The following is a 56,015-nucleotide window of genomic DNA, read 5'->3' as shown; positions in this document are numbered from 1 at the left end:
CGAATCGAGGGGCTTTCAACTGCTCAGACCTCCCTGCTGCATGGATACGGGGAGGTTTAATATTTTCTGGAAACGTTTAGCAAGGACACGACAAGCGCAATCAACGCAACCACGAACACACCAAACTGAATCATCAGATTGATTGCCTCATGCGCCAGCATCACCTTCCCACCTCCCTCCCTTCAAGGAATACCCTCAGGGCAGAGAAACGGCTGTACAGGAATAAGTATATCCAAAGCGGGATGAGAACATACGTTCCCACCAGCCATCATAACGTTTCCATCACGATCAATCAGCGATGAACGAATTGCGTACCCGTCCCCAAAACGGCAGCTTTTTGTACCGAGCAAACTTTACCTTGTTGCTGCCGACTCGGCAGGTAATCGCGCGAACCTGCTTCCACACCGCCTGTTCCCGATCAAGGCCGATCATGATTTCCGGATTCATCACGATAAACTCGATCTCATGGTGGCTCGGCAGGACAAGCGAACTGTTAATCGTCCGATAGGTTTGATTATTGATCGATGCGATCTCCGAGAGTTGGATCGCTTCGATGGATGGATGGACAATGGCTCCATTAACCGCTTTGTTGTAAGCCGTACTTCCGGAAGGGGAAGAGACGATCAGACCATCACCACGGAATGTCTCAAACTCATCTCCATTGATAAAGACGCAAACGACCAATGTGGACAGAGATGCGTTGCGTATCACCAATTCGTTAAGAGCCCATTTGCTGTGCATGCTCCCATCACTCATGTGAATGTCACATTGAACCGTCGGGTACTCCACGATCTGCGGGTTTCCCTCATCCAATGCCTGTACAAAGTCGTTCAATTCCTCAGGCCGCCAGTCTGCGTAGAAACCGAGGTGGCCCGTATGGATACCGACGTAGGTGGCGTCCAGTCCATACTGATGCACCGCTTCCAAAAGGGTGCCGTCACCACCGATCGAGAGAACCAGATCTGGCTGCTCCCCCGGATGATCAATGATCTGATACGTATGCCTGCTGGCCCGCAGTTTTTCTTTGATTTGCTGTTCCACCTCTCGGGTGAAGTCATCGTTGCGCAGAACCATTGCGATCTTCATCAAAACCGTTCCTCTCTGCCTTCCTCTATCGCCCGCCCTGACTAGGGCTTAGGGCTACCCCTACTATAGCACACCACAGTACTCACCGCGATTGCTGGGGCTTGTCCACCACAGTGACGAAAAAAAAGGACGCTGCAACGGCGCCCTGTGTCACGTGTCCTGGATCACGTCTGCTCCAGTTTTTGCTCAATCCGGTGCAGTACCATCTCAGCCTTTTGCACCCATTCTTCATCGAGTGGAGCATCCTTTTCGATCGGTTCCTGAAACTGGTTCATCAATGGCGCAGCTACTTTGCTCGACTGATAACCGACGTTTTCCTCCACCCCTGTCTGGTAGACATGTTTTAGCACAAACGGTGTTCCGAACTCGATCTGTGCGTCTCCTTCATCCAAATGGCCGTGTCGCACTTCAATCGGCAGCCGGAGGAAAACCATCGCCCGATCGTCCAATTGACGATCAAAGAATCCACGATCATAGTCCCAATTGGCCAAAGTAAAGCCCTCCGGCTCCAGGTTGTCGCGGATCTGTCCGAATGAACCCTGTTTCCCGGTTATCGTACTGTTCAGCTGTTCCATCTGCATCCCGCCTTTTTACATGGTCATCGTTAGTTTGCGTCAAGGGGAATGCTTATAATTCTTGTGAGAAAGATCGGACTTTTTCCCCAGTTTGGAACGGGCCCCTAAGCGGGAATGGAACCAATGCAACCTGCCGACAAGGAGAGTCCGCCATGCCTTCTATCTTGGGATTGTTATCCTCCCTGCTTTTATTGCAAACCCAGCTTGTGACACCACCTGTCTCTGTTACTCAGCAAGAGGTGCCCGTCAACCAGACACAGGTTTTGCCGCAGGCGACCCATGCCAGCCAAACCGCCACTGCTGCCTCTGCCTCTGCTGATGAAGCAGTCAGCATAGCGGAGGAGTCATACGTCCCCAAGGTGCTCGCCTACTATGTAGAGTATTCGGAAAACGATCAACGATCGTACTCGTCCCTCTCTTCGTATTCTTCCTACATCAGCGATATCTCGGTTGCCATGTTTAACGCGACAGCCGAAGGAAGTCTGAACGGCCGGGTCCCTGCGGCCGCCCTGGAGTTGGCTCACAGCCATCAGATCAACGCCTATCTCTGTCTGACCAACCACGGTGAAAAGCTGTTTGACAAAAGAATCGCGCACGCCATCCTGACCAATCCGGAGGCACAATCCCGATTGATCGGAGCGCTGCTTGAGACAGTCAAAAAACACCGGTTTGCAGGGGTAAACCTCGATTTCGAAAACGTGCCCGCAAGCGATCGTGACGCCTATACGCAATTTGTGAAACAGCTGGCCGAGCGCCTTCACCAGCAGAAAAAGCAGTTGATCGTCTCCGTGCCCGCAAAAACAGCCGATCTGCCCAGCCACTCCTGGACGTACGGCTTTGACTATGCCGGTATTGGCCGGTACAGCGACTACGTCCAGGTGATGACCTACGACCAACACGGACCGTGGAGCGAAGCGGGACCAGTGGCCGCCTATCCATGGGTAGACCAGGTGGTTGGCTATACCGCCAGTCAGATCCCCGCTGAAAAAATCCTGCTCGGAATCCCCAGCTACGGCTATGAGTGGAGCCCCACCAGGGACCGAGCGGTTACATACACGGCGCTGCCAGACCTGATTAAGCGGACTGGGGCACAGTCAAACTGGGATGAAGGCTCGCAGTCCCCTTATCTAACCTATACAACAGGCGACGGCAGCCACATCGTATGGTATGAAGACGAACGGAGCATCGACGCCAAGCAGCAGCTTGCCAAGTCGAGTCAGTTGGCAGGTTACGGCGTATGGCGATTAGGTTTTGAGGACGCCTCGTTCTGGAATGCACTTCTGGAATAAACCTGCTCTCACTTTGGATGGGTAAAACTTCCTGTAGACCAGGACGTAAACCAACCCTTTGATCGGTTGTTTATGCGGAAAAACGCTCCGGCAGAAACGGACGAAGCGGATGCCGTTCCCCTCCGGTCACGTAATCGGCCATCCATTTCGCGGTTACCGGTGACAGCAGAATACCATTGCGGAAATGGCCGCTTGCCACTGCGATCCCCTCCCATCCGGGAAGCGGCCCTAACAAGGGAAGTCCGTCCGCGGTAGCGGGACGAAGCCCCGACCAGGCAGTCAGAAAGTCCGCCTGCTGCAGGTTTGGTACATACGGTAGCACCCCATTGAGCACTTTGGCCAGTCCCGCCAGTGTAACTCCTCGCCGGAAACCCGCTTCATCTTCCGTCGCACCGATGATGATCCTGCCGTCTTTTTTGGGAACAAGATATCCGCTGGCGCCAAAGATGACTCTCCGCAGTTGAACACTCTCGGATGAGACGGCAGCCACCTGGCCGCGCACCGGACGAATCGGCAGTTGCAATCCCAACCACTGGCCAATCACACTGGCCCAGGCGCCAGCGGCGATGATCGTCTCGGCAGCGTGACAAACTCCGGTCGTTGTCTCCATACCCAGCACACGCCCGCCACTGATCACCGGGGCTATCGCCACCGTCCCTGCCAGCATCCGCACGCCGCGCTTCCGACAGGCCGCCGCCAGCGCCTGCAGCAGCAGTTGGTTGCTTACATGACCTTCGTCCGGGGAAAAGATCGCCCCCCGCGCGTCTGAAGCAATCATTGGCTCCCATTGCCGCAGTTGCTGCTGATCCAGCCACTCTACACGACATCCCTCCGCTTTCTGCCAGTTATACCTCTCTCGAAACTGGTCCAGCTCTTGCTCATTCATCGCCACTCGCATAATCCCTTCCAATCCCAGCTGGGCATCGATACCAGTCAGCTCCCGCAGTTGATCCACCCATTGCGGATAGAGCGCCAATGAAGCAAGTCCCAGCTCCAGCAGCGGCCCCGGCTGATCAAATTCCTGCAGCGGCCCGAGAATACCTGCTGCCGCTGCGGATGCCTGGCCTCCCCAATCACCCTGTTCCACGATGGTCACAGTAAGCCCGCGACCTGCCAACTCGTACGCCAAACTTAATCCAATGATGCCGCCTCCGACTACCAGGCAATCGCTCGTCATCGCACTCCCCATGCTTCTTCTCCCCTGTCATTTCTCTTGATTTCCCCTTTTGACCTATCCGTCGATGCTTTCGATCCACTCGATCCACTCGCTCTCATCCCATCGCACGCAAAAAGCCCGCCTCTCCTGGAAAGGAAAGACGGGCCCGTTCATCGAATAAGCACGATGAAAACCACAAGGTCCAACGTCGCTTCCCTTCGCCAGTATGATCTGGATCAGGTCCAAAGGGTCGACAGATACACGCTGTCCTCTCAGCCCGCTTCACGGACTCCCCTAGTCGTTGTGCCGTTATTTGTTTTCATTCTGTTTCATGTATCAGTATAGCCCCCCGAGCAGGGAGGCGGCAAGTGAAGAATCATCAAGCTAATCTTCGTCCTTGACATCGTCACTCTCCGGAATCGGCTCAAACGCTTCTACCTGCTCAAACTCCCGCAGTTTGTCCAACTGCTCCAAGTGGTGCCGGAACTGTTCCGTATTAATCAAGTACTCCTCACCATTGTGGACCGCGCGGATGCGCCCCTCGATGATTTTCTCCAGAATGAACGATTCGGGCAGATCGAGATAAGCTGCAGTCTCCTTCACCGTCAGATACATACGCTTACTTCCCTCCATACAACCTGGCTTCCAGTACGCCCCGCTGTTGTTCAAACCCAGGTTTGCCAAGCAGTGCGAACATGTTTTGCTTGTACGCCTCCACTCCAGGCTGATCAAATGGATTAACCCCCAGCAGATAGCCGCTAATGCCGCAGGCCTTCTCGAAGAAATAAATAAGGCTGCCGACCGAGTACGCGGATATCTCCGGAATCTCGATCAACAGATTGGGCACTCCGCCATCAGTGTGAGCGAGCAGCGTCCCCTCCAAAGCCTTTTTGTTGACGAAGTCCATTCCTTTTCCAGCGAGGAAATTTAATCCGTCCAGATCGGCCTCCTCGTTGTTGATGATGATCTCCCTCGTCGGTTTAAGGACGTTAATCACCGTCTCAAACAAGTCTCGCCGGCCATCCTGAATATACTGTCCCAGTGAGTGCAGATCGGCCGAAAACTCGGCAGAAGCAGGAAAAATCCCTTTGCCGTCTTTTCCTTCCGACTCTCCAAACAACTGCTTCCACCACTCCGCGAAAAAGCGGAACTGTGGTTCGTAACTAACCAGCAGCTCGATCGTTTTTCCCTTCCGGTAGAGCGCATTGCGGATGGCGGCGTACCGATAGCAGGGATTGGCCGCCAAGTCGGGAGTGAGGTACTCCTCGTAAGCCGCCTGTGCCCCCTGCATCAAGCTGTCGATGTCGGCGCCACTCACCGCAATCGGCAAAAGGCCGACCGCCGTCAGCACCGAGTACCGTCCCCCCACATCGTCCGGTATCACAAAGGAAGTGTAGCCCTCCTCGTCAGCCAGCCTTTTCAGTGCGCCACGCGACTGGTCAGTCGTCGCATAGATCCGCTTCCGCGCCCCTTCACGACCGTACTTCTGCTCCATTACCTGGCGGATCAGACGGAAAGCCAATGCCGGTTCTGTCGTTGTGCCTGACTTGGAGATCACATTGACTGACAGATCCTTACTATCCAACAGCTCCATCAGATGAGATACGTAGGTAGGACTGATCGTATTGCCCAGAAAATAGATCTCCGGCGTAGAACGCTTTTCCTTGGGCAGAAGATTGTAAAAGGAATGACCGAGGAGATCGATCACTGCTTTTGCCCCTAAGTAGGAACCGCCAATCCCAATCACCAGCAGCACATCGGAATCAGTTTGAATCGTGGACGCAGCCTGTTTGATTCGGTCAAACTCGTCACGGTCGTAACGGGACGGCAGATCAACCCATCCCACATAGTCACCACCAGGGCCTGTCCGATCATGCAGCATCCGGTGAGCCTGTGCTACAGTCGGAGCGAGATACTCCCATTCATGCGGTTGAACGGCTGAGCGTGCATAGGAATCAGCAAAACGGATTGCGTGCTTCATAGTTCCCCTCCCTGAATCGTAACGCTTTTCCCCATCTTACCACGAACTGGTACGAGACGCGCGGGACGAATCTCGTCCAATCGCTCAGGCAGCAGAACCGATAATCTTCAGTAGGAAAAAGAGCACAATTCCGATCAGCGTCATTCCTCCCCACAGGTATTTGCGCCATGCCGTATGCGGTTGTTTTTGCTTTGCCAAACCGACCCACTTCCACGTACCGACCGCCACCAAAACGACACTTACCAGCAGGATGACTGCGCCCATCGTTTTCCCTCCTCCCTTCCTACTAGCTATATGGGAAAAAGGTGCCAAACATTCCCTGACATTTGGGGAGAAGATCTAGCTGTACTTGGAAATGCCTTTCTTTTCGTATTCATCCAGCAGTTCGCCAAAGCTTTTGTTGCGTTCCCGTTCTTCCTGCTCCTGACGCTTCCGCTCCTGCTCCCGTTCGGCTTCACGCTGACGTTCTGCCTTTATTTGCCGCTCAACTTCCTTTAGTTTTGTCAGCAGATCTCCTCCCAGCCTCTCTTTCACCTGGTATCCGGACAGCTGTTCCTGTGATTGTTTCTCCTCCGCCGCCTTGTTGTGACTGCGCTGTTTTTGTCGTTTTGCCACACGGTTTCCCCCTTTATTCTGACTGATCATTCACCTGCTCGTTTTCGGTCATACTAACGTAATCCACGAGAAGGAGGGATTGCAAAATGGTTCGCAACAAAGAGAAAGACTTTCCGAAAACAGCCGACATCCGCGGCCCTAAAGCGCGGTCTGAAGCCTTGCGACCAAACGGCTCCATCAATAGTGAACCACAAGAACGGCTAAAAGAAAACCGATGAGACGGTCCGGTTCCATGATCTGTGCCATGGCTGTGGCATGGTCAGCGCCATCGGCTGCATCATGGACTGCCCTGTCGATCAGCCATAACCCGAAAAAATCCGAAGGAGTGATTCTTTTGAATCGGCAAGAGCCTTGGCGTGATGTGCACGAAAAGAACACGCTCCCAGACAAGGAGGTTGCGATTGACGAGACTTTGCCCCACCAAATCAGTTCACCTGATTTTAAACAGGCCAACCGGCCGATGGAAGAACCGTTTGTCAATGAATTCGGGGTTGTGATTGGGGACAGTTTCTACGACTCGCCAGAATCGCCGCTCAACCAATGGAGCACAGAGACAGACCCCGCTGTCATGGCTGGCGATCGCTGGGTACATCCGACCAACGACATCGGCTGGAACAAACCGGAGAATCGCGAGCTGCTGGAGGATCAGCCGCCCAAAGGCGTTCCCTTTATGCACCCTACAAAAGATGTGAGTTACCGGAAGGATTAGCCGGTAACCAAGTTTCATCTGCGGACGTCCTGTATGAGAGGGCGTCCGCTTGTTTTGCGTCTATGATACAATAGATAGGGCACTCTATAGGGAAGGGAGTTTGCGGACATGACCCTCCAACTGATGATCGAACCTGCCTTTTCATTAGCCTATCAGCGGTACGCCGGATACCGTCCGGGAGAGACCTTGCGCCTCTACGTACGCACGGGAGGCCCAGGGACGGGCGGTCTGTTTTATGCGATTGAAAAAGACCAGCAACTGCCGGGCGACGCGCTGTTTGAAGTGGAAGGCTTGCGTTTTGTGATACGTCCCGCCGACTTTTGGTACTTCAACGGGGGGACACTCCGTTACGACCAGCGGTACGGCGATTTCGGATTCCAATTCTCCAACCCTGGTCTGGACGCTTAGAGGAGACGTGGAAACTTATCGCAAACTGATTCGTACATATACGAGGTACGCGTTTGTTTTTTCCAATCCATTGCTCCGGGGGGCGAGACCCATATGAAGCAGTCTACGCGAAACCGATCGGTCCTTCTTGCGGTTGGAGCGTTTCTGCTCTCCAACTTGAAGTGGTTGTGGAGTTTGCTTAAATTTTCAAAATTTGGCGGTACCCTGATTTCGATGGCGGTCAGCCTCAGCTTTTATGCGGCCATCTACGGCTGGAAGTTCGCTGCCGCACTGATCTACCTCATCTTCATTCATGAGATGGGGCATCTCGTCGCGGCCAAAATGAAGGGCATTCGCACCTCACCGGCGATCTTTATCCCGTTTGTCGGGGCTGTTATCTCGATGAAAGAACAACCACGCGACGCCCGGACAGAAGCTTTTCTGGCCTATGGGGGACCGTTTGCCGGACTGATTTCGTTTTTGCCGGCGGTCCCGCTGTACTTGTGGACGAATGAACCATTCTGGGGTTTGGTCATCTTTCTTGGGGCGATGATCAATCTGTTCAACTTGCTGCCTGTCTCCCCGCTGGACGGGGGGAGGATCGTTTCCGTCCTGTCGTCCAAGGTATGGCTGATTGGTCTGATTCTGATGGGTGGTTTCCTTTACTTTTCACCGTCTCCGCTATTGTTTCTCATCTTCCTGCTGGGACTGTTCACCTGGTGGTCGCGTGTGCGGGAGGGATACCAGCAGCGGGTATTATCCTATGAGAAAGAAAAGCTGCTCGACCTGATCGAAGAACTGCGGCTGTGGCCCAACTACTGGTCTATGTCGGAACGGCGCTCCCAACTGTACGCAGAAGTGCTGCGCATGGAGCAACCTCCCAAACAGCAGCGTTTTTATCTGCCTTTCCTGCAGGATGAAAAGCGATTTGCACGAGACCGAGAACAGTTGGACCGCGAGTTCGCACAGAAGAAGTGGGATCTCCTGCAGCGGTGGGAACGCTCTCCTACGCAATATGAGGATGGTGACCCCAATCGGCCACTCCCGTCTCCCCTGCTGAGCAAAGAGATTGAAAAAGCGGCGGAACGGATGCAGCACGTAGAGGAACGGCTGCATCGGCTCAGCACCTACTATGAATCAGCCACTGCGACCAAGTGGAAAGTGTTGGCCGCCTATCTCGGGCTGGCGCTTGTTCTCTCCCTCTTTCTGCTGTATGGCAACGGGATCATGGAGCAGCATCAGGAATTGCTGATGAACAGGTAGTGAGCCTCCGAGATGAGAAGGACCGTCAGGGAAAATCCTGACGGTTCTTTGCCTTGCGTTGGACGAACAGCCCAAGTCATGCCTTTGTCAAATCAACTTGTTCAAAGTGCTCCACAGTTGGAAACGGATCGTAAAAGTGATGGAGCATCTTCTTCCATTCCTGGTATTCAGGGGAGCCGCGAAAGCCCAATGTATGATCCTCCAGCGTCTCCCATCGGACCAACAGCAGGTATTTTCCTTTTTCCTCCAAACAGCGCTGCAGTTCATGCGAGCGATACCCCCGCATGCTGGAAATGATCCTGGACGCCTCGCGAAATGCTTTTTCAAAGTCTTGATCCTGCCCTGCCCTCACCTGCAGCATGGCCGCCTCGAGAATCATCGGGATCACCTCGGCTTCTTTTTCTTTCCTCTGGATGATGCGCATCATGAGCAGCATAAATCCTTTGAGGACTGTTTGTTAGCATACCACAGCACGAGGCAGATTGGCAGGCTCGCCGACAGATCTTGTGGGCAGCAGGCAGAAAGACACTGAAAAAGATACGCTCCTGACGTACAAACCGTCCCCCGCCTGGTGGGATTTGGTCTACATTCAGGAGCGTATGCCAAACTTGTTGAAAGATTTACTCTACACGTTACGATGTATAAGCGACTGCTTTTTGTTTATTGTCCAACCCCAACGTACTGTGCAGCAATTGCATCGCCTCACGGGTGTATGAAGCAGGAATGGCATAAGAGATTCTCCTGTCATCCACATACAGCCAGTCGATCGGGATTTTTTTTGCTGCCAAGATCCCAGCCATCTCCCTTGACCGCTCAGATGCGTCCTCTAGGTTGTGGCCTATCATGGACACCTTGGTCAGCCCTTGCCGATATTTCCAAAAGCCGGCTGTCTGCAGCTGTTCGTCTGCTTCCAGTGCGGCTTTTACCTTCTTGAGTTGGGCCGCTGGGACGGTGAAGGAAAGCGTAGAAGACTTCCGCAAAAAGGGATCGGTCTCAATCTGGGCTGCAGCCAGGATACGAGCGATGGCAGGGGCTTTCTCTTCCACCCGGTCACTTTTCAGAGAGACAACAGCAACGTCCTCACGGTGAGCAATTCCGCGGATAGCAGATAGGGATGCGGGCATCTTCGCTCCGATATGCGTGCCCTCTTCCTCGGTAAAGCTGGAGCGAACCTCGAGCGGTACCTGGTGGTTCCGCGCTGTCTCCACTGCACGGGGATGCAGCACAGCTGCTCCCGAACGGGAGAGCTCCAGCATCTCCTGATACGTGATCTCCGGTATCTTCCGGGCGAGCGGGACGACTCGCGGATCGGCGGTATACACCCCTTCTACGTCGGTGAAGATTTGGCACTTTTCTGCCCGCAGACTGGCTGCCAAGGCGACAGCGCTGGTATCGGAACCCCCTCGTCCCAGTGTTGTAATCTCCTGATCTTCCGTGAGACCCTGATAACCGGCTACAATGACAACCTGCCCTCTCTGCAGATGAGTCTGTATCCGCGTGTCGTCGATCGATAGGATACGAGCATTGCTATGGCGAGAGTCAGTTGTGATCCCTGCCTGCCAGCCAGTTAGAGAGACGGCGTCACATCCTCTCTGCTGAAGTGCCAGGGCAAGCAGGGCAACGGAGACCTGTTCTCCGGTACTCAACAGCATGTCGATTTCACGTTCACTGGGATCGCCGGTGATCTCGCCCGCCATCTCAGTCAGTGTATCTGTCGTCTTCCCCATTGCAGACAGGACGACCACGAGCTGCTGCCCCGCCTGTTTCGATCGCATCACACGATCGGCCACTTTCTCAATCCGTTCAACAGAACCTACCGAAGTACCACCGTACTTCTGAACAAGTAAAGCCAATGTTCTTTTTCCTCCCCATACACCAATTTTGGGCAAGTGGGCGAGAATGCGAGCCGCCTGCCCGGCCAGATGCGTAGCAGGCGGCCTTTCTTCAATCACGGGTTGCGATATAGTCTGGTCTCGGCATTTGCCCTGAAAACGGAGCGACCAGCTTGTTTTCCACGCTGTTGTATACGTAAAAAACGTTGCTGCGCGGCATCGGCGTGATATTGCCGTTGGAACCGTGCATGATATTGCAGTCGAACAACACAACCGTGCCCGCAGGTCCGAGGGCAGCGTCGATTCCGTTGCGTTTTGCCAGTCGGCTCAGATTATCATCGTCCGGAACCCCGTATTCCTGTTTGCGGAGCGACTGTTCAAAATGGTTTTCTGGTGTTTCTCCCACGCAGGCAATAAATTCCTTGTGAGAACCGGGGATCAGCAGCAGCGGACCATTGTAGTGATAATTATCCTCCAGCGTGATCGAGCAGCTCAGCGCTCGCATCCGCGGCATGCCATCTTCCACATGCCAAGTCTCAAAATCGGAGTGCCAGTAGAACTCTTTTCCGGTAAATCCTTTTTTGTAGTTGATCCGGGACTGATGGATGTATACCTCACTGCCCAGGATCTGCTGTACGATCTGGACCAGCCGAGGATGCTGCGAGAGCCGTTGGAATACTTCATTATCCCGGTGGACGGCGAAGATGGAGCGAACTTCACGACTTTCCGGCTCCAGAATCACTTCTTTTCGATCGGAGTTCTGGTTGGCGTTCCAGAGTCGATTCAGCTCATCGCGAAACTGTTGTACCTCCTCCGGTGAGAAGAAGCTTTTCAGGCACAAGTAGCCGTTTTTTTCGTAAGAGGCTAACGTTTCCTGATCGAGCGGCCCTTCCCTTCCGTCTAGATTGGTGTAGACGACAGGATCTTTTCTTTCGATAACAGTAGGCTTGGCACTTACCCGGGATGGGTAGAGATCTTCAACAGCCGTATTGGTTTGCGTCATGTTTACAGCTCCTCTCTCTCGTTTTGGATCAGTCTCTACTCTTGCAGCAGGGGGTACACCCCTTCTTCATCATGAACCTCACGTCCCGTGAGCGGGGGGTTGAATACGCAGACCATGCGCATATCGGATTTGGCGCGGAGATAGTGCTTTTCGTGTCCATCCAGCGCGTACATCATGCCCGGCTTGATGCGATAGGTTTCACCACCGATGACCTCGATCTCTCCTTCGCCTTCGATGCAGTAGACCGCTTCGACGTGGTTTTTGTACCAGATGAAGGTTTCCGTACCCGCCTTGATCACCGTATCGTGCAGGGAGAAGCCCATGTTTTCCTTTTTCAAAAGCAGCCGCCGGCTGTTCCACGTAGGGGTATCAATATCGTCGTTTGCACCAATGATCTCTTCCAGATGCTTAACAATCATGAATTCGCTCTCCTTTCACTGACAAGCCTTGATACTCTCTTCCAGAATGGATAATCCTTTTTGCAAACCTTCCGCATCAATCGTTAACGGCGGCATTACTTTCATCACTTCACTTTTCGCGCCGGAGGTCTCCATGATTAACCCCCGTTTAAATGCCTCAGAGCAAATCTTGTCTGCCAGTCCGTCCACACCTACGCTGATTCCCTGCATCAGTCCTCTGCCTCGCGCCTCTCCTTTGAGATAGGGGTATGATGAGACAAGCTGCTGCAAGAAAGCATGCACCACTTCACCTTTGGCCTTCACGTCTTTTGCCAATTGGTCGTCCTTCCAGTAGCTGAACGCTTCTGACGCTGCTACAAACCCCAAGTTGTTTCCACGGAAGGTTCCATTGTGTTCGCCCGGTCCCCAGATATCCAGCTCCGGTTTGAACAGCGTGAGTGCCAGTGGCAGCCCGTATCCGCCGATCGACTTGGACAAGCAGACGATATCCGGTTGGATGCCGGCCGGTTCAAAACTGAAGAATGGACCGGTACGTCCGCAGCCGACCTGGATGTCGTCTACGATCAGCAAGATATCGTGCTTGCGACAAAGGGCTTCGATTTTTTTCAGCCAGGGGAAACCGGCTACGTTGATACCGCCTTCCCCTTGTACGGTTTCCAGGATCATCGCTGCCGGAAGAGAGACACCGCTGCCGTCGTCTTCCAAGAGGCGATCAATATACTCCGTCGTATCCACGCCATCGCCCATGTAATTGTCAAACGGCATGGCGATCGCATTGGTCAGCGGTAATCCGGCGCCATTCCGCTTCATCCGGTTGCCGGTGATCGCAAGCGAGCCGATCGTCATCCCGTGAAACCCATTGGTAAAGCTGACAATCGTCTCTCTCCCCGTGACCTTGCGGGCTAGCTTCAAGGCGCTTTCTACCGCGTTGGTACCGGTGGGACCGGGAAACATCACCTTGTAGTTCAGCCCGCGCGGTTTGAGGATCACATCGTGCAACGTCTGCAACAAGTTTTCTTTTGCCTCAGTCGCCATATCCAGACTATGGGCAATGCCGTCATTTTGCAGATACTCCAGCAGTTTTTTCTTGATGCGAGGATTGTTGTGTCCGTAATTAAGTGCTCCTGCTCCGGCGAAAAAGTCAATGTATTCATTTCCGGCCCGATCCCACAGTCTGTAACCGCTCGCCTTGGTAAATACAGCGGGGAAACTGCGGCAGTAACTCCTTACTTCCGATTCCAACTGCTCAAACACATGTAACGGTTTTTGCACTTCGGCAATTGCTTTCATCTATTGAACCTCCTATTGTTTTCCCTTAAAGGGACCAATTCGGAATGTCAGCTCAGTCTCATGGGTTTCTCCTGGAAACAGGTCTGCAGGGAAACACTCGGTCACTTCACAGGGTGCTCCCAACTCTCTGGCAGCTTTGCGAAACAGGGATGCGGACGGGAGATTGGACGGGGACACTGTCGCCTCCAGATAACGCACTTGTTTGCAGGACTCCCTCTGCAGCAATTCTCGGAGCATCTTGCTTCCTACTCCCATTCCTCGCTGCTGCTTGTTAACTCCGATTTGCCAGACGAATACCGTGTCAGGTGCAGTTGGTGGACAAAAAGCGGTGACAAACCCTACCACCTCATCCTCCCATTCCGCGATGACGCATGTATCCGCAAAAAATTTGCAGTACATCAGATAGGCGTAGGCCGAATTTTGGTCCAGCACACCCGAGTCACGCACCAGTTTCCACATCGCTGCTCCGTCCTCTTCAGACGGTTTTCGCATCGTCAGCCGTTTGGCTGCTTCCGTCTTCACGTTGATCACCTCCTTATACAGCTTTTTTGACAGAAACCACTTATTATATGCTGAATATTAGGAATATTCTGTATAATTTTAACCTGCGAGTCCTGTCATAACACTTGTCCGTTTCTTCCCATCGTGCTTTCTTCCATTTTTGTTCGCTCTCTCCCTTCCCTCCTCTCTTTGCAGGCAAGCTTAATAGAGAAAGCCGACGCACACTGCTCTCCTTGCCTCATCAATGGGCCATTCCCTACGGAAAGCAGATACGTCGGCTCTATTCATTCCAATAGACATACCAAAGAAGCCTTCTGTGCACGAATGATGAACCAAGAGAAAGAAATCGATGGTTCTTCGCACACAACAAGTCATGTATGTAAAATCGTCCATTTCTGCTTTAGCCGACGAGGTTAGCTGACGGGTAGGATGGCAGATTCGCATCCCTTCTGCTACGGACAGAATTAACCCCGGGTAATGGTTCCCCCGCTTCCGCTTGCACGGAACTAGGCCCGCTATGATTTTGGTCTTTTCCTTCCACCCTTTCGAACTTGACAGTGATTCAGTTCTTGATCTCTTGAGTACGGTTATAATGTTACCATAACCCTTCCAGAGGCTCACCCTCTGTATCCTTTGATATTTGCCCTTCAGACACCGTCAGTTGGGATTAAGCGCGATTACCAGTCCTATCCAAAAGATACTCCCCTATCCTCCCCAAGTACTCCCTGATCCGTCGTTTTGGTCATCAGCATCTCCCCACGAACCCGAGAACCCGAAAACGAAAACGGCAGCAAGAATAAAAACATGGGGTTTTCCTCAAACTACAGCTAGCAAACCCAGGTAAAAAGGGGGACCCGCGCGATGAATTACGAATACATCCTCTACGGCATCTTCACCCTCATATTAGTCGGCAGCTTTATTTATACTTTTATGATCGGGAAAAGAAAACAGCGAAAAGAGTTGGATAACGATACGGCAGAAGTAACCGTAAAACACAAGGTGATGGGCAATCCTGTGGTCATCGCCTACATGATTGGTTTCGCCATCCTTTTGGGATTTTGGCTCTATTCGTTATTGTATTGATACGAAGACTGGGATGGAGGGAGGTATCTATCTTATGGAAAAAAAACGATACTATGTTTCGGTCCAGGCTGGAACCGTCCTTGAAAACAAGGGGGATGCTGCCTATGAATACGAGATTGAGGCTACCCCGGAAGAGGTACAGGCTCTGATGATCTTGCTTGAAGAAAAGTACGATGATGATTGGCTAACCTTTTTCCGCGCCCACATCTCAGGCGTCCCCTATCATTACGACCGGGAGAACGACCTGTACGACAACGATTTGCGCGAAATCTACTCGCTGATCCATCGTCTGGGAACAGAAGAAACAAAGCGACAGATCGAATCGGCGGGATTGGTCACTTCCTCTTTGAATGATCCCGGAATTTGACAAATCCCGGATTGGTTATAAGACAGGAAACCCTCTTCGTTATAACGAAAAAACCGGTTCCGCTTCATCGTGAAGCAGACCGGTTTTTGGTGTTTGATCCGTTGCATTAGAAAATCAAGAATCCAAGGCTCAGGATCGCTCCTGTCACCAACAGCATCATCAGGCAGTAGCCCATGATATCGCGTGCGCCCAATCCAGCGATAGCCAGTGCAGGCAGCGCCCAGAAAGGTTGGATCAGGTTGGTCCAGGCATCACCCCACGCGATCGCCATCGCTACTTCCGAATACGGAACACCCAACTCCGCTGCAGCCGGCATCATGATCGGCGCCTGTACCGCCCATTGCCCACCGCCTGACGGCACGAACACGTTGACCAGACCGGCGCTCAAGAAAGCGAACAGCGGCAGAGTGGCAGCGTTGGACACATCGATAAACCAGCCGGATACAGTGGCAGCCAGCCCAGAAGCCGTCATCATGCCGATGATACCGGCATAGAAAGGAAACTGAACGACAATGCCGCTAGCCCCCTTGATTGCTTCTCCCATCGCATCAAGAAAACGACGCGGGGTACCGTGCAGCAAGATCCCCAGGAACAGGAAGATCAGATTGACGATATCAAGGTTTAGTTTAAAGCCATTCTCCCAGAAGTACCAGACGATAAAAGCGAGACCAAGCAAAAACACGAGAAATGAGATAAGGAAGCTGTTCTCTAAACGATCAGCAGGGGTATCAACAGCCACAGTAGCGGCCTGCTCCTCCTCTGCCAAGGCCGCTCCTCGAAACACGATCGTGTCTTTTTCAGACGGCATCATCAGTCGATTCATGAGTGGAATCGCAATCAACATGGCGACGATCAGCGTGATGTTAAGCGGCGAGAACAGCGTCTCCGTAGTCGGGATGATCCCGATCACATCCTGCAAGGAGTGGTTCTCTGTCGCAATCGTCAGCGGTACGGAGCCAGAGAGACCGCCATGCCAGACGATAAAACCACTGTAAGCACTGGCAATCAGCAAGCGATAGTCTACCTTGTCTACCTGGCGGGCCACTTCCTTAGCCAGCAAGGCACCGATAACCAGCCCGAATCCCCAGTTGATCATGGCAGCCAAACAGGAGACAAACGCGGTCAGCATGATCGCCTGGCCAGGTGAATGGGCCAATCCGGCAATAAAGCGCATGCCCCTTTTGAAAAAACGGGTGCTGGCCAATGTATGACCCGTCACCAGGATCAGGACCATCTGCATCGCAAACGTGAGCAGGCTCCAAAATCCGTCACCCCAGAATGTCACCATCTCGAGCGCACTTTTTCCGTTTACCAGCATGCCGGCCACAAAAACGACAAAAGTCAGAATAACAGCAAATAAGAACGGATCCGGCAGGTAGCGCTGCACCATGCGCACAGAAGCGTTGGTCAAAGCTCGAAACACGGAACAACTCTCCTTTCTAAAAGTTGTTATATTTGCAAAGTTAAGTGTATCAGCAGATGCAAACGCTTTCAACTAGTAAAAAAGAAACAGACCGTCTCCGGCCTGTTGTCTTTCCATGTATTCCACTATTTTGGAAAATTACGCAGAATGGATACTTCCACCCGTCTGTTCTGAGCCCGCCCCTCTGCGGTATCATTGGATGCAATCGGACGGTATTCACCGTAACCGGTGGCACTGAACTTTCGTGGGTCCAGCTTTTCATTTTCCAGCAGGATTTTCATGAAGTTGAGAGCCCGCTTGGAACTGAGTTCCCAGTTGGAGGGAAACTCGCGGGTGTTGATCGGCACATTGTCCGTGTGCCCGGCAACGGTCACTTCACGCGGCTGCGGCTCCAACAGCTTGGAGATCTCCGCCGCCAGATGGCGCGCTTCCGGACGGACCACCGCACTTCCGGAATCAAACAGGGCATTGTCGAGAATCGTGATCAGCAATCCTAGATCCGTGATTTTGGTTTCCAGCTTGTCCTTCAGCCCGTTCTGCTCAATGTAGTTGTCCAGTTGTTCTTTCAATTTCTGCAATTCACGCGTTTCCTGCTGGAACTTCCGCTCCTGCTCCTGTTCCTCTTTGGTCTGCACATGCTTCATCTCAACCGTAGGCACTGGTGCGTTGGGCGGCGCTGGCATTGGATTGGGACTTTGGAAGAATCCCGTCCCTCCATTGAAAGCCACTTTGAGTGACTGAACCAACTGATCGAACTTCTGCGCATCCAGTTTGCTGGAGGCGAACAGCACAATAAACAAAGCGAGCAAGAGGGTGAGCAAATCGGCGTAGGGGATCAACCAGGTTTCGTCAATGTGCTCCTCGTGCTGGTGCTTCTTTTTTCTCCTAGCCATCGACACCAACACCTTCTTCTCGATTCACCTCATTTTTCGCGGTACGTTCGCTGGACGGGATATACACCAGCAATTTTTGCTCAATAGCCGCCGGAGAGACACCCGCTTGTATGGACAGCAGTCCCTCCACCATGATTTTCTTGATCTCAATCTCCTGCTTCGATTTGCGCTTCAACTTGTTGGCCATCGGGTGCCACAAGACGTAACCGGAAAAGATCCCGAACATCGTCGCCATAAATGCCGCTGCAATCGAGTGACCCAGCTTGTCAATGTCAGACAGGTTGCCGAGTGCGGCGATCAACCCGATAACCGCCCCGAGAACCCCCAGTGTAGGAGCATATGTACCCGCCTGCGTAAAAATCGAGGCACCGGCGGCGTGCCGCTCTTCAATCGCCGAGATCTCCTCATTCAACACGTCGCGAACGAATTCCGGTTCGCCTCCGTCGATGATCATCTTCATCCCGTTGCGCAGGAACGGATCTTCGATCTCTTCCGATGTATTTTCCAAGGCCAGCAAGCCCTCGCGACGGGCAACGGCGGCCCAGTTCATGAACTCGTCAATCAGTTTTCGTTTGGCGATCAGTTTCTGTTCCGTAAAGACAATCTTTAACAAGGTGGGGAACCTTTTCAGCTCAGAGGTAGGAAAGCCGATAAATAGAGAGGCCGCGGTCCCGACAAAGATGATCATAAAAGCCGCGCCGTTAAATATGTTGAGCAGGCTGGCCCCTTTCAACACCATTCCGACCCCGACTGCCAACAGTCCTAACACTATACCTATGTATGTTGATTTCTCCATCTTGACACTCCCTACTGCGTGATGATCAATGCGACGAATCCTCTATTAATGGTTTCGGTAAAGAGAGCGGAAAACATAAGTACATTTTGTCCGATATCACGCCGGGATCGGCTTGGTTCTTCAACCAAACCATTGGATCAGTCCAACCATCACCAACAGACCGATGATAAAGGAAAAGGTGGCGGCTCGTTCATGACCGTCGCCGTGACTTTCCGGAATCAACTCCTTGTAGACGATGAACAGCATCGCACCTGCGGCAAAAGAGAGTCCATAAGGAACCAGTCCTTCGACCAGACTGGTTAATGAGTACCCGATCAGTGCAGCGACGATCTCTACCGATCCGGTCAGCGTGGCGAGCAGAAATGCCTTCCATCTGCTTACCTGCTGGTTGATCAAAAATAACGCCACCAGGAAACCTTCCGGAGCGTTTTGCAGGCCGATAGCAAAGGCAATCAGTCCGCCTAGTTGCTGATCCTGGCTGGAGTAGCTTACTCCGACCGAAAGTCCCTCCGGCAGGTTGTGAAGCGTGATCGCAGCCAGGATTAGCAGAGATTTCTCATCCACCCTGATGTTCATCCGCGAATGTTCCAGATCGATATGCGGTACGATCAACTCCAGCACGGTCAGCACCAGTGTCCCCGTCACAACACCCAGACAGAGGACCATCATATCGGCGCCCGCCAGCGCCTGCGGCATCAAACTAAAGGTGGCAGCCGCCATCATGATGCCAGCCGTAAACGCGAGCAGGATATCACGCCAGCGATGCGTCACCTGCCTGAAAAAGAGGATGGGCAACGCCCCCACCCCTGTTGACAAAGCGGACAAAACACTTCCCCATAACAAAGATTGCATTCTAACATCCTCCAGGTTTTGTCACAAAATCGATTCGTCCCCGCTATTGTTTGGAAACGCTGGCGGCAGAGCGCATCACAGCTTTTCGTTTCTTCCACTATTGTACCCGGTTGGTCCCAGGGGTATGGTGCCGCCCTTCATGCCGACGCATCACCTGACTGCAGGCAAACGTGAGCAGGAGCACCAGCAGGCTCACACAGACCACACCATTCCACTGCCAGATGAAATAAACCAGACCAAGCAGCGTACTGCCGAGACTTCCCCCTAGATAATACGCGACCAGGTAGATGGAAGAGGCACCGGCCTTGGCAAATGGAGCCTGTTTGCTTACATAGGAACTGGTGAGCGAATGAGCAAAGAAAAAACCGAAACTAACGGCCAACAAGCCACAGACAATAGCCCCAATCGAACGCTCCAAGGTGATGATTAGTCCTACGGCTATGAAGGCAATCCCCATCGAAACACCAGTCGATAATCTCCACCACCGCTGGGTCCAGCCGGCAATCGTCGAACTGACTGTCCCGGCAAGATAGGTGAGAAACAAGAAACCAAGCCAGGTCGGTGTTAGGTAATACGGCGGCGAGCTAAGTAAAAATGTTACATCATTATATAAGCCTACAAATAGAAAAAAATGCAACCCTCCCGCAAAAAAAGCCGGAAGCAAAGTGGGATTGACAAGATGTCGCTGCATCTCCTTCAACGATTTCCGCCAGTGAAACGGACGCCGCTGAAAACGTTTAGGCTCCGGTAGAAGAACCAGAAATAGCACCAGACAGAGCAGACTGGTGCACCCCATCACAGCGAAAGACGTCTTGTAACCGCCCCAGTCTGCGGCGAAGCCGGAGACAGCCCGGCCAACCATACCGCCAACCGTATTCCCACTGATGTAGATGCCAACTGCGGATGACAGCACCGACGGATCGAACTCATCGGCAATATAGGCAATCGCCACTGCCGGCAGCCCAGCCAAAAAAATCCCTTGCAGCGCCCGAACAACCAGCAGCAAGGGAAAGGAAGGGACCCATATCAGCAGCCAGGTGGCAAGCGTCACGCCAACCATCGAACATACCATAACCGGTTTCCTGCCGTAAGCATCGGACAAGGCGGCAAAGATGAGCAGAGACAGACTTAACGTCAGGATAACCAGTGAGATCGATAGACTGGAAACGGTTTCAGATACCCCATAAATCGCGACAAATACAGGAAGCAACGGCTGCGTCATGTAAAGATTGGCAAAAACCAAAAAAGAACCGATGGCAAGGGCCAAAGAGGCCCGCCAGAACTGGGAAGTTCCCGACTGGATCAAAGCAAACACCTCTCTGCGTGCATCTCATCGCCGTTAATGGCGCTTTCAGTGTACCACGCAGATAAGCTATAATTAAAATGAATTAAGTTTATGAAGTGAATTCATAAAAGGAATGATACTCTGTGGAGATCCGCCAACTGCTCTATTTTTTGGAAGTAGCCAAAGAGCGCAGCTTCACAAAAGCCGCGACCAGGCTCCACCTCACACAGCCTACGCTGAGCAAATCAATTGCCCGACTAGAAGAAGAACTGGGCCTTCCGCTCCTGCAACGGAAAGAACATAAGGTATCTCTGACGGCAGAAGGAGAGGTGCTCCTGCGGCATGCGGAACGAATCGTCGGCTGCGTGGAGGATGCGCTGCGGGAAATCGCCGAGCTGAAAGGCCTGACCAGAGGGGAAATCCGCATCGGTCTGCCGCCTATGGTCGGCACCTCCCTGTTTCCCGATCTGCTGGCCGGTTTCCTCTCACGTTATCCTGGGATCCGTTTCTCCGCCTTTGAGGAAGGGGCGCTCTCGGTAGAGCAGAAATTGATCCAGCAGGAGATTGATTTGGGGATTGTGATCCCTGATGCACTGCAAGAACCGGAAAAAATGGAACTAATACCGCTGACGAGGGCCGATTTTGCCGTCTGTCTGTCTAACGAACACCCTCTTGCTCGGCAATCGAACCTGACTGTCCCCGACCTTCGCGAAGAATCGTTTATCCTGTTGAAGGAGGGATTCTTTCAACGCCGATACATTTTAGAGGAGTGCCGCAAAGCCAACTTTCAGCCAAACGTGATTTATACCTCTAACCAGTTGGAGATCGTGAAACAACTAATCACGCGCAACCTGGGCATCAGTCTGCTGCTGCGGATGGCGGTAGAGAGGGAACCGCTCATCCGCTGCGTTCCGCTCAAACCGGCGCTAACGATCGAACTGGCCGTCGCTTACCGCAAAGGATCGTATCTGTCCAAGGCCAGCCAAGCGCTGGTTCAACATCTAAAACAGACCTTGCCCTAACAGAGGAGAAAGGAGATAACATGAACTGGTTTTATCTAACGCTGTCCATTCTCACCTTTATCGCTGCCTTTTACCTGTTATTCAAAGGATCAGCCGGTTTCCAGACAAAGAGAAGAAAGGAAGACGAAGACCATTTCCTATAGGCGGCACTTCCATGATCAGGTTTGCTTTTCCGCATCGAGCAGAGCGTCCAGATGCTTCTGACGCTCTCGCTCCCTTCTCTGCTTTTGCTTCACCTCCGCCTCCAGGGCCTTCAGTATCGAGACGCACATCAGCAGCATAATCACCGCAAAAGGCAGTGCTGCGACAATCGACGCCGTCTGCAGCCCCTTCAATCCCCCGCTGACCAGCAGGACGGCGGCAATCGAGGATTGCAGAAAACCCCAGGTGATTTTGATTTTGTTGCTCGGGTCCAACCTTCCTTTTGATGAAAGCATCCCCAGTACAAACGTAGCGGAGTCCGCCGAGGTGATAAAAAACGTGATAATCAACAGCGTGGCCAGTACGGAGAGGATTGTCCCCAACGGCAGCTGTTCCAAGGTGACAAATAACGCCGTCGTCACATCCTCTTGCACTACAGCACCAATTCCCGCCTGATCGATAAACTCGAACTTCAGCGCGGTGCCGCCAAAGACGGAGAACCAGAAAAAGCTGAACAAGGTCGGCACGATCAATACGCCAAGAACAAACTCACGGATCGTCCGCCCCTTCGATACGCGGGCGATAAACATACCGACAAACGGCGCCCAGGCAATCCACCAGGCCCAGTAAAACAACGTCCAGGAACTCATCCATTGGCTGTCGACAAACGGTGTCATTCGCAAGCTCATCTGAACCAGGTTTTGCATATACCCGCCCAACGTGGCGGTAAAGGTATCAAAAATAAAGGAGGTGGGGCCGACGAACAAGACAAACACCATCAGCAGCAGGGCAACGATCAGATTGGTGTTGCTCAACATCTTGATCCCCCTGTCCAATCCTGTTGTTGCCGAGATCATGTAGAGGATCGTCAGCACCAGGATAATCATCAGTTGGACAAAGGTTGTGTTGGGGATGCCCAGGATGTGCGAAAGACCTCCGTTCACTTGCAAGGTGCCTAGTCCAAGCGAAGTGGCAACCCCAAACGCTGTAGCGAACGTCGCCAGTATGTCGATTGTTTTTCCCAATGGACCATGTACCCGCTCACCCAATAAGGGAAAAAAGGTATGACTGATCAAACCTTTATACCCTTTGCGAAACTGAAAATAAGCCAATGCCAGCGCGATCACAGTGTAGATTCCCCACGGGTGAAGTCCCCAGTGAAAAAACGAATAGCGCATCGCCAGGCGGGCGGACTCAGCGGTCTCTCCCTCCACTCCCACAGGCGGTGGACTCAAATAGTGATACAATGGTTCGGCTACGCCCCAAAAGACAAGACCAATCCCCATCCCGGCGCTGAACAGCATAGCAAACCAGGTAATGTTGGTGTACTCCGGTTCCTCGTCGTCGGGGCCCAATCGAATTTTTGCGTACTTCCCGAACGCCAAAAAGAGCGAGAAGAGCAAAAAAGAAAAGGCGGCCAGCAGATAAAACCAGCCAAACTTCTGAATCATAATCTGCAGCAGATTGTTGGCCGATTCCGTCAGGCCGGTCGGGTCTATCACTCCCCAGACAACCAAAACCAAAACGATTGCAATTGAGATGGCAAAGACCATGATGTCCTCCTTGACCACTTTTTCCTTAGTGTGGCAAGTATCCGTCCCTTGATGCATCAACCATATCGATGAGACATGCTGCCCTTGTTTCCCTCTTCTTTCATCTTGGTTTACATACCTGTATCCGTCATAGGCATACTAATGTCGATTCCTGTACTTGGGGGTGTGAATAATGCCGTTACTTCGAGTAGTTGCTTCCCTTTTGCTGGTGAACATGTTTGTCGTCACTCTTCCTGCCGCCGCGCGAGTCGACATTGCCAAACTGCAGATCGACCAGACACTGACGCGAAGTGTGCAAGAGTTGGTCAATCGGTCCAGTCTGATCGTCGTCGGCTGGCCGGATGTGGCTCACGACACCTATCCCACAGAACGGCGGATCGGTGATTTCAGGTTGGTCAACTATGTTCAGAGAATCCAGGTGAAGCGGGTGCTGAAAGGAACCTCTCCACAGATCCTCCAACTGCTGACCACAGGAGTGGAGCCGCTCCCCGATCCAACCAATCCACTCAATACGAAGTACTCCGGTCCCTTGGCTGAGGGAGATTATATCTGTTTCCTGCAGCAGGTGCGGGGAACGGAGTACTATTCACTAGTAGGGATTTGGCAGGGCCTCTATCCCATCATTGACGGCCGCACTGTCGCCCTTGAGGGTTCTGGTTACCCTTCCTTAAACAAGTTGACCGTCGAACAATTTGCGCAGAAAATCAACACCTTGATGGGCAGTCGCTCGTCAGCCGTGCCACCCGGAACATAACCAGCAAACCAGCAAAAGGAAAAGGCGTTTGAAAACCTGCACGGGCAGGTCCTCAAACGCCTTTTACCTTTTTGCTGCAATGCATTAATCTTCAGACACACCCACGATTACCAGGAGGATAAACAGAACCAACGCCAACACAAAATCGTCGAAATCGCCGTTAAAGAGACCCACTGCAGAACCTCCTTCAAAAGGATTTGAGTTACAACACCATGTTATTAATGCAGGGGGTGCTTTGTACTATGGCATCCGCCTTTTTGTAGTTTAATGGGCAATTTTTGAGTATTTGTGCTGGCTTATACCGCAGAAACAACCTCCCGCAGTTGGGTTGCCACTCAGGAAATAAACACCTATTTCTTGCTCCCTTCATACCGTAAATCTGGGCTTCTAAAATCAGTGCCTACGGAAAACATATCGTCAATCAAGGAGGAACACACGCATGGAAAACAACCCTCGCAAAAATGCCGCCGGCTATATACCGCAGCCAATTAGGAGAGATGGTGCCGGCTTTGTGGATCTTGGCCCTCGGGATGTGATGAGAGACCTTGAGAACCCTGACATGCTGGTTCCACCTCCCACGGATGCCGGAACAATTCCCCACCTAAAGTTTTCTTTCTCGGATACCTACATGACGTTAAATCACGGCGGATGGTCTCGGCAAGTGACGGTGAGGGAACTGCCGATCGCAACCTCGCTTGCGGGAGTTAACATGGCTCTGACGCCAGGCGGTGTGCGTGAACTGCATTGGCATAAGCAATCAGAATGGGCTTACATGATTTGGGGACGAGCGCGAGTCACTGCAGTTGATCAAAATGGACGAAACTTTATCGCCGATGTCGGCAAGGGGGATTTGTGGTTCTTTCCGGCAGGAATCCCGCACTCCATTCAAGGACTTGAGGGAGGTTCGCAGCCAATGGCCAGGCAAGAACCTTCGATTTGCGAGCCGGTGATGTCGGTTATGTGCCGAGCGTCTACGGACACTATATTCAGAACACCGACGATCAATCGCTCTGGTTTTTTGAAATCTTCAGAACGGACCGCTATGCAGACATATCGCTGAATCAGTGGATGGCGCTGACACCTCATGAGCTGGTACAGGAGAACCTGCGGGTAGGTCCGGAACTGATCAACGCTCTCCGGAAGGAAGAGTGGCCTGTGGTAAAATACCCGGGTTTCTCCTACTACCCCCCCCCCGTCGAACAAAGAAGAATGTCCCTGAGGTAATCAGATGAAACACGCAACTCTTTTTTAGGAAAGCGTAAACCGGCGGGTATTGCTATAATGAGTGAGAGCAATCAACGGGGACAAAACAGATGGGGGTGACGCGGAGATGGCCTTCGGAATCACAAGAGAGGAACTGCAAGAGTGGAAAGAAGCAGTCAGCAGAGGGGAGATTGCCTTTTTGACCCACTATTGGCTAGATCCTCGTTTTCCCCAGATCAAAACAGTCACCAAAGTGGGATGCAGCAACCTCCAGCTCTTGTCTGAATGGTGTGTCGCCAACGGTCTCGATCCCGACCACATTCACCATCGCCCGCCATTTCCCCACTTTGACCTGATCGGTCCGAAGCAGAAGGAGATCCTGCAGAAGGAACGCTTGTGGGATCAGTTGAAACGGTTTGGACTGCTTTCCTGAGGTCCTCTTGCTTACGGAAGCAGCGACATGATCGAAAAAAAGTGAGCAGTGGAACCACCCAAAACCAATACATGCCAGATCGCGTGATGGTATGTGAAGCCTCGCCAAACATAGAACACTGTCCCCACGGTATAGAGCAGACCGCCTGTCACCAGCAGCACTAGGCTGGTCGAATCGATGCTTGCAACCAACTGATTCCAGGCAAAGACGATCAGCCATCCCATCACCAGATACAGGAAGGTTGATAGGAACAGAAACCTTTTCACAAAGAAGCACTTAAAAACGGTCCCAACAACGGCAATCCCCCAAACGATCCCAAACAGCGTCCAGCCCAACCAACCTTTTACTGCGAGAAACAAGAACGGTGTATAGGTACCGGAGATGAAAAAGTAGATGGAGGAATGGTCCAATATCTCAAAGAGATCTTTCGCTTTTCCTTGGGGAAGGGCGTGAACGAAGGTGGAGGAAAAATAGAGCAGCAGCATCGTCACGCCGAACAACGTGAAGCTCACAACATGCCAGGCGCTGCCGAAGCGGACAGAAAAGACAATGAGAAGGATCAAGGCAGGGATGCTGAGCAGGGCCCCGATCCCATGTGTGATCGAATTGGCAATCTCTTCTCGTTTGGAGAAGACATGTGTGCTCGCCATGATAACTCACTTCCTTTGAGGATGGCATGAACGGCCAAGAATACTAAAGCCGTATGGCAGCCTATTTGCCTTACCCCCATCTTACCACGTATTCTTAAAATTACCGATGATTTTATGCGCCGGCATCGCAGAAATAAATGCATGCGGGTCTATGTTTTGAACCGTCTGGCACAGTTCCGACCATTGTATGTTTACAATAATGCACAAGATCACCTGTTTCTCTGTGTGTGAGTAAGCTCCCAAGGCATCCCAAGAGGTAACTCCGCGATGAAAGGCTTGATTAAGCGCTGCGGATACCTCTGTTCCTTTATCCGTAATGATGATCACTGAGCTTCTTTCCGCGATATTGAGCAGCGCTTCGTAGGTTTTCGAGCCTACATACAACGCAATGATCGTAAACATGGCCGCCTGAATGTCAAAAATGACAGCGGAAATCGTGACAATCACCAGGTTAATCATCAGACCAAACTTGGCAATGGAGATATTTTTATGTTTGGCAATCACCCGTGCCAAAATATCCAATCCGCCATTTGATCCCCCTGCGCGAAGCATGATCGCTCCACCGGCAAAGGAAATCGCACCGCCAAAAATCGAGTTTAAGATAATATTGTCCGTCCACATCAGACGAATCGGGATCAACTGCAGGAACAAGGCATCGAACACGACAGCCAGGACGGAATAGATGACAAACTTTCTGCCCAAGTGGATGTAGCCCAAGATCAGCAGGGGGATATTGTAGATGAAATACTGTACTCCCACTGACCAGTCGAAAAAATGGAACAAAATCATGCAGATCCCGATGACTCCGCCAGAGAGCAAGTCGGCCGGTATCAGCAAGGTATTGGCCCCAACGGCAATTAATAAACTGCCAAATAGAATAGCCACTACTTCGATGATGATGCGGTAGTACCTTCTGTTCTTCACATTGTGTCACGCCTCTTTACTATCTTTTTGCATGACTGATACTATTCGATACGGGATTCTGATTCCCTCTCTTTAAAATAATGAGAGGCGCACAGCTTCTGTGCGCCTCGTCCACTTACTCCGTTGTCGCCTTCTCCGGATTCTGGATGGTGATTCTCCCCTCCAACTCCGGTGCGATCAGTTGATGCTTCTGCAAATACTCCACAAAAGCATCGCGCAAATAATGCTTGGTCTTTACCAGCAGTTTGGTCTCATCCTTGAGCATGGTAAACTTGTCGCCGCCACCGGTGAGAAAATCGTTGGCCACTACTTTGTACAACTTCTGCTTGTCGATCGGACTTCCGTCCACCAGCACCTCGACCAGACGCTGACCTGGCTCTTTGGAAGCATCAAACGTGTAGCTGAGACCGGATACTTGCAGGAAGCCGCCTGCAGCTGCCGGATAGCTGGCCACACTGTGTTCCAGGGCATCCCAGACGGTCTGGCCGCTCGCTTCCACCATCACGACAGTATTGTCAAAGGGAAGAGTTGCATAGATCTCCTCCATCGTGATCTCCCCTTGGTTGATGCTGGCCCTGATTCCACCGCCATTTTGCAGCGCAATATCGGCACCCGTCAATTCCCGCAGACTATCGGCGATTGCATTGCCCAGGTTGGACTCTTTCAAACGTACCGTTTGCCTCTCTCCATCCAGGACGACGTTGGTCTCACCGACTACCTGTTTCATCTTTTCGCCCATTTTCGATTCATACTCAGCCACGATCTGGGCGACCTGCGGATCTTCCGGCAAATTGTCGGTCATAAAAATATGGGCGAAGTTCATGCCGATCCTATCACCCTGGTACAGTTGGATGTTGATCTGATTTAACACCTCTGCATGCTTGCCGGGGGAGATCAACCACGCCCCATTGATCATCTGCGGGTACTCCACTACATCCTGCCCGCCTCCGATGACGATGTCGAAGCCGTCTACTCTTTCCGGCAGGACCGGGTTATCCCCATGCAGATGAGCAAGCGCCAGGACAATATCCACCTCATCTTTCCGTTTCTCTACCTCTGCCTGCGCCGCCTGGAAGTGGTCGTTGAAGCTGATTCCCGCCACGTTTTTCGGATGCGTATAGTAGATGCTCTGGTCATCCGTCACGCCAATCACGCCTACCTTTACTCCGCCCACCTCGCGCACAATCGAAGAGTGGAGGAATTCGGGACGCTCCCCCTGATACAAGGTATTGGCCGAGAGAAAGGGGAAGGCTGCGTTCTCCGCATTGCGCTGGAGCACCTGGAAGGGGAAATCAAAATCGTGATTGCCCAAGACCATCGCATCGTATCCCATCTGATTCATCACATCAATCGTGGAGGCTCCTTCAAACAGGTTGCCGATATTGGTGTTGTAAGGAGCGTCTCCAGCGTCTACCAGCAGCAGATTGGGTTGGCTCCTGCGTGTCTCCTTGATGATCTGGCTCATTTTGGCCAGGCCGCCGATCTCCCGTTCCATCCCGCTCGGTTTATACGGTTGCAGGTGGGAGTGGATGTCTGCCGTGGCAAAGATCGTCACGATCTGAAAGTCAGGATCACGGAGAATACGGTGAAGGATACCCGCAGCTTCCGCTCTGGAGATCGGCTCCTGCGAAACAGCCGCTTCTTCGGACACAAGTCCCATCTCCACCAGCTTTGCAGCATGATCCATCGGTTGATCGACACCGAAAATGACTTTGCCGATCATCTCCACCCACTTTGCCTTGGTGACCGGACGATTCGGCCCATATGTATCTCCTTCTACCTGATCGGCCCGGACTTTAATCAAGCCCTCCATGTACGAAACACCCCAGTGATTGGCGATATCTTTTGCCGACGGAATCGAAAAAGACTCGTCGATCACCCCGAGCGGGTCGGTGTAGCGATACGACTTTTGCAGGTTGGGATCTGTCGCCTCAATCGGCGTAATCCGCGGCAGATGGAAGCCCTTTACCAGCAGCACGGCCGCTTCCGCCCTGCTCAACTGACGGTCTGGATAAAACCTTCCGTCCGCTGATGGCTGGATGATCTCTCGTTGGTATAAATCGATAATGGCCTGTCTGTATGGGGAAGCCGCGATATCCGTAAAGATATCCTGCTCCTGTGCCATGACCGGCAGACAGAAACTTGCCACAAGCAAAAAACAAAGGGCAGACAGTACAGAGGTTTTTGGCATATCTGCGTATTCACTCTCCTCATCATAGGTGTACGTTTCATTATCTGATACCCATGTTAAGCAGCGATCAACCTGCAGTAAATATCTGATGAAGACGAGCGAAGGAAATGACAAGGGACAGCAGACGCTACTGCTGTCCCTTGCATCTCCTAATCATCATGGGTTTTCGGCTGATTCATCATATTTTTTACGCCTTGGATCGTTTCCACCAGTTCCGATACTTTGCGGGCATGACTGGCGATTTGATCCAGGTCCAACGCCGGCAGTTTGAACAAGGAACGCTTTTTCGGTTTCCGTGCGTGCATCTTGGCCCATTCCTGATAATAACGCTGGAGAGCCTCCGGATTTCTCCGCTCTTTTTTCTTTACATTTTGCGCTTTCAGCCAGCTGTCGAACTCGCTTGGGTAGGAAACTGGGCGGACGTTATTTTTTTTCGCCATATGATCGCTCCCTTTGGTGTATTTGTCTGTATACCTTATGTCGAAGCGGTCAAAGTGAAACGGTATTAACCTACTTGCAGCCAAGGAATTCCTCAGATTTTCCACCATCATCGAGTGGAGGGATTTTCCCGCAGCATAACCGTTCTTTGCTGCCGGATTCTCGTAACAAATATCATCACTAACCGTTTGGCTCTATGATCCGCTATGATAGAAGTAGATAAGAGAACGCGGTACGAGAATGTCCCGAAAACAGGGGGAAGAGATGAGGACACTGATTGTAGCAGAAAAACCATCGGCGGCAAAAGACATCGCCCAAGCTCTTCTTGGCAAAACCACTTTAAAAGACGGTTACATCGATGGCGGCCAGATCCTTGTCACTTGGGCGATCGGCCATCTGGTCCAACTAGCTGCCCCGGAGATGTACGATGAAAAGTATAAAAAGTGGAAAATGGAGCACCTGCCGATCATTCCACGGACGTTCCGCCTGGTTGCCTACCCGAAAACGAAGAAACAGCTGCGGATAATTGGGGATTTGGCCAAAAAGTGCGACCTGATCGTCAATGCAGCGGATGCCGGACGTGAGGGAGAATTAATCTTCGGCTACATTTGCCAGCTATTGAAGATAGATAAACCGGTAAAACGGCTGTGGACCTCCTCTCTCACCCCGACCGCGATCCGGGAGGCTTTTCAGAATGCAAAAGATGGGGCCGCCTACCATAACTTGTTGGCGGCAGCAAAAGCACGCAGTGAGGCCGACTGGCTGATCGGGATGAACGGGTCACGCGCATTTACGATCAAACACGGAGAATTGTTTTCTGTCGGACGTGTGCAGACCCCGGTGCTGGCCATGCTCAAAAAACGACAGGAGATCATCGAGCAATTCACCCCGGAACCATACTATTTGGTGGAAGCGTGGTTCCGTCAAGGTGATCAGTCGTATCGCGGCGTGTGGCAGGGAGAGCGCATCACAAGTAAAGAGAAAGCCGCAGCGATTGCCGACAGAGTGCAGGGAAAACCGGCTGCGATTGTTTCCTACGATGAAAAAACAGCGCGCGAACTGCCGCCTAAGTTATACGATTTGACCACGCTGCAGCGGGAAGCAAACAGGCGCTATGGGTTTTCAGCCCAAAAAACACTCGATCTGGCACAGAAGCTGTACGAGCGGTATAAAGCGATTACCTATCCCCGTACCTCCTCTGCTTATGTGGAAGAGACAAACATTCCCTTTATGCACAACGTATGCGATCAGCTTGGTAGCAGTCGATACGGCGAATTGGCCAGGGGGGCGGACAAGTCGCTCGTTCACAGCAAGAACCGGAATGTTTGCAGGCCGGAGAAGGTTGGCGACCATCACGCGATCATGCCTACCGAACAGATTCCGCAAAGTCTGACAGGAGACATCGAAAAAATATACAGCATGATCGTCAAGCGTTTTCTCGCCCATTTTTACCCACCAGCCCACTATCGGCACCACACCCTGCTGACAGAAGTAGAGCAGGAGACGTTTAAAACCCATGTGAAAGTAGCGCTTCAGCTTGGCTGGAAAACGATCTACGGGGAAGAGAAACAGGGCAAGGGCAAACAGAACGACAGCGAGGAGGATGCACCGCAGCTTGCCCCCTCATTTGCGATCGATCCTAACGGTGCGGTCCGATGTGAGCAGGCGCAGGTGAAAGACAAGATGACGACACCGCCGAAATGGTACGACGAGGATACGCTGCTCAAAGATATGGAAACAGCAGGCAAGTTCGTCGAAGATGAAGAGATGCGGGAAGCGATGAAAGACTGCGGGATCGGCACTCCGGCGACACGCTCTGCGATCATCGAACGGCTGCGGGAAGTGGGCTATATTGAGCGAAAAGGGAAGAAACTGGTTGTTACCACCAAGGGAAGATCGCTGATCGACATGGTGGAAGACGCCGGGATCGGCGTGCTCAGTTCACCGGAGCTAACCGGTCAGTGGGAGCAGCGGCTGCATCAGATCTCGATCGGCAGTGCCTCTGCCGAACCGTTTATGGGGCAGGTCAAAACGTTTGCCTCGGTGCTGGTGCAAAAAGTACAAGCCCAGCAAGCTGCCCCCAGCCAAACGTCTCAAAGCGATCTGGACTGCCCCACCCGCTGCGGCGGCAAGATCGTCAAAAGCGGCAAAGGGTATCACTGTACTAACCGAGACTGTGCGTTCCTGCTAAAAACATTTGCCTTTGGCCGCCCCCTGTCGGAAAAAGAGATACGCGACCTTTTGGAAAAGGGACGGACCGGTCTGCTCCGCTTCAAGAGCCGCCAAGGGAAATCCTACAAGGCCAAACTGGAGCTGAACAGGGATACAGGTGAGCTGTCCCTAACCTTTCCCGGAGAAAGGCGGTCTGGCCCACCGACAGACCGCAAACCGCGCTCAACAGCGGCAGACGGCATGAGGAAAGCTGCAAAAACGAAAGCATCTGTCGAGCGGAAAGCGAACCCCCAGGCTGAATCGGACCGCACCCAGCGGGAGGTGTCGGCCACCGCAGACAAAACCAAAAGGAACGGCATCGGTATCTGTCCACGATGCCGCAGGGGAGAAATGGTTGAGGGACAAACGATGATCAGCTGCACCGGCTATCCGAAATGTCGGTTCTACATCCCAAAACAAATCCGGGAAAAAGATCTATCGATGGAGCAGTTGAGACAATTGCTGAGAGAAGGAAAGACGGGATGGATCGACGGGTTTGTCGATAAAGATGGAACCTCCTTTTCGGCCACACTGATCCTCGCTGATGGATTGGTTCGCTGGGGGGAGCGGAGGACATAACTCTCGCAGATCAAAACAGAGGCTGCCTCTATCGATCGTGATCGATGAGAAGCAGCCTCCTCGTTTATGCTGCCTGATCTACATCATCATCCAGCGAGATGGATTGGGAAGCAGCCAGGCGCTTGCGGGCAGCCAGGAAGAACGCGACAGCAATCACGATTGTTCCAACTGCACCAATCGCGTAAGAGACACCCATGGAGAGACCAAAACCGATCTGGGCGTTCGCGATATAGGTAAGGCAGACTACTGTCATGAACAGCGCCGGTACCAGCGCAATCCAGTAATTCTTTTTGGCCAGGATCAGATACATCGCTCCCACCCAGAGCGCGATCACGGCCGTCGACTGGTTGGCCCAGGAAAAGTAGCGCCACAAGAGATTAAAGTCGATCTGCGTCAGCGCCACCGAGATGGCGAACAGCGGTAGTGCGATCCAGAGGCGATTGCTGATTTTCTTCTGAGCGACACGAATGTAGTCGGCAATAATCATCCGGGCACTGCGGAAAGCGGTATCCCCAGACGTGATCGGCAGTACGATCACACCCAGTACGGCCAGTGTACCGCCAATCGCGCCCAGCATGGTCATGGAGACTTCACTTACCACAGCAGCAGGACCGCCATTTTTAATCAATTCGTTCAGCGTCATGCCGTCGAACATGCTCATCGCAGCGGCAGCCCAGATCATCGCAATGATCCCTTCGGCGATCATCATCCCGTAAAAGATCTTGCGCCCTTGTCCTTCATTTTGCGTCGTCCGCGAAATGATCGGAGACTGCGTGGCATGGAAGCCAGAGAGCGCTCCGCAGGAGATCGTCAAAAACAACAGCGGAAAGATGGGCAAATTGTCAGGGTGCATGTTTTGCAAGCTTATTTCAGGGATTGGCGCTCCGGTGACCACCAACCCGGCGCCGATGCCGACCGCACTGATCAGCAGGAGTGCGCCAAAGAACGGGTAGATGCGTCCAATCACTTTATCCACTGGCAGCAAGGTAGCGATAATGTAATAGGCAAATATCGCCGCAATAATCACAGGCAGTGTCAGCCAGCTGGAAGTCATGTTGTGGATCAGCGCCGCCGGGGCGGTTACGAAAACGGTTCCAACCAGCACCAGCAAGAGAATGGCAAAGGCATTCACCACGTGTTTCAAGCCTTTGCCCAGGAACTTGCCGGCCAATTCCGGCAAATGGGCGCCGCGATTGCGGATGGAGATCATACCAGTCAAATAATCGTGGACAGCGCCGGCAAAAATACAGCCGAGCACGATCCACAAAAAAGCGACCGGTCCGTAAAGAGCTCCCATAATCGGGCCGAAAATCGGACCGACACCGGCAATGTTCAGCAGTTGGATCATCGAGTTGCGACCGGTCCCCATCGGTACGTAGTCCACTCCATCCTGGTAGCGGTACGCCGGGGTAGGCCGTGCCTCTTTTACACCGAACACCTTTTCAACGAACTTTCCGTAGGTAAAATATCCGAGAATCAGCAGAATGATAGAGACGATAAAGGTAATCATGCCTACTGCTCCTTTCTGTTTGGATGCGCTTACATACTAACAAGAAAAGGCGCATATTTGGGACAAATCCCGACAACATGTACAAATCGCTCTCTATCCTGTCGATTGCAGACGACGACATGCGTTACAGTTCAAGACGCTCGCGCAGTGTTTTCACATAGTTGCGACTGACCGGTATTTTTTCTCTGCAGCCGACCAGCTTGATCGTATAAGCCCCATGAAACCAGGGAATCAGTTGTTCCACCGCGTCCAGATTGACGAGGTAGCTTTTGTGGGTTCGGCAAAAGGGATAGCCGCTCAGCTTTTGCTCTGTCTCTTTCAGCGTACCTCGATAGGTGTACTGCCGGTCCTTGGTATAGATATAGGTGGTTTTGTTTTCGCATCCGACAAACAGGATCTCCTGTGGAGCCAGGTAGACAATCCCGTCACCATCTTCTACCGCCAGCTTCCCGACGGAAGGTTCTTGCTTCCGCTCCCCGTGCGTCGCAGTAGGACGGGCAGCAGCGAGAGCGCTGCGGATCCGATCCACCGTATCAGCGACCTGTTCCTCGTCAAACGGCTTCAAGAGATAGTCGAGCGCCTGCAGGCGAAACGCCTTGACCGCGTAATCGGGGTAAGCGGTGGCAAAGACGATCACCGGTACCTTTTTAAGCTTTTGGATCGCCTCTACCATACTCACCCCGGTCATCTCCGGCATCTCGATATCGACGAATATCACATCCGGCTCCTCTGTCATCACAATCTCCAGACCACGCACCCCTGTATCGGCTTCTCCCACCACTTGGATATCGCGGTATTCCTGCAGCAGATGCTTCAACTCGTCACGGCTGTACAATTCATCATCGATGATGACAACCCGAATCACGGGACCATCACCTCCTTCTCGCTAGTCTGAAACGGGACCGTGAACGAGACGGTCGTTCCACATCCCGCCTCGCTCTGAAAGGCGAGTCCTGCCTGTTCGCCGAATGCCATGATCAAGCGGCGGTGCACGTTGTAGATGCCGATGCCCGTCCCTTCCGCAGACGAAAGCTGCTGACGAGTCAGCTGTTGCTGCGTCTGTTCATCCATCCCTGAACCATTGTCCCGGATCGCAACCTGTACCCCTGACGCCACCCGCTTGATCGAGATCGTCAGCCGGCTGCCCCTAGGCAGATGCCGCAATCCGTGCTTTACCGCATTTTCCACGATCGGCTGCATGGACATCGGGGGGACTTGAGCGGCAAGCGCCTCTTCCGCTACCTCGTACACCACCTGCAGCTTATCGGCAAAACGAGCTTCTTCGATCGCCAGATATGCTTTTACATGCTTTAATTCTTCCTCCAGTGTGGTTACGGTTGCTGTCGTGCCGGCCAAGTTTTGACGGAAGAAGTGGGACAGGGAGACAAGCAACTTTCTCGCCTTCATCGGATCGCTGCGAATCATTGAAATAATCGTATTGAGGGCATTAAACAAAAAGTGCGGGCTGACCTGGGCCTGCAGTGCTTTTATCTCCGCCTGCTTCAACAATTGTTCCTTTTGATCCATCTCAGCCATCTCCAGCTGCTGACTGAGCAAACCGGACAATCCTCTGGCCATCTCCACCACCATCGGGGAGATCTCTTTGGGGGAACGGAAGAAAAACTGAACCGTCCCGATCGTTTGCTGATTTTGTTTTAGCGGCGCAATAATCGCTGCCTGTAGCGGACACCATCGCTCACCGCAGGTGACATCCGCTTCATCCGTAACGAGAAGCTCACCGGTGGAGAGAACTCGATGGACGGCCTCCGCCTTAATGGCCTGACCGGTACGGTGATGGGAGGAAGCCAAGCCAGCATGTGCCAAAACGTGTTCCTTGTCAGTGATCGCAACTGCTGATGCCACAACCTCTTTCAACAAAACCTCACAGGTTACACGCGCTGAGCTGACACTCAGCCCCTTGCGCAAATGACTCAGGGTAAACGTAGCCAATCGCAGAGCCTTGTGCGCCTGCATCGCTCCCATCTTCTCCTCTTCGCTAACCACATTGCGGATGATCAGGATAAACAAGGCTGTCCCGATGCCATTGGCCAGCATCATCGGAATCCCGATATTTTGCACAAGAATCCAGGCTTCCTCAAACGGGCGAGCAATCAGCAGAATAATCCCCATCTGGATCGCTTCCGCGAGAAAACCGACAACAAAGGCAACCAGAAACGAACGGGACGAGGTCACATGATACCGCCTGTGAATCAACCCAGCCAGCACACCGGCGACAACCGTGGCCGAACCGCAGGCCAGGGCCGTATATCCTCCCATCAGATAACGATGCACACCGGCGATCAGACCTGCTCCCAGACCTAGTTTCCAGCCGCCAAGCAATCCGGCGATCACCACCCCGATGGCGCGCGAGTTGGCGATCGCCTCTTGTTGGTCAAGGGTGAGCGCCCAGCGGGAGAAGCTGGTTGAATCGGTATGAAAGATTAATCCTGTGTACGTACCGATGATGCCAAAGAAGCCAAACACAAGCACAAAACCCAGCCGCTGCGAAGCGGTAACCTTTGCCTTGTTCATGATTCGCCGAAAAAAGTGAAACCGCGTCACAACGAACGCCACGGTTACGATGATGCAAAGCCGTTCAAACATCGAGAGAAGCAAATCCCACACAGTGCGCCCTCCTTTCACTGGTCTGTTCTTGATTCTGATTCTGTACAGATGGTCCAATCCCAATCCGTGTGCCGCCATCCTGACCGCATAAACGTGTTGTTCCCCGTGCAAGCTATCATGGAACTGTTCTGTTTGCAGAGGAAACAGATCAAACCCAGGGCATCAGCTACCACCGCAGGGTGCATGAATATGGTTCGCAAGGGAGGTGATCCGCATATGTCCAAGTCAGACTACTCATCCGACATCGCCAAAGAGGAACTGGAAAAGCTGGGCACGCACGCTACTGGTTCACCCGAACAATTGAAGACCCGGACCACCTCTGAGACGAGAACGATCCAGCCGCCCGAACAGCCAGGCGGGATAGCCACCGGAAAAGCGGACTAAACCACAGCTATCCTCCGCCTGCTCCCCTCTCTCACGCTGTACTTTGACGGAGCAGGATGGTTTGATTGAATCACTGCTCCCCTTCCAGCCTGATCCCAAACACGTCTTGCAACCCTCTGCTGCCATCAGCCGTGATCTCAATCGCCCGACTTGACGGGCGTTTTTTGATCCAGCCAAGTTGGAGCAGTCTGGAGGCCACAGCAGATCCCAACGCACCCGCCAGATGATGCTGACGCTCACTCCAGTCGAGGCATTTGCGGGAGAAGGCGCGCCGCCGATTTCCTAGCTCCTTGAGATCGAGGCCAAACTCAGCGAAAAACGTCTCTCCTCTGGCTGTTACCTGGAAGTTCTGTTCATCATCCAACGTCTCCAGCCACCCCTGTCGCACCAGCGACCCCGTCAACTGTACACCTAGCAGCCCCGCCAGGTGATCGTAGCACATTCGCGCCTGTTTCAACTCCCTCATCTGAATCGACTGTTTGAGCGATCTCACCTCAGGAGGTCGGGAGAGAGAAAGCAGCGATTCCAGCAGATAAGCCACCTCTTCATCTGCGAGCTGAAAATAGCGGTGGCGGCCATGCTTTTCCACTTTCACCATTCCCCCCTCAACCAGTTTGGCCAAATGAAAACTGGCCGTCTGGGGCGTGACACCTGCCGCATAGGCTAACTCGCTCGCCGTGTAAAACCGTTTGTCCAGTAAACAGGTCAACATGGCTGCCCGTGAAGCATCTGCCATCAGAGAAACTACTTCTGCCAGGTTTGGATTGGCATTCAATTCATACTCCCCCTTCCTGCATCTATATTTCGATAATACTTGAAATGTAGTTGTCTTACAATCTCTTCTTTACGCTCACTGTACCTGCCAGACCACTGTGATGTGACCGTTCTCCGATTTGTTGCCGACTATCGTGAGCGTATACGTGCCGCTCTCCTGCACCTCTACGGCCAACTCGTTTGCGGCTCGTTCCTCCATAGCGACCAGTTCCCCGTCTGGCCCCACGACATGATAGCCTGACTCCCCGTCCACCGAAAACGTGATCGTTTGCCCTTGTTCCGCGCGGATTGGAATCGGCTCTTTTCCGTGGAAAAACTGATATGAGGCTTCGAGACGACCGTCGGTTCGCTGTTCCTCCCACCCTACTTTGGTCGCGGGGACGTATGGACTGGCGATCAGCAGCAGACCCAGCAGAACAGGTGCCCCATAGGCACAGAAAAGCCGCCAGAACTTGCGGCGAATGAACCGGTCAGCCGCAAAAAAGATGGAGGCGATCAGTGCTCCGAGCGTTCCGAAGCTGAGCACAAGCCAGATGTCAAACCGCATGAACAGAAAGAAAAACAAGTACCCGCCAATCGCGTGCAATCCCCACCTCCAAACAGCGCTGTCGAGACGAAGCAGCTTGGCGGCACCATCCACGAGCAGGGAATAGCCGATCCCGTACACATAAACAATGGATCCGATGAAGAGCACCAGCTTCATCGCCCCCTCTAGATCGGAGAACAAGATCCTCCCTAGCGAGTCCACGTAATCAAGCTGCCCGATAAGCAACACACACATCACAATCAACAAGACGGCTCCTGCTCCCGTCAACTTGCCAACGATATCGTAGCTGCGCAAACAGATCCTCCTCCATCAACGTGTTTTTCCATATTTCGCAGCATCCAAACCGGTCTCTTTAACGCCGTAGGACCGAAACACCGGTTAACCATGGGCCGCTTCCTGCAAGAATGTATCGACGTATCTGGTTCCGACGCCCGATTAACCTGGGTAGACCAATCTTTTTTACTGGAACAAGACGTGACCCCCTGGATGGAACTGCCTCTGTGGCCAGGCGAGCTGGCGGAGACTGGGATCAGTTGAAATCCAAAGCAGATGATTCATAAATCCGCTGGCAAAGGAAACAATAGGCCTGATGACTTTTTACAGGAGAGGTGTAACAGATGCAAGCAACCGCGACACAAACGCTAACTGACGTGCTGAACAAACAGATCGCCAACTGCGGCGTCCTGTACATCAAGCTGCACAACTACCACTGGTTTGTAAAAGGGGAGAACTTTTACGAACTACACGCCAAGTTTGAGGAGTTTTACGATGAGATCACTGGTTATCTGGACGAACTGGCGGAACGCCTGCTGGCGATCAACGGCAAACCGTTGGCCACGATGAGGGATTTTTTGCAGCGTGCAACCATTACAGAAGCAACCGGAAATGAGACGCCCCAACAGATGGTGCAAAACATCGCCAACGACTTTGGGACGATCATCTCCGAACTGAAACAGGGGATTCAAAACTCCGAAAACGAAAATGACCAGGCCACGGCCGACATCCTGATCGGGATGCGCAGCAGCCTGGAAAAACACCGCTGGATGCTTACTTCCTTTTTGGCCAAATAAGTCCCTGTTCGCTCCATGTCAGTGGCGGCACTTACGGTACATACCTCCTTGTGCCGCCTTGCAGATTTCCGGGAAAACCACTCGACTCACTCAGCACAGGGCACCGCTTTCTTGCCAAGGATCCCGTAGACCGTTTTCAGCTTTCAGTGCTCATCTTGATAAAGCGGTGAACTATCTTTGAAAAACTGGAGCGTAAAGACCGTCTCCCCAGTGTCAGAAGTGTAGCTGATACTGCCCCCGTTCTTCTCCATAATTTGTTTGCAGATCGGCAGCCCCAGCCCTGTGCCGTTGCTTTTACTCGTCACGAACGGCGTAAAGATTGATTCCTTGAGGTGTTCCGGTACACCTGCTCCGTAATCTGTAATGTCGATGTAATAACTGTTCTCGTCCTCATAGCTGCGAATTCGAATCAGCTTTGGATAGGAACCGCCCGAAAGCGCATCCAGACTGTTGTTCAAAAGATTGGACAAGACCTGCTGCAAGGCGACTCGCTGGATCTGGAGCGGAGGATCCAACTGCAGGTCCAGCTCAATCTCCACCCCCTCGCTGTTCAGCCGTGGACGGACCAGTTCCAAAACCGATTCCACCAGCTCACTCAATCGGCAAGAGATGATCGATTCTTCCATTTGCTGATTTCGGGAAAAACTGAGAAATCCCGTAATCTGACCGTACAAACCTTTAAATTCCCGCTGTACAACATCGAGATAGCGTTTTACCTTATTTCGCTCTTCATAGGACAGCTCTGCTTCTATCAGCTGCAGAAAGCCTTCAATCGCAAACAGCGGATTCTTCAATTCATGCGCCATGCTGGCTGCCATTCTCCCCAATAGGTTCAGCCTGTCGTTGTGCAATTGTCCGATCGTCTCATCCCGCTGCTTCATCAATTGAAACGTGATCTGCTGCAAATAGGTATTGCTGATCTCCTTCTGGATCGTATCAATTCTCCTGTGCAGTGAAAACACTGCCGGCATGGTCTGCTCCGGCGGGATTTGACGTTGGAATATGTACGGACATAGAGATTCTAGGATCGAAAGTCGCAAGAGGTGAAACATTTCCAACAAGGTGTGAAGCGGCGTGAGATTCCGCTCAACAGAACGACAAATGCGGAAGATCCATTCGTAGTTGGGGTGCTGTTCAATAGGTACTTCCAGATCTATCAGCAGCTCGTAGAAGTGTTCTGCATATTCTTCCAGAACCGTATTGAGATATGGCTGTTCTTGGTTCTCTTCCTCTACCATTCGAAACCAAGCCCGAGTGACGGTGCCTCTATGTGCCTCAAGGAACGCTTGCATCCAACTGTTACTACTGTCGTAAATCATAGACACCAACCTTAATGGGAATGTTGTGACTTTCAATCACTATTTTATTATGTTTTCGGAAAAATGGGAACATAAGGGATTCGTATGAGCGAAATGTCCGGGATGGGAATCCATGATAGCGACTTGCCTTCTTTATTCGTTATAATGGATAATGGGGATTGACAGTTGGGAACTTGGCCCAGGCAATATGGGCTTTTTTCTTTTCCATACAAGGCAAAGGAGGTTGAAAATGCAACAATTACCAGCTTATATCCAGGAAGCGAACGGAGATCTCTGGCTTACGGAGAACGAACGGGAAAATCTAAAGCTAAGCTACCGGGTAAAGGAAATCGTCGTTTCGGAACACTCCCCGTACCAACATGTGATGATTCTCGACTCCTACGATTTCGGACGAATGCTTGTACTGGACGGAGTGGTGCAGACCACCTCACTTGACGGGTTCATCTACAACGAGATGATTTCCCACGTACCGCTCTCCCTCCACCCGGACCCGAAATCAGTCCTGATCATCGGTGGAGGCGATTGCGGAGCGGCCCGGGAAGTGGCCAAGTATGCGAGTGTCGAACAGATCGACATGGTGGAAATCGACGAACTGGTCGTCGAAGTCTGTAAGGAGCATTTGCAGGATGTATCAGGAAATCTGTCCGATCCGCGTGTCCGCTTCCTCTATCGGGATGGAGTGGAATTCGTTAAAGAGGCATCCGAACATTATGACGTGATTATCGTCGATTCTTCCGATCCGGTCGGACCGGCCAAGCAATTATTTGAACGAGATTTTTACCAAAACATCTACAATGCCCTAAAACGAGATGGCCTGATGGTCTGTCAGAGCCAATCGCCCATCTTCCACTTCGACGTACTGGAGCAGACTCATAGTCGGATCAACGGCCTGTTCCCGGTTACCCGGATGTATACCGCTGTCGTTCCTACCTACCCGGGAGGGCTGTGGAGTTTCACGCTTGGCAGCAAGCGCGAACTGCCCGAACCTGAGGAACTCCGCTTTGACAAGGAAACGCAATACGTAAACCAGGATATCCTGCAGCGCTGTTTCCAGCTGCCCCAATTCATGAGAAAGCGATTGTCTCTCTAGCTCGCCAATCACAAAAAAGCAGAAGGGGCTGTCTCCAGAGTAGACCGAAACTACCAGGGAGACACGCCCCTTCTTGGCTGATACCCGTTTTACGCGCCGACTGATGACCTGTCCACGGCCTGATTAGCCACCTCCGATTTCCCATCCGCAGTTGGCTCCTGATCCACCAAGGTTCCGGACGGCCCAAAGAACTCGTAACGAATCTGCTCATCGGGTACTCCCCACTGCTTCAAAGCGGCGTAAACCGTCTTCATAAATGAGATGGGTCCGCAGAAGTAGAACTGCGCCTGATGATCCGGCAAGATCGACTGAAGCCAGGCAAGGTCAATGTACCCCTCTTTATCGTAATACCCCTGAACCTTATCCTCTTGCGTCGGAGAATCGTAACAGATATACGCTTTTAGCCTGGAATGGTTTTGCGCCAGTTGGGCGACATGCTCTCGCATGGCGTGAACACGCCCGTTTACAGCGGCATGGATATAGGTAACATCACGCCAGGACTGCTCCTCCACCACTGTGTTTAGCATACTGAGGAGGGGGGTAAATCCCACACCGCCGCTGATCAAAACGACCGGCAACTCGCTCTCTCTATCAAGCGTAAAATCTCCTGCCGGTGCGCTTATCGCCAACACGTCCCCCTCTTTCACCGAATCGTGCAGATAGCAGGAGACCACGCCCGCTGGTTTATTCCCGACCGCCTCTTCCCGCTTCACACTGATCCGGTAATACGGTTTGCCAGGCCGATCGGACAAACTGTACTGCCGTACGTGTGTATACGGTTCGCCTTCGATCTCTACTTTCACGCTGATGTACTGACCGGGCTGATAGTGGGCGATCGGCTTCTTGTCAACCGGTTCAAGGTAAAACGAGGTGATGACCTCGCTCTCTTTCACTTTGCGCACGACGGTAAAGTCACGGTAGCCAGTCCAGCCGCCCGTCTGTTCTTCGGCCTGCTGGTACATCTCACGCTCCACGCCGATAAAGGCATCGGCAATCACCTGGTACGCTTTCTCCCATGCAGCCAATACTTCCTCGGTTGCTGCGTCACCCAGCACGTCTTTAATCGCTAGCAGCAGATGCTTGCCGACGATTGGATACTGTTCCGGCAAAATGCCGATACTTCTATGCTTATGACCGATCTGCCTGACGACTGGCAGGATTTCCTCCAAGCGGTCGATGTGGGCAGCCGCCGCGTAGACCGCATTTGCCAAGGCCGTCTGTTGTCTGCCCTGCTTTTGGTTTGCGTGGTTAAAGATGTTCAATAACTCGGGATGATTCCGAAACATCAATTCGTAAAAACGGGTTGTGATCTCTTTTCCATGTACCTCCAACACGGGTACTGTCGATTTGACCAACTCGATTGTTTTAGAGTCCAGCACAGTGTTCAGCTCCCCTCTTTTCTCGCTTGCATGTATTACTATAGGAGAGAAGGGAAATCCAAACTGTGACAGGGATCACAAAAACGGTTGCAGTTTGATGAACGAACGATTCGTTGCAGCTGACCTTACTCGTTAACCAGGAAAAAGCCGAGGAAAAACAGCAGTGTGCCAACGGCATAGATAATCAAATAGTTCTTGTAGTTTCGTCTGGTCTTCTGCTCGTAATCCCGTTCGCGCGGTTTGGCACCGACGAATAGTGTGCCGAGAAGAGAGGCCACGAGTACGACCAAAATCAAAGGAACAGCCCAACTCATGTTACCACCCACCTTCCAGATGCAAACTTTTGCTTGACTCTCTTATCTATCTATTCCCAATATATCATCAGCCTGTAGACAAAGTTCCGTAAGGAACAGGGTCTGCAGGCTTTTTTGTTGAATATAGAACATGTTACGTTTTCAATAGTTATTTTTGGAGGTGGCATTATGCTTAATAAGCAACAGGCCGAAGGCCGTTATCAGATATCTGCATTCTCGTTAGATGAGTTGGTGCCAAAAGATCATCTCGTACGAAAAATCGAAAATGCAATCGACTTTTCATTCATCTATGACTTAGTGGAAAGCCTCTACTGTCATGACAACGGCAGACCCAGTGTTGACCCTGTAGTCTTAGTCAAAATTGCTCTCATCCAATATCTTTTTGGTATTCGTTCCATGCGGCAAACGATTAAAGAGATCGAAACCAATGTTGCCTATCGGTGGTTCATTGGCTATGACTTCAGTCAGCCCATTCCCCATTTCACGACCCTAGGCAAGAACTATGTTCGCCGTTTTCGGAATACTCAACTCTTCGAGTCGATCTTCCTTCGAATATTGGAAGAGGCGGTACATCATGGATTCGTGAAGCCTGACGTGCTTTTCATCGATGCTACGCATGTAAAAGCCAGTGCGAATAAGCATAAATACGTGAAAGAAATCGTTGAAGAACAAGCCAAGAAATATCAAGAGCTACTGGACGAAGAAATCAATCAGGATCGTATTGCACATGGAAAGAAGCCCCTTGAAAAAAAGACAGAAACTTCGAAGAAGGAGGTGAAGGTCAGCACAACTGACCCGGATTGCGGATTGTTTGTAAAGGGGGAAAAGGAACGTGTATTTGCCTATAGTTTTCATACGGCATGTGATCGAAATGGATTTGTGCTTGGCGCAAAGGTAACGCCAGGCAATGTGCATGACAGTCAGGTTTTTGAGGATGTTTTGAATCAAGTGCGACAGACGTTCGAACAACCTCAGGCTGTGGCGGTGGACTCCGGATACAAGACGCCTTACATCAGTAAAACACTGATTGATGACCAGATTCGCCCCGTTATGCCCTACACAAGACCACGCACCAAAGAAGGTTTTTTTAAAAAGTACGAATATGTGTATGATGAATATTTCGACTGCTACATCTGCCCGAACGAGCAAATCTTAACATATGAGACAACAAACAAGGATGGGTACCGTATCTATCGATCAAATTCTCAAGTTTGCCGAAGTTGTCCGTTTTTGAAACAATGCACGGAAAGTAAAGACTACACAAAGAGAGTGAGTCGCCACATCTGGGCTGATTACCTCGAAGAGGTAGACCACCTCCGGCATACCGAGGAAAACAAACAGATCTATAGCCAACGGAAAGAAACGATTGAACGTGTATTCGCTGATATGAAGGAAAAGCATGGCATGCGTTGGACGACCTTACGAGGACTGGAGAAGGTCACGATGCAGGCGATGCTTGTTTTCGCTGCCATGAACTTAAAAAAAATGGCGACCTGGCTATGGAAATCAGGTCGCCAAAAGGTGAAGGATCAAAACACCTTCGGTATTTTCATCAAATTATTAAACAAACGCCCTCTGCTGTTCGTTCAGCGAGGGAGTTTGTCTGCAATCTGTATATCATATCACGTACCAGATACGTGTGACATCAAGATGAACACTCTCTTGTTTGAAACGAATAAAATCCGAACCGCGTCTATACGGGAGAATGGAGGGTCGAGATGGGAAAAACCATATCTGGTTGGATCTTGCTTACCATGTGCTATTTCATAACATTTGCTGGAGCCGTTATGCTGTATCAGTGGTTTACAGGGGAGCCGATTGATCATAACTGGAACAGTACCGTTCCGATGGTTTGCGAGAGAATCCTGATCTATGTGATTGGCGCACTGCTGGTGGCCGGTGGCGGAGACGGTACGATGGAAGGCATCACGGTGATACAGTTTATCAGGGGTGAAGCAGCCCCCTACTACACCGTTACCTATATTCTTCTCGGCCTCGCAAGCCCGCTGTTGGCGATCGCAGCTGCCGGGTGGCGGACGAATAAGACAGCAACAGCCTAGCTACAGTCGTCTGTCGGAGCATCAGATGATCCGTCTTCCTATGAAAGTTAGCTTATCGTAGCTTTAGACCATGATGTCTCAGCCGTTTTCTAGTATAATGGTGAGCAAAGTAGGAACAGGGAAGAGTGATCGGTATGGAATTCAAGATGACCGAAAAAGGATTCGTCACAAACGTCGAATATGGGGAGCTGCACGTCTCAGGGGATGAGCAATATGGCTTTCGCCCTTATCAGTTGCTCGTCTCTTCCATTGCCGTCTGCAGCGGTGGGGTGCTTCGCAAAGTTCTGGACAAAATGCGGACCCCAGCCGCAGATATCCAGATTACAGCGCACGTGGAACGAAATGAGCAAGAAGCAAACCGCGTGGAAAAAATCCACCTTCATTTTCTCATTAAAGGAACCAATATGGACGCTGAGAAGGTGGAAAAAGCACTCGCCGTCACCAGAAAAAACTGCCCGATGGTCCAATCTGTAAAGGACAGCATCCAGATTACGGAAACCTATGAACTAAGCGACAATCTCGTATGAACGGCTGAGGAGTATGGATATGTCTATTGCGATCCGATCATTTGCGATGAGTGATTATGAACCTGTGATCCGGCTGTGGTGTAGAGCAGAGCTGGAAATATCCCGATCGGACAGCTACGAACAAATCCAAAAGAAGCTGCAACGAGATCCGGAACTGTTCCTGGTCGCGGTTGAAGGCAATAAGATCATCGGTGCCGTAATCGGCGCATACGATGGACGGCGGGGCTGGGTGTACCATCTGGCTGTCGACTCGGATGAGCAGAGAAAGGGCGTCGGCTACGCCATGATGAAAGAGCTGGAAAGCAGATTTCAAGCCATCGGCTGCGAAAAAGTAAACCTGTTAATCGAGCCAAACAATGCCCAGGTGCAGGGGTTTTACGAGAGGCTTGGTTTCCAGAGTGACGAGCTGATCTTCATGGAGAAATGGGTCGAGCGTACAAAAAGGGAGATCAACACAAAGAGTTGATCTCCCTCGGTTTGCTTATTGCTCAATCCTCATCATCGTCTTTATCATCATCGTCGTCCTCATCATTCTCTTCGTCGTCATCCTGATCGTCATCGTCGTCGTGTTTATCGTCCTTCTCTTTTTCCAGTTCTACCTCTACTTTTTGGCCATTTGCGAAGATAACCTTAATCTTCAATTCCTCTATCTCCGAGAGCCCCAGAGCGGATTCAACTTCTTCCAAGAGCTCCTCACGCCCCATATCGGGCCCCAAATCGAGTGTTTGTAGCAGTTCCTCTACCTTACTAACAGCTGCTTCACCCGTTACCTTTTCCTCACCGCTGTTCGTTTCGCTCTCATATTTTGCTTCCGTTTTGTCCTCGTCTCTCTTGTACTTTACTTCCAGTTTTTTATCTCCCGCTGACTCTACTTCCAATATAAACTCCCGAATCCCTGCTGGAGCCTCGGGAACCTCTACCTCCTCTTGATCATCTCCTTGATCTTCTATCTCTACCTCTGTACCATTGGCGAATTCAAGCTCAAGTTTTAACGTTGTGAAGTGATCGACGTTTAGCACGTCCAGTACTCTTCCCGCTACTTCTTCTTGAGCCATATCCGGGTGCAGAGCAAAATCTTCAAGAAGCTGTTCAACGGCGCTTACGGCCTCGTCTCCGCTTTGTTTCTCTTCTCTACTGTTCGCTTTCTGCTCAATTTTTGCTTCTGTTTTGTCTGCCTTCCTGACATATGCAATCTCCAGTTTCCCGTCTGCGCTCGATTCCAGCTCCAGCTTAAACTCACGGATATCATCGCCATTGAGGTGATCCTCTATAGCCGGAAGCTCGGGCAGCACTACTTTTGTCCCATCTTCATTGGATGGGTCCGATTCGCCGGGCAGCTGATCATCGGTACGGTCGAGAAAAGCAGCCATCTCTGCACGTGTTACATGTTTGTTTGGTTTAAACGTGCCATCGGGATAGCCACTTACCAATCCCTTCTCTACGGCGACATTTACATATCCGACAGCACCTGCCGGAATTTCTTTGGCATCTTTAAAAGCAGGAACCGTCGTCATCTCGCCAAGCGCATCATCCTGTAAACCTAAAGCACGGACCAGCAGCACGGATACCCAGACACGAGAAGCTGGCTTGTCCGGCTGTATCTTGTCTTCGGAGAAATCAAACAGTCCGTTTTCCAAAGCAATCACAACATATCCTGTTGCCCACGGGTACTTGTTGGCGATCTGTTCCGCATCTTTAAAATGCAGTGGTGTAGCAGAGGAGACCGACTGCGCTTCTTCCTCTAAGCCCATCAGACGAACGGCAGTCACGACAGCTTCCACCCGACTGATCGGTTGGTTGGGTCGAAATGTACCGTCTGGAAATCCCTGCAGCACTTTTTTCGACTGCATGTCGGCTATATGCTGCAAAGCCCACTTTGCTTCGTTCACGTCGGCGAATTCCAACGTAATCTGTACACGGCCGTCCTCCATCATAGTGGCGCTGTTTTCAGCGGCCGCACTCCCGCTCATAACAGAAAAAACGAGCAGCAATGCAAACAGCATTTTTTGGATCTTCATAGGTGTCGAGCCCCTTTCCTCATCGAGATGCCTTTACGTTTGGGAGTTTACCATAATTCTAAATTTTTCATATAAAAGAAGTGTATCCGACTTTATTTTTTAGGAAATAGGACTTTTCGACTTATATCCTTGCTGCGAAGTTCCATTATTCCCATAACAAAAAAAGACTCCCCGCCAAACAAAATAGATGGGAGAGTCCGGTTATCGACACGCTGCGTCTGTGAATAGCGTCAATCGAATCATCTAGAACGAGACAGAACGAAAGCACATGGTTAAAACAAAAAGGAAAGCTGCTCCACTCTTTGTCCATGGCATTCGTCAATGGGAGAGCTGGCTGCGGATTCCACTGGCTGTCGGTTCGGCTTGGTCGGCACAACCGGAGACAGCTCATAGTGACCAAGCAGGGCATACACCCTTTCCATGAGCGGTGCGGTGTACTCGCGAGGCGGATACGTACTGCGATATAGTTCCTGATACGCGGGCAACAGGTTCGGATGATGCTGCTTCAGTACAGAAAAGTACCACGCTTTCACCTCGGGAACCAGTCGCAGCACAGACGGCGTCACAAAAGCTGCACGATGCCGCTTGGCTGCCGCGATCAGTTCTTCCAGATCGTAAGCTCCGTCCGTCAGATAGGGCAGGATCGGAGCGAGGAAGATTCCCGCCGGCAGATCATGTGACACAAGCTGCTCAACCGTTTCCAGCCGCTTAAACGGGAAACTGGTCGCTGGCTCCAAGCGGCGGTACAGTTCAGTGTCAAGCGTATTGATACTGATGTTGATCGAAGTGAGTGGAATCTCCTGCAAGATGTCCAGATCTCGCAGAATCAGCGGCGAGCGGGTCGTGATCGACGTTGGTATCTGATACCTGGCCAACACCTTCAGGCATTCTCTGGTCAGCTTGGCCTTTCCTTCTACCTGCTGGTAGGGGTCGGTTGCCGTCCCGATCGTAACCATCCCAACCTCTTGCGCTAACTGCCGCAGATCGCCCCCGTGCTTGCGAGCCAGCTTGGCCAACTGATTCTCCAGTGCCTCCGCAGCATTCCTCTTTAGAAAAATGTGATTTTGAAACGAATCATCTGCATTCATCCCTAAAAACGAGTGAGTGTTGCGAGCGTAGCAAAAACTGCAGCCATGCGTACACCCGCGGTACGGATTAATCGACCAATCAAAAGGCATCCGCGGTTCCTTTACGCGGTTCATCGTCTGTTTTGCGGTTATTTCCTCAAACACTTTTTTGGCCAGCTTGAGCACCCCCAGATCGGAACGTACGTTCTCATTATGTTCCATTGTATCACTGAAGGTTGCCAAAGGGAAGGAGGCCGGCCGTGAGGGTTGTTGGAAAAACACGCAGTGCTCAAGTGGACTGGGCTCTGGTTCTAGTCTCATCCAAATGATCAGGGCTGTTGTGCTGCCGCTTCCTCCACTCTGTCCAGCCACTCGCTAACCATCACCTCAAACAAGCGCCTCTGTTCGCTCTGCAGGTTATGTCCGGCCCGGTCGAGCACGGCATAGCTGGCCCTGGGATACTGTTCAAGAATCTTCCACGCGTCTCGATAACCTGTCGAGGCATCCTGGCGCCCCATGAGGAATAGTGCTGGTTTGCGGAAAGGTACCGGAAGCTGGTCAGGGTTAAACGAGAAAGCGTACTGTTTTCGCAGCCGCTCAAGAAAGGCAGCATCCGCCAACAGTGATCCCGCAAGAATCTCATTCCGGAAGCGCTGCCAGTTGTACTCATCCTGAACCACGGCTACGGAAGTAAACTCTGCTGCCTCACGTTGATCTAATCCCGCGAGCAGATTCGTATCCTGCACAAAAACCATACCGGCAGGCGGCAGTTCTCTCATCTCACGCTCCGCCACGATCATCGGACAGATGAGCGCGATACCATCAACCATCTCCATCCGCTGCGAAACGATACCTCTCGCCAGATACCCTCCATACGACTCCCCTATTACCAGAAATCGTTCCTCTGGGATTAGCTGATCAATCGCTTTCAGCACAATTGCCAACATGTCGTTCGAACTTTCAATCCAATCAGCCGCTTGGGTCCTTCCCATACCCGGCAGGTCCAGATAAATCCGTTTCCACCCCGGCCGATCGGCGAAGATCGGTTCCAGACAGCCTGTCATCACGCGATGGTCCAATGAGAATCCATGAAGCATGACAACCGGCTTGCCTGACCCGTGCACTTCATAGTGAAGGGTAATGTCTGAAATACGGCATTCCATATAAGGATATCTCCCCTCTCATCCATTTTGGATGGCCTGACTATCTTTGCGATACCGCCCTTTTCCCAGTAATTCAAACTCAATCGAAAGATCCTGATGCAAACCATGAGTCGCGATGAGACCGTCTACAAACGTTCGATAAGGCTCTGGCAGCTCCTTCATCGAAAGCGCCACGGGCAAGCAGTCAAGCTGCTTCTGCTGATGAAAGAAGGCTGGGGTTAGACAGCGGAAACCGCTTTTGACAAAGAATGATTGCCGTTCGGGATTGGCAACGGCGTACACATGGGTCAGTCCGTATGAGATGGTCCAGTAGTAAAACAGGCCGAGGAGCCCCGTAAACAACGCTCTTGACCGCCTGTACCGTCTGGCAATGCAGAGCATGCTGCCGCCGGCACAGCAGCTCAGCGGGTCTGGCAGATAAGCGGCAAAATCAAAATATTCATCTGCAGGTGTGCCCCATTCGGAAGGGAGGTTCATCCGCAGTCCGGCTACGATCACATCATCAACAAAAGCCGCAAAGTTGTAAGTAGTTGGGTAGGCGTCAAACCGGTCCGTTATCCGTCCGTCAGCAGAAGGCGGCAAGTGCCCTTCCTCCCCTACAAATACCTGGTGTCTGAATTGATACAGTTGATCGAGCTGTGCCGCTGTTTGGATCCTTTCAATGCGCCCAATCATCGCTCTTCCCCTCCATCTGGCGGAAATCCGCTGCAAAACACCTGGTCTATAGACAATCGCTGCGACTTCACGGTTGGCGCATTCCCGTAAAATAGACGAAACAACACCGCCGGTTCGGATGCAGATCCCAGTTGGTAGAGAGCTTTTAGTCTACTGTGCAATTCCCCAATCAGCGTACTCTCTTGAGAAGTAAAGATGCTTTCTATATGATGATCAAGCCGTCCGAATAGGTAGATCCAGGACGCGATCGGCTGGACACTTATCCCCATTTTGACCGCTGCAAGCCAGATCCTTTGAAAGCAGCGGCCTGTTTCCAGCCATGTCTCCAAAGAGTTGTTCTCCACTGTGACGAGTCCGATTGCAGCTGTCGACGCCACCTGGTTTTTGACACTGGCCACAATCGCCTGTCCCAGTCCTAGCTCACGAAGCTCCGCCGCAACATCAGGACGCGCCAGCAATTGCAAGACGGCCTTTTCCGCGCCACGCAGCTGCAAGGTTCGGGTGTCAATCCCATCTCTGGTCTGATCCGCCTGTTTGGGTGACCAACGCAGCATTGTGATGATCTCCTGGTGAAGCAGCGGATTGAGCAGCGCCAGACGGGTTCCGGCTGCGACAATTTCAGCCGCTTTACCGATGTCCTCATCTTCTGTCACCATCCGCAGGCTGACGTGTTCAGAGAGAGGGACCCGTAAGAACTGCTGTCGTTGATCTGTCGTCAGCGGTCTACGCTCTGCACTGGAACGATTGGTCGACCGCAGTCTCAACAGATCGAACAAGGCTGCTTGCTCAGCCAGAGAGGATGGATCTGCCGGCAGCAGCCGAAGCGCTGCAGCAGCCAACGGATTGCCTGGCAGTGGAAATGGCTTCACCAAGACGGCATGATTGCGATAGGCTGCGGCAATGGCGATGTTCTCAATCGCCGCCCCCAGAGCCAGGCAGCTCGCACGACGGCTTGGATCGAGAAGACTGTCCGCTCTCTCCGGCACCAGAACCACCCAGAGCAGCCCATCCGAATAGGAAAAGCGCCATGGCTGTCTATTTCCCATCGAGGGGGCGAGAATCGCATGCTCCACCACGAACCGGATCAATTCGGGTACAGCCGCATCCCCCTCCCCGCTGGCATCCGCATCCGTTGAGAGGCGGTCCCGTTCGCCTGAAGCGGGAGCAGACAGCGCGGCTGCAGCTTCACTGACAGCAGATAAAACCTCCACAGAGCGGGAATCGTGAGGCGGTGTGGGCGGCATATCCTTTTTTCCCTCCGGCTCTCCATCCAGTATGTCTTGCAAATCAACGTATCGTCTGCCTGATGAGAGCGGCTGCCCCAAGGCGAGGCAGCGAACGGCTGCCGTGACTGCTGCCCCACCCAGCATCACATCCGAGGCTAGCTGCGGCCAGTTCGCGATCGTCTGTCCGATCTCCAGCATGGATACAGCGGCCCGGGTGGAGATCGTATCGATCCCGGTGATATTCAACACAGCCTCGGTCCTGCCCACAGAGCTGGCATCCGCCCTACCTAAACCATGGAACAGCGGCCTGTTCGGCTCCAGGTCAAACCGTTCGATATCAAGCATCCCACGGTCACTCGTCTCCATGATCACCGGGATCCCAAGCGCGCGTGCCCTCTCCCGCAGCAGGTACTTCAGTTCGATGGAGTCACACTCGTCGATCAGGACATTCACTCTCGGCTCAGACGTCAAAAAGTGATCCGCATTTTGTTCCGTGATCCCTTCATGAAACAATGTTATCTGTGCATAAGGATTCAACTCATAAATCTGCCGTGCAGCCAAAACGGTTTTGGCCAGTCCGATCTCATGGATCCCCGCGCGAATTCGATTCATGTTGGAGAGGTCCAATGTGTCAAAGTCGGCCAGCTTCAGGTGACCAAACATGCCTTCCATGGCAAGGGTGAGAGCGACAGCATTTCCTACTGACAAACCGACGATGCCAATGGTGAGCGCTGCACACTTCGCTTGCTCCCGGTGGGTCAGTTTGTGACGATTGCGATCCAGACGAAGCTCTTGGAATTCACGTTCAGGCAGCATGTGAACCAATCTTCCGGACCATGGATAATAGATCCACCTGCCGTACTCACTTGGATCCAAACCATCTAGCACTCTGCCGATTTCCTGCTGCATCTCGTCTTCATCCACTACTCTCCCGCTGGCGCGTGCCTTGATCAGATCGCGCAACAGTGCATGGATCTGGTCATGTGTGTACCAGACCTTTTTGGAAGAACGGATGGACAAGAATTTGTTTCGGTCCTCCTCCCTTGTCAAGTTCATGACGACCGGTCGCCAAATTTCTTCAGCCTCTGTCATTTCCCAGACCATCCCTGACCCACCTCCCCTGAAACCGGAGATAAAAAACCTCTTCTTTTTCCACTTTTCGACAAACACTGCATATATCCTCCTTATATTCCATCAGGAACCACAAATAAGAAGGGTTTGGCAGATCTGGATGGAATACTATCATGTAGAGAAACGGGTGCCCCTTAATCTTGATAGGGAAGGTATGGGAAAGAATGAGAAATCTATCTCTACGGCTGATGCCGGACAGTGACGATATTGTTCACTCATTTTTCCACGACGCAGCTGATGCACTCTACGTCCTCGATCTGGAAGGACAAATGATCATGGCGAACACCGCTTATACAGCCACATACGGCTGGAGTGAGGAAGAGGCGATGAACGAGCCGTTCTGCTTCATCCCGGGCGATGCCATTAAAGAATACGAAGCGCTATGGCAGCGGATCCGTTCCGGTGAGCGGGTATCTGGCTACAAAACAACAGCTAGGCGAAAGGACGGCAGTTTATTTCCTGTCAGTCTCTCCTGCTCCCCGCTTCGGGACAAAGCAGGAACAATCGTCGGCATCTGCACCATATCGAAGGATACCACCGCCGAAACAAAAACAATCGAAGAACTCCGGGAAAACGTAGCACAGTACCGTCTGCTGATCGAAGCGACCAACGATATCATCGGGATCTACGACCTCCAACTAAAGCAAAAGTTCATCTCTCCCTCTATTCAACTTCACTCCGGGTTAAGCCAAGAAGAGTACATGTCTGCCGACGTGACAAGCAGAATTCACCCTGACGATCTCGCCCGTGTCACCTCTACCTATCAAACGTTGGCAGTAGAAAAAAAGACTGTTCAGGTGGAGTACAGGGCCCAGCATAAAAACGGCTCATGGGTCTATCTGGAAGCCCGAGCCGTCCCGATCCTCAACGAGCGGCAGGAAGTGGAAAACATCCTGGTCGTAGAACGAAATGTAACGGAACGAAAACAAAACGAAGAGTTTCTCCGTAAAACGGAAAAACTCTCCGTGATCGGCCAACTGGCCGCCGGGATCGCCCATGAAATCCGCAATCCGCTGACATCACTCAAAGGGTTTGTCCAGTATCTGCAGCCGCTGCTGCCCGAGCACAAAACATTTACCGACATCATGCTGTCAGAACTGGAACGAATCAATCTGATTGTGAGTGAAATGCTGATCCTGGCAAAGCCGCAAAGCCTTCAGATGAAGCAAAGGGACGTCCGGGATATCCTGAGTAATGTGGTCACTCTGTTACGATCGGAAGCCAATCTGCAAAGCATCGATATCATCACCCAGTTTGATACGACTCCGCTGCTGGTCGATTGTGAAGAAAATCAGTTGAAACAGGTTTTTATCAACATTTTGAAAAACGCAATGGAAGCGGTCATCCACGGAGGCAAGATCGTCATCCAGGCCAGCAAACGAGACGACCAGATCTTAATCCGCTTTGCCGACAACGGCTGCGGTATTCCCTCTGAGCTGATTCCCAAGTTGGGAGAACCGTTTTATACGACCAAAGATACCGGGACCGGACTTGGCTTGATGATCAGCAATAAAATCATGAAGGATCACGGCGGGCAAATCCAGATCACCAGCCAACGAAACAAAGGAACGACGGTAGACATCGCACTGCCGATTCGATCCTAAATGATCCCGTTTCCATTCAGCACTGTTCCACCAATCCGGCCAGCAGAGCAGTCCGCTTGGGTACCTCATCCAGATAAATAAACTCATTGGGCGAGTGGGCATATCCACCTCTGGCGCCCAATCCATCCAGCGTCGGTGCACCACAAGCTGCGGCAAAATTGCCGTCGCTGACGCCACCGGTGCCCGATTCCGCCAATTCGAAGCCCAACTGATCGGCGGCAATCGATTTGGCCAACAGATAGAGACCCGCAATCTGCTCGGTCCGCTGCATCGGGGGGCGGCGGATACCACCGCTCACAGTAAGTTTCGTACCGGCCAATGTAGGCTGCAGCTTTGCCATCAATGCTTCCAGACGAGAAGCTTCTTCTGTCGTCTTCATCCTGACATCAATCTCCGCTTCCGCCTGGTCGGCGACCACATTGGCGCCAATCCCACCTTTGATCAGTCCGACATTTACCGTTGTCCCGATCTCATAATCGGTCAGCGAGTGCAGATATTTGATTTGTCCGGCCAGTTCCTCAATCGCGGAGACACCTTTGCCGTGATCGACACCGGCATGGGCTGAGATTCCCTGCACTCTCAACCGGTAATGCGCACTTCCCTTGCGCCATGTTTTTAGCGCTCCACC

At 52.1% G+C, this 56,015-nt stretch carries 58 protein-coding genes, 2 pseudogenes and 2 riboswitches (1 of these 62 cut by a window edge); of the genes and pseudogenes, 21 read left to right on the top strand and 39 right to left on the bottom strand.

Annotated elements, in window-relative coordinates; translation table 11 throughout:
* Positions 1-56 precede the first annotated feature (56 nt).
* The 3 genes from LOK74_RS01160 to LOK74_RS01150 form a co-directional block, all read right to left on the bottom strand.
* Positions 57-161 (bottom strand): putative holin-like toxin, encoded by a 105-nt coding sequence (locus tag LOK74_RS01160; RefSeq protein WP_230046872.1) that lies wholly within the window; start codon positions 159-161, stop codon positions 57-59.
* Positions 162-288: 127 nt separating this feature from the next.
* Positions 289-1,086, bottom strand: coding sequence for an NAD kinase (locus tag LOK74_RS01155; protein ID WP_230044735.1), 798 nt, complete (start codon positions 1,084-1,086; stop codon positions 289-291).
* Between the two features lie 164 nt (positions 1,087-1,250).
* Positions 1,251-1,661 carry a YugN family protein gene (locus LOK74_RS01150; protein WP_230044722.1) on the bottom strand — a complete coding sequence of 137 codons (411 nt, stop codon included), beginning with the start codon at positions 1,659-1,661 and terminating at the stop codon, positions 1,251-1,253.
* A 152-nt stretch (positions 1,662-1,813) separates the two neighbouring features.
* Between LOK74_RS01150 and LOK74_RS01145 the strand changes: the two genes are divergently transcribed.
* On the top strand, positions 1,814-2,950 hold the full coding sequence (locus LOK74_RS01145; RefSeq protein ID WP_230044720.1) for a glycosyl hydrolase family 18 protein: 1,137 nt from the start codon (positions 1,814-1,816) through the stop codon (positions 2,948-2,950).
* Between the two features lie 70 nt (positions 2,951-3,020).
* On the opposite strand, the gene thiO is transcribed toward LOK74_RS01145, so the two are convergent.
* The 5 genes from thiO to LOK74_RS01120 all read right to left on the bottom strand — a co-directional run bounded on the left by thiO (position 3,021) and on the right by LOK74_RS01120 (position 6,702).
* A complete protein-coding gene (thiO, locus tag LOK74_RS01140; protein WP_230044719.1) occupies positions 3,021-4,139 on the bottom strand; it encodes a glycine oxidase ThiO in 1,119 nt (372 codons plus the stop codon).
* Positions 4,140-4,302: 163 nt separating this feature from the next.
* A riboswitch (TPP riboswitch) is annotated at positions 4,303-4,412 on the bottom strand.
* A gap of 78 nt (positions 4,413-4,490) precedes the next feature.
* Complete coding sequence (locus LOK74_RS01135) at positions 4,491-4,721, bottom strand: excisionase family DNA-binding protein (RefSeq protein ID WP_230044717.1); 231 nt, start codon at positions 4,719-4,721, stop codon at positions 4,491-4,493.
* A 4-nt stretch (positions 4,722-4,725) separates the two neighbouring features.
* Positions 4,726-6,087 carry a glucose-6-phosphate isomerase gene (locus LOK74_RS01130; protein ID WP_230044716.1) on the bottom strand — a complete coding sequence of 454 codons (1,362 nt, stop codon included), beginning with the start codon at positions 6,085-6,087 and terminating at the stop codon, positions 4,726-4,728.
* Positions 6,088-6,171: 84 nt separating this feature from the next.
* Positions 6,172-6,351, bottom strand: a complete 180-nt coding sequence (locus tag LOK74_RS01125) for a hypothetical protein (RefSeq protein WP_230044714.1) — start codon at positions 6,349-6,351, stop codon at positions 6,172-6,174.
* 75 nt (positions 6,352-6,426) lie between these two features.
* Positions 6,427-6,702: a DUF3886 domain-containing protein gene (locus tag LOK74_RS01120; RefSeq protein ID WP_230044712.1), complete on the bottom strand. Its 276-nt coding sequence runs from the start codon at positions 6,700-6,702 to the stop codon at positions 6,427-6,429.
* An 86-nt stretch (positions 6,703-6,788) separates the two neighbouring features.
* On the opposite strand from LOK74_RS01120, the gene sspK reads away from it, so the two are divergent.
* The 4 genes from sspK (at position 6,789) to LOK74_RS01100 (ending at position 9,061) form a co-directional block, all read left to right on the top strand.
* Entirely contained in the window at positions 6,789-6,920 is a 132-nt protein-coding gene (sspK, locus tag LOK74_RS01115) for a small acid-soluble spore protein K (RefSeq protein WP_230044705.1), read from the top strand.
* Between the two features lie 143 nt (positions 6,921-7,063).
* The gene (locus LOK74_RS01110; protein WP_230047129.1) at positions 7,064-7,411 is read left to right on the top strand and encodes a DUF3905 domain-containing protein; all 348 of its coding nucleotides are present in this window, start codon (positions 7,064-7,066) and stop codon (positions 7,409-7,411) included.
* 108 nt (positions 7,412-7,519) lie between these two features.
* Entirely contained in the window at positions 7,520-7,819 is a 300-nt protein-coding gene (locus LOK74_RS01105; RefSeq protein ID WP_230044704.1) for an iron-sulfur cluster biosynthesis family protein, read from the top strand.
* Positions 7,820-7,912: 93 nt separating this feature from the next.
* Positions 7,913-9,061: a site-2 protease family protein gene (locus tag LOK74_RS01100; protein ID WP_230044702.1), complete on the top strand. Its 1,149-nt coding sequence runs from the start codon at positions 7,913-7,915 to the stop codon at positions 9,059-9,061.
* Positions 9,062-9,137: 76 nt separating this feature from the next.
* Here the strand turns inward: LOK74_RS01100 and LOK74_RS01095 are convergent, their stop codons facing one another.
* The 6 genes from LOK74_RS01095 to ectA form a co-directional block, all read right to left on the bottom strand.
* A complete protein-coding gene (locus tag LOK74_RS01095) occupies positions 9,138-9,440 on the bottom strand; it encodes an antibiotic biosynthesis monooxygenase family protein (RefSeq protein ID WP_230047128.1) in 303 nt (100 codons plus the stop codon).
* Between the two features lie 253 nt (positions 9,441-9,693).
* Positions 9,694-10,914, bottom strand: a complete 1,221-nt coding sequence (locus tag LOK74_RS01090; protein WP_230044700.1) for an aspartate kinase — start codon at positions 10,912-10,914, stop codon at positions 9,694-9,696.
* 91 nt (positions 10,915-11,005) lie between these two features.
* The gene (gene thpD, locus LOK74_RS01085; RefSeq protein WP_230044699.1) at positions 11,006-11,896 is read right to left on the bottom strand and encodes an ectoine hydroxylase; all 891 of its coding nucleotides are present in this window, start codon (positions 11,894-11,896) and stop codon (positions 11,006-11,008) included.
* 35 nt (positions 11,897-11,931) lie between these two features.
* Positions 11,932-12,315, bottom strand: coding sequence for an ectoine synthase (locus LOK74_RS01080; protein ID WP_230044698.1), 384 nt, complete (start codon positions 12,313-12,315; stop codon positions 11,932-11,934).
* Positions 12,316-12,330: 15 nt separating this feature from the next.
* Positions 12,331-13,605, bottom strand: coding sequence for a diaminobutyrate--2-oxoglutarate transaminase (ectB, locus tag LOK74_RS01075; RefSeq protein WP_230044696.1), 1,275 nt, complete (start codon positions 13,603-13,605; stop codon positions 12,331-12,333).
* 12 nt (positions 13,606-13,617) lie between these two features.
* Positions 13,618-14,127, bottom strand: a complete 510-nt coding sequence (ectA, locus tag LOK74_RS01070) for a diaminobutyrate acetyltransferase (RefSeq protein ID WP_338148635.1) — start codon at positions 14,125-14,127, stop codon at positions 13,618-13,620.
* A 367-nt stretch (positions 14,128-14,494) separates the two neighbouring features.
* Positions 14,495-14,629, bottom strand: a riboswitch (cyclic di-AMP (ydaO/yuaA leader).
* A 338-nt stretch (positions 14,630-14,967) separates the two neighbouring features.
* On the opposite strand from ectA, the gene LOK74_RS01065 reads away from it, so the two are divergent.
* A complete protein-coding gene (locus LOK74_RS01065; RefSeq protein ID WP_230044692.1) occupies positions 14,968-15,189 on the top strand; it encodes a hypothetical protein in 222 nt (73 codons plus the stop codon).
* Positions 15,190-15,223: 34 nt separating this feature from the next.
* Complete coding sequence (locus tag LOK74_RS01060) at positions 15,224-15,556, top strand: hypothetical protein (protein WP_230044691.1); 333 nt, start codon at positions 15,224-15,226, stop codon at positions 15,554-15,556.
* 106 nt (positions 15,557-15,662) lie between these two features.
* On the opposite strand, the gene LOK74_RS01055 is transcribed toward LOK74_RS01060, so the two are convergent.
* The 5 genes from LOK74_RS01055 to LOK74_RS01035 all read right to left on the bottom strand — a co-directional run bounded on the left by LOK74_RS01055 (position 15,663) and on the right by LOK74_RS01035 (position 20,826).
* Positions 15,663-16,979, bottom strand: coding sequence for a short-chain fatty acid transporter (locus LOK74_RS01055; RefSeq protein WP_230044689.1), 1,317 nt, complete (start codon positions 16,977-16,979; stop codon positions 15,663-15,665).
* A gap of 125 nt (positions 16,980-17,104) precedes the next feature.
* Positions 17,105-17,872 (bottom strand): flagellar motor protein MotB, encoded by a 768-nt coding sequence (gene motB, locus LOK74_RS01050; protein WP_230044688.1) that lies wholly within the window; start codon positions 17,870-17,872, stop codon positions 17,105-17,107.
* On the bottom strand, positions 17,865-18,668 hold the full coding sequence (gene motA / locus LOK74_RS01045) for a flagellar motor stator protein MotA (RefSeq protein ID WP_230044687.1): 804 nt from the start codon (positions 18,666-18,668) through the stop codon (positions 17,865-17,867). The genes motB and motA overlap by 8 nt, the downstream gene beginning before the upstream one ends.
* Positions 18,669-18,788: 120 nt before the next feature.
* Positions 18,789-19,520: a ZIP family metal transporter gene (locus tag LOK74_RS01040; RefSeq protein WP_230044686.1), complete on the bottom strand. Its 732-nt coding sequence runs from the start codon at positions 19,518-19,520 to the stop codon at positions 18,789-18,791.
* 97 nt (positions 19,521-19,617) lie between these two features.
* Positions 19,618-20,826, bottom strand: a complete 1,209-nt coding sequence (locus LOK74_RS01035) for an MFS transporter (RefSeq protein ID WP_230044685.1) — start codon at positions 20,824-20,826, stop codon at positions 19,618-19,620.
* Between the two features lie 122 nt (positions 20,827-20,948).
* Here LOK74_RS01035 and LOK74_RS01030 point away from each other — a divergent pair, with 122 nt between their 5' ends.
* Positions 20,949-21,827: a LysR family transcriptional regulator gene (locus tag LOK74_RS01030; RefSeq protein ID WP_230044684.1), complete on the top strand. Its 879-nt coding sequence runs from the start codon at positions 20,949-20,951 to the stop codon at positions 21,825-21,827.
* A gap of 20 nt (positions 21,828-21,847) precedes the next feature.
* Positions 21,848-21,970 (top strand): hypothetical protein, encoded by a 123-nt coding sequence (locus LOK74_RS24010; RefSeq protein WP_255679486.1) that lies wholly within the window; start codon positions 21,848-21,850, stop codon positions 21,968-21,970.
* Positions 21,971-21,985: 15 nt separating this feature from the next.
* On the opposite strand, the gene LOK74_RS01025 is transcribed toward LOK74_RS24010, so the two are convergent.
* Entirely contained in the window at positions 21,986-23,521 is a 1,536-nt protein-coding gene (locus tag LOK74_RS01025) for a glycine betaine uptake BCCT transporter (RefSeq protein ID WP_230044683.1), read from the bottom strand.
* A gap of 172 nt (positions 23,522-23,693) precedes the next feature.
* Here LOK74_RS01025 and LOK74_RS01020 point away from each other — a divergent pair, with 172 nt between their 5' ends.
* Complete coding sequence (locus LOK74_RS01020; protein ID WP_230044681.1) at positions 23,694-24,275, top strand: hypothetical protein; 582 nt, start codon at positions 23,694-23,696, stop codon at positions 24,273-24,275.
* Between the two features lie 84 nt (positions 24,276-24,359).
* Here the strand turns inward: LOK74_RS01020 and LOK74_RS01015 are convergent, their stop codons facing one another.
* On the bottom strand, positions 24,360-24,449 hold the full coding sequence (locus LOK74_RS01015) for a YjcZ family sporulation protein (RefSeq protein WP_230044680.1): 90 nt from the start codon (positions 24,447-24,449) through the stop codon (positions 24,360-24,362).
* A gap of 265 nt (positions 24,450-24,714) precedes the next feature.
* Between LOK74_RS01015 and LOK74_RS01010 the strand changes: the two are divergent.
* Positions 24,715-25,499, top strand: a pseudogene (locus LOK74_RS01010) (cupin domain-containing protein).
* A 106-nt stretch (positions 25,500-25,605) separates the two neighbouring features.
* Positions 25,606-25,911 carry a hypothetical protein gene (locus LOK74_RS01005; protein WP_230044679.1) on the top strand — a complete coding sequence of 102 codons (306 nt, stop codon included), beginning with the start codon at positions 25,606-25,608 and terminating at the stop codon, positions 25,909-25,911.
* A gap of 11 nt (positions 25,912-25,922) precedes the next feature.
* Here the strand turns inward: LOK74_RS01005 and trhA are convergent, their stop codons facing one another.
* The 4 genes from trhA to LOK74_RS00985 all read right to left on the bottom strand — a co-directional run bounded on the left by trhA (position 25,923) and on the right by LOK74_RS00985 (position 30,116).
* Positions 25,923-26,561, bottom strand: a complete 639-nt coding sequence (gene trhA / locus LOK74_RS01000; protein WP_230044678.1) for a PAQR family membrane homeostasis protein TrhA — start codon at positions 26,559-26,561, stop codon at positions 25,923-25,925.
* Between the two features lie 81 nt (positions 26,562-26,642).
* Positions 26,643-27,485, bottom strand: coding sequence for a YitT family protein (locus LOK74_RS00995; RefSeq protein WP_230044677.1), 843 nt, complete (start codon positions 27,483-27,485; stop codon positions 26,643-26,645).
* A gap of 115 nt (positions 27,486-27,600) precedes the next feature.
* Complete coding sequence (locus LOK74_RS00990; RefSeq protein ID WP_230044676.1) at positions 27,601-29,676, bottom strand: 5'-nucleotidase C-terminal domain-containing protein; 2,076 nt, start codon at positions 29,674-29,676, stop codon at positions 27,601-27,603.
* Between the two features lie 149 nt (positions 29,677-29,825).
* On the bottom strand, positions 29,826-30,116 hold the full coding sequence (locus tag LOK74_RS00985; protein ID WP_230044675.1) for a hypothetical protein: 291 nt from the start codon (positions 30,114-30,116) through the stop codon (positions 29,826-29,828).
* A 262-nt stretch (positions 30,117-30,378) separates the two neighbouring features.
* On the opposite strand from LOK74_RS00985, the gene LOK74_RS00980 reads away from it, so the two are divergent.
* Positions 30,379-32,904, top strand: coding sequence for a DNA topoisomerase 3 (locus LOK74_RS00980; RefSeq protein WP_338148634.1), 2,526 nt, complete (start codon positions 30,379-30,381; stop codon positions 32,902-32,904).
* A 64-nt stretch (positions 32,905-32,968) separates the two neighbouring features.
* Here the strand turns inward: LOK74_RS00980 and LOK74_RS00970 are convergent, their stop codons facing one another.
* From LOK74_RS00970 to LOK74_RS00960, 3 genes are all read right to left on the bottom strand, one after another.
* Positions 32,969-34,414: a carbon starvation CstA family protein gene (locus LOK74_RS00970; protein ID WP_230044673.1), complete on the bottom strand. Its 1,446-nt coding sequence runs from the start codon at positions 34,412-34,414 to the stop codon at positions 32,969-32,971.
* Between the two features lie 124 nt (positions 34,415-34,538).
* A complete protein-coding gene (locus LOK74_RS00965; RefSeq protein ID WP_230044672.1) occupies positions 34,539-35,279 on the bottom strand; it encodes a LytR/AlgR family response regulator transcription factor in 741 nt (246 codons plus the stop codon).
* Positions 35,276-37,039 carry a sensor histidine kinase gene (locus LOK74_RS00960; protein WP_230044671.1) on the bottom strand — a complete coding sequence of 588 codons (1,764 nt, stop codon included), beginning with the start codon at positions 37,037-37,039 and terminating at the stop codon, positions 35,276-35,278. The genes LOK74_RS00965 and LOK74_RS00960 overlap by 4 nt, the downstream gene beginning before the upstream one ends.
* Before the next feature lie 189 nt (positions 37,040-37,228).
* Between LOK74_RS00960 and LOK74_RS00955 the strand changes: the two genes are divergently transcribed.
* Positions 37,229-37,423 carry a hypothetical protein gene (locus LOK74_RS00955; protein ID WP_230044670.1) on the top strand — a complete coding sequence of 65 codons (195 nt, stop codon included), beginning with the start codon at positions 37,229-37,231 and terminating at the stop codon, positions 37,421-37,423.
* Between the two features lie 70 nt (positions 37,424-37,493).
* On the opposite strand, the gene LOK74_RS00950 is transcribed toward LOK74_RS00955, so the two are convergent.
* A complete protein-coding gene (locus tag LOK74_RS00950; RefSeq protein ID WP_230044669.1) occupies positions 37,494-38,198 on the bottom strand; it encodes an ArsR/SmtB family transcription factor in 705 nt (234 codons plus the stop codon).
* A gap of 75 nt (positions 38,199-38,273) precedes the next feature.
* Positions 38,274-39,038, bottom strand: coding sequence for a hypothetical protein (locus LOK74_RS00945; protein ID WP_230044668.1), 765 nt, complete (start codon positions 39,036-39,038; stop codon positions 38,274-38,276).
* Positions 39,039-39,361: 323 nt separating this feature from the next.
* On the opposite strand from LOK74_RS00945, the gene LOK74_RS00940 reads away from it, so the two are divergent.
* Positions 39,362-39,814 carry a Dps family protein gene (locus LOK74_RS00940; protein WP_230044667.1) on the top strand — a complete coding sequence of 151 codons (453 nt, stop codon included), beginning with the start codon at positions 39,362-39,364 and terminating at the stop codon, positions 39,812-39,814.
* 143 nt (positions 39,815-39,957) lie between these two features.
* Here LOK74_RS00940 and LOK74_RS00935 read toward each other — a convergent pair whose 3' ends face one another.
* Positions 39,958-41,106, bottom strand: a complete 1,149-nt coding sequence (locus LOK74_RS00935) for a sensor histidine kinase (RefSeq protein ID WP_230044666.1) — start codon at positions 41,104-41,106, stop codon at positions 39,958-39,960.
* Between the two features lie 256 nt (positions 41,107-41,362).
* Here LOK74_RS00935 and speE point away from each other — a divergent pair, with 256 nt between their 5' ends.
* Entirely contained in the window at positions 41,363-42,223 is an 861-nt protein-coding gene (gene speE, locus LOK74_RS00930) for a polyamine aminopropyltransferase (protein WP_230044665.1), read from the top strand.
* 89 nt (positions 42,224-42,312) lie between these two features.
* Here the strand turns inward: speE and hmpA are convergent, their stop codons facing one another.
* Together hmpA and LOK74_RS00920 are read right to left on the bottom strand one after the other, a co-directional pair.
* Positions 42,313-43,602 (bottom strand): NO-inducible flavohemoprotein, encoded by a 1,290-nt coding sequence (hmpA, locus tag LOK74_RS00925; protein WP_230044664.1) that lies wholly within the window; start codon positions 43,600-43,602, stop codon positions 42,313-42,315.
* A gap of 125 nt (positions 43,603-43,727) precedes the next feature.
* Positions 43,728-43,916 (bottom strand): hypothetical protein, encoded by a 189-nt coding sequence (locus LOK74_RS00920; protein WP_230044662.1) that lies wholly within the window; start codon positions 43,914-43,916, stop codon positions 43,728-43,730.
* Positions 43,917-44,084: 168 nt separating this feature from the next.
* Here LOK74_RS00920 and LOK74_RS00915 point away from each other — a divergent pair.
* From LOK74_RS00915 to LOK74_RS00900, 4 genes and pseudogenes are all read left to right on the top strand, one after another.
* A pseudogene (locus tag LOK74_RS00915) lies at positions 44,085-45,422 on the top strand (IS1182 family transposase); the annotation flags it as partial.
* A 281-nt stretch (positions 45,423-45,703) separates the two neighbouring features.
* Positions 45,704-45,976 carry a hypothetical protein gene (locus LOK74_RS00910; protein ID WP_230044661.1) on the top strand — a complete coding sequence of 91 codons (273 nt, stop codon included), beginning with the start codon at positions 45,704-45,706 and terminating at the stop codon, positions 45,974-45,976.
* Between the two features lie 134 nt (positions 45,977-46,110).
* Positions 46,111-46,503: an OsmC family protein gene (locus LOK74_RS00905; RefSeq protein WP_230044658.1), complete on the top strand. Its 393-nt coding sequence runs from the start codon at positions 46,111-46,113 to the stop codon at positions 46,501-46,503.
* Positions 46,504-46,522: 19 nt separating this feature from the next.
* Positions 46,523-46,969, top strand: coding sequence for a GNAT family acetyltransferase (locus LOK74_RS00900; protein WP_230044657.1), 447 nt, complete (start codon positions 46,523-46,525; stop codon positions 46,967-46,969).
* A gap of 22 nt (positions 46,970-46,991) precedes the next feature.
* On the opposite strand, the gene LOK74_RS00895 is transcribed toward LOK74_RS00900, so the two are convergent.
* From LOK74_RS00895 to LOK74_RS00875, 5 genes are all read right to left on the bottom strand, one after another.
* Positions 46,992-48,521 (bottom strand): S-layer homology domain-containing protein, encoded by a 1,530-nt coding sequence (locus LOK74_RS00895; protein WP_230044656.1) that lies wholly within the window; start codon positions 48,519-48,521, stop codon positions 46,992-46,994.
* A 272-nt stretch (positions 48,522-48,793) separates the two neighbouring features.
* Positions 48,794-49,810 carry an SPL family radical SAM protein gene (locus LOK74_RS00890; RefSeq protein ID WP_230044655.1) on the bottom strand — a complete coding sequence of 339 codons (1,017 nt, stop codon included), beginning with the start codon at positions 49,808-49,810 and terminating at the stop codon, positions 48,794-48,796.
* Between the two features lie 107 nt (positions 49,811-49,917).
* Entirely contained in the window at positions 49,918-50,751 is an 834-nt protein-coding gene (locus tag LOK74_RS00885; protein WP_230044654.1) for an alpha/beta fold hydrolase, read from the bottom strand.
* 18 nt (positions 50,752-50,769) lie between these two features.
* On the bottom strand, positions 50,770-51,426 hold the full coding sequence (locus LOK74_RS00880; protein ID WP_230044653.1) for an N-acyl amino acid synthase FeeM domain-containing protein: 657 nt from the start codon (positions 51,424-51,426) through the stop codon (positions 50,770-50,772).
* The gene (locus LOK74_RS00875; protein WP_230044652.1) at positions 51,423-53,756 is read right to left on the bottom strand and encodes an Rv1355c family protein; all 2,334 of its coding nucleotides are present in this window, start codon (positions 53,754-53,756) and stop codon (positions 51,423-51,425) included. The genes LOK74_RS00880 and LOK74_RS00875 overlap by 4 nt, the downstream gene beginning before the upstream one ends.
* Before the next feature lie 191 nt (positions 53,757-53,947).
* Between LOK74_RS00875 and LOK74_RS00870 the strand changes: the two genes are divergently transcribed.
* On the top strand, positions 53,948-55,387 hold the full coding sequence (locus LOK74_RS00870; protein ID WP_230044651.1) for a PAS domain-containing sensor histidine kinase: 1,440 nt from the start codon (positions 53,948-53,950) through the stop codon (positions 55,385-55,387).
* A 16-nt stretch (positions 55,388-55,403) separates the two neighbouring features.
* Here the strand turns inward: LOK74_RS00870 and LOK74_RS00865 are convergent, their stop codons facing one another.
* Positions 55,404-56,015, bottom strand: partial view of a M20 family metallopeptidase gene (locus LOK74_RS00865; RefSeq protein ID WP_230044650.1) — the 3' portion only. 525 nt of this gene lie beyond the right edge of the window; only the last 612 of its 1,137 coding nucleotides appear in the window; its start codon lies off the right edge, out of view — the gene reads right to left on this strand; its stop codon occupies positions 55,404-55,406.

This window comes from Brevibacillus humidisoli (assembly GCF_020923435.1).
GTDB classification, from domain to species: Bacteria; Bacillota; Bacilli; order Brevibacillales; family Brevibacillaceae; genus Brevibacillus_E; species Brevibacillus_E humidisoli.
The sequence above is the reverse complement of the archived record's forward strand: the minus strand, read 5'-3'. Positions and strand labels throughout refer to the sequence as shown.

What these genes read in the sequence shown, in the direction of transcription:
- LOK74_RS01160 (WP_230046872.1), bottom strand. Translation starts at nt 161, where the DNA reads ATGCTGGCGCATGAGGCAATCAATCTGATGATTCAGTTTGGTGTGTTC.
- LOK74_RS01155 (WP_230044735.1), bottom strand. Translation starts at nt 1,086, where the DNA reads ATGAAGATCGCAATGGTTCTGCGCAACGATGACTTCACCCGAGAGGTG.
- LOK74_RS01150 (WP_230044722.1), bottom strand. Translation starts at nt 1,661, where the DNA reads ATGGAACAGCTGAACAGTACGATAACCGGGAAACAGGGTTCATTCGGA.
- LOK74_RS01145 (WP_230044720.1), top strand. Translation starts at nt 1,814, where the DNA reads ATGCCTTCTATCTTGGGATTGTTATCCTCCCTGCTTTTATTGCAAACC.
- thiO (WP_230044719.1), bottom strand. Translation starts at nt 4,139, where the DNA reads ATGGGGAGTGCGATGACGAGCGATTGCCTGGTAGTCGGAGGCGGCATC.
- LOK74_RS01135 (WP_230044717.1), bottom strand. Translation starts at nt 4,721, where the DNA reads ATGTATCTGACGGTGAAGGAGACTGCAGCTTATCTCGATCTGCCCGAA.
- LOK74_RS01130 (WP_230044716.1), bottom strand. Translation starts at nt 6,087, where the DNA reads ATGAAGCACGCAATCCGTTTTGCTGATTCCTATGCACGCTCAGCCGTT.
- LOK74_RS01125 (WP_230044714.1), bottom strand. Translation starts at nt 6,351, where the DNA reads ATGGGCGCAGTCATCCTGCTGGTAAGTGTCGTTTTGGTGGCGGTCGGT.
- sspK (WP_230044705.1), top strand. Translation starts at nt 6,789, where the DNA reads ATGGTTCGCAACAAAGAGAAAGACTTTCCGAAAACAGCCGACATCCGC.
- LOK74_RS01105 (WP_230044704.1), top strand. Translation starts at nt 7,520, where the DNA reads ATGACCCTCCAACTGATGATCGAACCTGCCTTTTCATTAGCCTATCAG.
- LOK74_RS01100 (WP_230044702.1), top strand. Translation starts at nt 7,913, where the DNA reads ATGAAGCAGTCTACGCGAAACCGATCGGTCCTTCTTGCGGTTGGAGCG.
- LOK74_RS01095 (WP_230047128.1), bottom strand. Translation starts at nt 9,440, where the DNA reads ATGATTCTCGAGGCGGCCATGCTGCAGGTGAGGGCAGGGCAGGATCAA.
- thpD (WP_230044699.1), bottom strand. Translation starts at nt 11,896, where the DNA reads ATGACGCAAACCAATACGGCTGTTGAAGATCTCTACCCATCCCGGGTA.
- LOK74_RS01080 (WP_230044698.1), bottom strand. Translation starts at nt 12,315, where the DNA reads ATGATTGTTAAGCATCTGGAAGAGATCATTGGTGCAAACGACGATATT.
- ectB (WP_230044696.1), bottom strand. Translation starts at nt 13,605, where the DNA reads ATGAAAGCAATTGCCGAAGTGCAAAAACCGTTACATGTGTTTGAGCAG.
- LOK74_RS01065 (WP_230044692.1), top strand. Translation starts at nt 14,968, where the DNA reads ATGAATTACGAATACATCCTCTACGGCATCTTCACCCTCATATTAGTC.
- LOK74_RS01060 (WP_230044691.1), top strand. Translation starts at nt 15,224, where the DNA reads ATGGAAAAAAAACGATACTATGTTTCGGTCCAGGCTGGAACCGTCCTT.
- motB (WP_230044688.1), bottom strand. Translation starts at nt 17,872, where the DNA reads ATGGCTAGGAGAAAAAAGAAGCACCAGCACGAGGAGCACATTGACGAA.
- motA (WP_230044687.1), bottom strand. Translation starts at nt 18,668, where the DNA reads ATGGAGAAATCAACATACATAGGTATAGTGTTAGGACTGTTGGCAGTC.
- LOK74_RS01040 (WP_230044686.1), bottom strand. Translation starts at nt 19,520, where the DNA reads ATGCAATCTTTGTTATGGGGAAGTGTTTTGTCCGCTTTGTCAACAGGG.
- LOK74_RS24010 (WP_255679486.1), top strand. Translation starts at nt 21,848, where the DNA reads ATGAACTGGTTTTATCTAACGCTGTCCATTCTCACCTTTATCGCTGCC.
- LOK74_RS01025 (WP_230044683.1), bottom strand. Translation starts at nt 23,521, where the DNA reads ATGGTCTTTGCCATCTCAATTGCAATCGTTTTGGTTTTGGTTGTCTGG.
- LOK74_RS01020 (WP_230044681.1), top strand. Translation starts at nt 23,694, where the DNA reads ATGCCGTTACTTCGAGTAGTTGCTTCCCTTTTGCTGGTGAACATGTTT.
- LOK74_RS01005 (WP_230044679.1), top strand. Translation starts at nt 25,606, where the DNA reads ATGGCCTTCGGAATCACAAGAGAGGAACTGCAAGAGTGGAAAGAAGCA.
- trhA (WP_230044678.1), bottom strand. Translation starts at nt 26,561, where the DNA reads ATGGCGAGCACACATGTCTTCTCCAAACGAGAAGAGATTGCCAATTCG.
- LOK74_RS00990 (WP_230044676.1), bottom strand. Translation starts at nt 29,676, where the DNA reads ATGCCAAAAACCTCTGTACTGTCTGCCCTTTGTTTTTTGCTTGTGGCA.
- LOK74_RS00985 (WP_230044675.1), bottom strand. Translation starts at nt 30,116, where the DNA reads ATGGCGAAAAAAAATAACGTCCGCCCAGTTTCCTACCCAAGCGAGTTC.
- LOK74_RS00980 (WP_338148634.1), top strand. Translation starts at nt 30,379, where the DNA reads ATGAGGACACTGATTGTAGCAGAAAAACCATCGGCGGCAAAAGACATC.
- LOK74_RS00970 (WP_230044673.1), bottom strand. Translation starts at nt 34,414, where the DNA reads ATGATTACCTTTATCGTCTCTATCATTCTGCTGATTCTCGGATATTTT.
- LOK74_RS00955 (WP_230044670.1), top strand. Translation starts at nt 37,229, where the DNA reads ATGGTTCGCAAGGGAGGTGATCCGCATATGTCCAAGTCAGACTACTCA.
- LOK74_RS00940 (WP_230044667.1), top strand. Translation starts at nt 39,362, where the DNA reads ATGCAAGCAACCGCGACACAAACGCTAACTGACGTGCTGAACAAACAG.
- LOK74_RS00935 (WP_230044666.1), bottom strand. Translation starts at nt 41,106, where the DNA reads ATGCAAGCGTTCCTTGAGGCACATAGAGGCACCGTCACTCGGGCTTGG.
- speE (WP_230044665.1), top strand. Translation starts at nt 41,363, where the DNA reads ATGCAACAATTACCAGCTTATATCCAGGAAGCGAACGGAGATCTCTGG.
- LOK74_RS00920 (WP_230044662.1), bottom strand. Translation starts at nt 43,916, where the DNA reads ATGAGTTGGGCTGTTCCTTTGATTTTGGTCGTACTCGTGGCCTCTCTT.
- LOK74_RS00910 (WP_230044661.1), top strand. Translation starts at nt 45,704, where the DNA reads ATGCTGTATCAGTGGTTTACAGGGGAGCCGATTGATCATAACTGGAAC.
- LOK74_RS00905 (WP_230044658.1), top strand. Translation starts at nt 46,111, where the DNA reads ATGGAATTCAAGATGACCGAAAAAGGATTCGTCACAAACGTCGAATAT.
- LOK74_RS00900 (WP_230044657.1), top strand. Translation starts at nt 46,523, where the DNA reads ATGTCTATTGCGATCCGATCATTTGCGATGAGTGATTATGAACCTGTG.
- LOK74_RS00895 (WP_230044656.1), bottom strand. Translation starts at nt 48,521, where the DNA reads ATGAAGATCCAAAAAATGCTGTTTGCATTGCTGCTCGTTTTTTCTGTT.
- LOK74_RS00890 (WP_230044655.1), bottom strand. Translation starts at nt 49,810, where the DNA reads ATGGAACATAATGAGAACGTACGTTCCGATCTGGGGGTGCTCAAGCTG.
- LOK74_RS00885 (WP_230044654.1), bottom strand. Translation starts at nt 50,751, where the DNA reads ATGGAATGCCGTATTTCAGACATTACCCTTCACTATGAAGTGCACGGG.
- LOK74_RS00880 (WP_230044653.1), bottom strand. Translation starts at nt 51,426, where the DNA reads ATGATTGGGCGCATTGAAAGGATCCAAACAGCGGCACAGCTCGATCAA.
- LOK74_RS00875 (WP_230044652.1), bottom strand. Translation starts at nt 53,756, where the DNA reads ATGGTCTGGGAAATGACAGAGGCTGAAGAAATTTGGCGACCGGTCGTC.
- LOK74_RS00870 (WP_230044651.1), top strand. Translation starts at nt 53,948, where the DNA reads ATGAGAAATCTATCTCTACGGCTGATGCCGGACAGTGACGATATTGTT.